The sequence below is a fragment of the Chryseobacterium sp. 27AL genome (assembly GCF_057815395.1).
The window spans coordinates 1-56173 of sequence record NZ_JBYRIW010000020.1 but is presented as its reverse complement, the minus strand read 5'-3'; the positions used below and the strand labels follow the sequence as shown (position 1 = coordinate 56173).

The window sequence follows — 56173 nt, the reverse complement described above, 5'->3', positions numbered from 1 at the left end:
AATTTCCTTTTGCGGGTGAAATCTCTGCTACTCATCTTGTATTCATTACAAATAGCAACACTGTGGATCTCCTCCTCCAATAATAATAAAATAGCTGAAACCGTTTTTTTGCATAATAAGCAGATGAGAGATTAAATCTCAAATATAGCAAAAGCATACCGTTAAAAATACTAACTTAATGACATTGGACTTTAGCCTGACATTTCAAATAAGAACCGACAAATAGGCTTTAGCCGAAACTTACAATGGATTTTAATCTAAGCTTGGGTTATTGATCCATTAAACGAGCTAAAGCTCATTTCTATTGATGTTACAAAACTTGTCTATCTGGACTTAGTATTTGTAATAAGGACGACCACCTAGCCCGGATTGGAGCGATTGTTTGAGCTCATTTTATTGATTTCGGCGCGGCAGCTTCGCTGTCGCGCCGAAATCAATAAAATAGCGAGTGCGGAAAGCCGGAAATTGCTCCTTAAAAAATATATAAATACAATTCGACGAAGTCAAAAAGCTTCAAATATAAATAAATACTGCTTTTCGATGTAATCAAATTGCTCCTTAAAAAATGTATAAAATACAATTCGACGAAGTCAAAAAGCTTCAAATACAAATAAATACTGCTTTTCGATGTAATCAAATTGCTCCTTAAAAAATGTATAAAATACAATTCGACGAAGTCAAAAAGCTTCAAATACAAATAAATACTGCTTTTCGATGTAATCAAATTGCTCCTGATAAAAATAAAAACCGCACCAAAACTGATGCGGTCTAATTCTCTAAGAAAATAATTTATTTCTTGTCTTTTGATCTCTGTAAAACTTCGTCTACCATTCCGAAACCTTTCGCTTCTTCAGAGGTCATCCAGTAATCTCTGTCTGATGCTTTTTCTACCCACTCGTACGTTTGTCCTGAATGCTCGGAGATGATTTCGTACAATTCTTTTTTAAGCTTTAACATCTCTCTCAAATTAATCTCCATATCGGAAGCTACCCCTTGCGCCCCTCCTGACGGCTGGTGAATCATCACTCTTGAATGTTTCAATGCAGAACGTTTTCCCTTTTCACCGGCAACAAGCAAAACAGCACCCATTGATGCGGCAATACCTGTACAGATAGTCGCTACATCAGGCTTAATGATTTGCATTGTATCATAAATTCCTAATCCTGCGTACACGCTTCCACCAGGTGAATTGATATAGATCTGAATATCTTTTGAAGGGTCTGCACTTTCTAAGAACAGAAGCTGAGCAGTTACGATATTGGCCACCTGATCATCGATGCCTGTTCCTAAAAAAATAATTCTGTCCATCATCAGACGTGAGAATACGTCCATCTGTGCAACATTCAATCTTCTTTCTTCCATGATGTATGGTGTAAGATTCGTAGGACCATACATTCCCATATACTGATCGGTAGCCAGACCGCTGTTTCCTAAATGCTTTACAGAGAAATCTCTGAATTCTTTTTTAATGTCCATATTTCTATTATGTATTATTAAATTTTACGAAGTTTAAATTACAACTTTTATTCCTAAAATATTATAGGACTTTTTGTCACAGATTTTTTTAAAACAGAAAATAATCAAACATTATCTGTCAGAATAAATCCCTGTAATTGCTGAATAGTTCAGAATTTTGGATAATTCTACCGATACCAGGGTAAGCATCTGGATCTTTTTAATTAATTCAAAATATTTGACCTCATCAGAATCTGCATAGTCTGCAAGCTCTTTTTTTGTCTGGAGGATCAAGTAATTGACATATCTGAATTTATGGATCAGGATATCCCCGGCCACCTGCTCAGGAATTTTGTCACCGTAATTTGGGGAAAAGATATTGCGGGTGGACCAGTCATTCAGTTCGCTGTAAATATTCATAGAATTAACGGCCGCTTTGCTGAGCTCTTCATCCATCAGTCCGAAAAAGAAATTTCCTTTTCTCAGCTCTTCTTTTTCGATACCTTCTTTGATGTAGTCTACAATTCTTTTGTTGAGTTCCACCTGAAATTCGTAACCATCTTCTTCAAAATGATGAAGAATTTCCTCAATGACGGTAATTTCATATTTCTGTTCGTCAGGTGTTGTTCGCTGCAAGACCACATCTCCATAATTCAGCATATGATTGATGAGATCATTCTCCAGTTTTGTGACGTTAAATATAATAGGATCGACATAATCTTTCGGCTCATCAACGATCTGAAGTTTTGCAGGATGTTGAGCTTCGGCTTTGATCTGTGTCTTTTGCGTCTGATTCTGGGTAATCTGCTTCTGAACATCCAGCTCATTGAAAAGACTTTGTTCTGATAATCCGAACTTATTCGAAACCTCTTTTAGGTAGACTTCCCTTTTTAAAGCATTCTGAACGAAAGATATCGATTTAACGATATCACGGATCGCTTCCGCTTTTTTGATAGGATCATTTCCGACCTCTTTCAGGAGAATCTCTGCCTTAAAGTCGATGAAATCCATGGCCTGGTTTTCAATGAACTTTTCGACATACTCCTGCGGATGTTTTCTGGCAAATGAATCAGGGTCGTCGCCATCGGGAAACAGTAGTACCCGGATGTTCATTCCTTCCGTCAGCAACATATCAATACTTCTGAAGCTGGCTTTTATCCCTGCATTATCACCGTCAAAAAGAATGGTGACATTTTCCGTAAGCCTTTTGATCAGCTTGATCTGCTCCGTAGTAAGCGATGTCCCGGAACTCGCAACAACATTTTCGATGCCCGACATATGAAGGGAGATCACATCCATATACCCTTCCACCAAAAGGCAGACGTTTTTTCTTGAAATTGCCTGCTTGCTTTGATTTAATCCATACAGAACGTTGGATTTGTGATAAATTTCCGTTTCCGGGGAATTGAGATATTTTGCCGTTTTTACGTTATTCTTTAGAATCCTTGCTCCGAAACCTAATACTCTTCCTGAAAAACTGTGAATAGGGAAAATTACCCTTTCCCTAAAACGGTCGACCCCGGAAGGTGTATTTTCCGGGAAAATGGAAAGTCCGGATTTTTCAAGAATTTCTTTATTGTAGCCTTTCTCCAGCGCATAGGCCGTAAACGCATTTTTCTGTTCAGGCGAATATCCGAGCTGGAACTTTTTAATGATATCATCTTTCAGTTCCCGTTCTTTGAAATAGGAAAGTCCGATGGATTTGCCTTCATCCGAATCCCAGAGAATTTCCTGGAAATAATTGTTGGCCACTTCATGGATCTTGTACAACAAATCCCTTTCGGTGTGTGCCTGTTTGGCCTCTTCGGAATATTCCCGCTGATCTTCCTCAATCTCAATTCCGTATTTTTTTGCGGCATGGCGAAGCGCTTCGGGATAGGTGAAGTTTTCAATTTCCATCAAAAAGGAAATCGCAGTCCCTCCTTTTCCTGTTGAGAAATCTTTCCAGATCTGCTTACTGGCAGACACCACAAAGCTTGGTGTTTTCTCATCATGAAACGGACTGAGTCCTTTATAATTAGACCCTGCCCTTTTCAGCTGCACATATTCGCCCACGATCTCTTCTACCCGGATCGTTGAGAATATTTTATCGATGGTCTGCTTGGAAATCATGATGTAAAAATAAGTATTTTAAGAACAATTCCTGCATCTGGAATGACAAGTATTATCAAGAATATTGCTAAAATTGTGATTACTAAATCACTTACATTATCTATTTTTGCACTAAAATCAAGGTATGCAGTTTACTATAAAAAGTATCGACGACTGGCAGGGTATTGTTGACAGAATAGTTCCCGAATTGAAACATAACATCCTCCTTTTAAAAGGAAATCTGGGAGCAGGTAAAACGACTTTTACCCAGTTTCTTATGAAAAAGCTTAATAGCACGGATGAGGTGAATTCTCCCACGTATTCTATTGTAAATGAATACAGCACACCACAGGGAAAGGTTTTTCATTTTGATCTGTACCGTTTAAAAAATATCGATGAAGTATATGATATCGGTATCGAAGAATATCTTGATAACGCTTTTTTATGCATTATTGAATGGCCTGAGGTGTATGAAGAAGAACTTCACGGACTTAAATTCCACGAAATGAGCATTATCAATACCGGTGAGCATAGAGAAATCTCATTCGAGTAAATATTATGTATCTTTGTTTTCGAAATTGAATGTAAATAACGATCTGTAAGAATTTAATTATTTAAAGGATGAGTACTACAAATATTTTTACTCCTTTTACCGAAGAGGAACTGATGCCAAAAGAAGAAAAGCTTGAGGTTATCAAAAAAGGAAAACAGTTCAGCATAGGAATTCCAAAAGAAACCTCTCTGAACGAAAGAAGAGCTTGTATCACGCCGGATGCTGTACAGGTTCTGGTAGAAAGTGGTCATGAAATCATTATAGAGGCCGGGGCAGGTCTTGGTTCTTTTTTTACAGACCTTCAGTACTCTGAGTCGGGAGCAAAGATTACCAACGATCCGAAAGAAGCATTCTCGCAGGACCTCATTCTGAAGGTTAATCCGCCAACAGAAGAGGAAATCGAATATATGCGTCCCAATACATATCTTGTATCTGCTCTACAGATCAATCTCCGGGATAAAAATTACTTCCTTAAACTGGCAGAAAAAAAAGTAAATGCCATCGCTTTTGAATTTATTGTTGATGAATATAAACAATTAGCTTTAGTAAGGCTTGTGGGCGAAATCGCAGGAACGGTTTCCATTCTTTATGCCTCAGAATTATTAGCTTTATCCAACGGCCTTATGCTGGGAGGAATCACAGGAGTAAGACCCGCAGAAGTTGTAATTCTCGGAGCCGGAATTGTAGGAGAATTCGCCACTAAAGCAGCTATTGGCCTTGGAGCGAGTGTAAGGGTTTTTGATAATTCACTCTCCAAACTGAGGAGACTTCATACGCTGGTAGACAGCAGGGTTCCAACTTCCATTATTGATCCTAAAGAGCTTAGGAAAGCATTACGAAGAGCCGATGTCGTAATCGGAGCCTTGCCAAGACTCAATATGACCCCGATCGTAACCGAAGATATGGTCATGAAAATGAAGAAAGGCAGTGTCATCATCGATATTACCATTGACAACGGAAAAGTGATTGAAACGTCTGAGCTTACCACGATGGAAGATCCTTACATCATTAAACATGGCGTGATCCATTGTGGACTTCCGAATTTAACTTCAAGAATGCCAAGAACAACAACCAAAGCCATTTCAAATTTCTTTCTTTCTTATATTTTACATTATGATGAAGAAGGTGGTTTTGAAAATATGCTGGTTCGCAAAAACGAAATGAAACAGAGTCTTTATATGTACAAAGGACGACACACTAAGAAAATCATCTGCGACCGTTTCGGGCTTACTTACCATGATATCAATCTTTTAATCTTCTAATGAAAAAACTCAAATTCTATATGATAGGTCTTATTCCGGGACTTATTATCGTATTTTTTATCTTAAACAAAAAAGGCGCTAGCTGCAGCGGATATCTTCCCAACAGCCGTGTCATCGCAGAAACATTATCGAAAGATTTTACTTATTCTGACCAGTTCAAAGCAGAGATGTCTGCATTGAATGTCAATGAAAAATTTCTAAAAGACAGTATTATCACCAAAGGAAAAATTGATTTTGACAAAAGTCACGCTCAGAAAAAACCTTGTCCGTATTATCTTTTAACCTATCCGGAAGAAAATCCTGCTTACGAAATTACATTTGAAAAATGTGAGGAAAAAGCAACAATGCTCTCTCTGAAAAAGCTGAAATAATACATTCTGGCAAAATGGAAGGCAATTACTACATGATTCATGATTATCTGATATTCATCGGGGTTTTTGCCATATTCTTTTTTCTCACGGTAAGCATCTACCTGTTCAGCCAGAACCGGAATTTTAAAACCAGAAATGCCAGGCTTTCGGAGGCAAATAAAATGATTGAGCAACGACTCAATGAAGTTCAGCTGGAGCATATCGGTACGAAACTCAATCCGCATTTATTCAAAAATATTTTAAATTCGGTACAGTCGCATGCTTACCAGACTTATATGTCGCTGGATAAACTGGCGAACGTTTTAGACTATATTTTATACGAAAGCAACAACAAATTCGTAAGTCCTAAAGAAGAATTAAATTTTGCATTAAGTCTTATCGAGATCAATAAAATAAAGGTCAATCCACTCTTTGATTTCAGGATTAAATCTAAAATTGATAAATCTGATCCCGTTTTTGAGGAGAAAGTTTTTGCTCCGCTCATTTCTGTTGATCTGATTGAAAATGCCTTTAAACATACAGATTTCCTTGCTGAAGACTCGTTTATTTCCATTCAGATGGAGCTGCAGCAGGGTATTTTTTCAATGAAAGTAAGCAATAAGGCATCTCTTAAAAATGTTCTTGAAAAAGAAAAAAGTGGTTTCGGAAGCCAGTCTCTGGATCAACGGCTGAAAATGATCTATAACAATTATTATTCCCTTCACAAAAGTTCAAAAAACGGTATTTTTACAGCGGAACTAACCATTAATCTCGGAGATTTTTATGATAAAATGCGTTATTCTTGACGATGAATTGCTTGCTATCAGCTACCTAAAACTTCTTTGCGAACAAATTGAAGGTGTAGAAGTGATAAAGGCATTCAATGATCCTAAAGTCTTTTTAAAAGAAATCGGAAACATCAACTGCAATGTCTGCATTCTTGATATTGAAATGCCGGGAATGAACGGTCTTCAGGTAGCCGAACTGATCTCAGATTCAAAGAAAATCATCTTTACAACGGCCTACAAAGAATACGCCGCTGAAGCATTCGACCTCAATGTGGTGGATTATGTCAGAAAACCGATTAAAAAAGAAAGGCTCATTCAGGCATTTGAAAAAGCAAAAGAGCTCGTACAAAACTCACAGAAAAAACCTTTTATCGAATGGAATACCAATATCGGGAAAACCGTCATTTTTACAGATCAGATCGCTTACATTAAAACTTCAGAAATAGACAGCCGTGATAAGGATATTATTCTCAACGACGGCACCAATATCGTTTTAAAGAACCTCAATTTCAAGAATCTTCTTGAAATGCTTCCTGACAAAGACTTTGCGCAGGTCAATAAAAAGGAAATCATTGCTCTTTCTTCCATTAAAGTTTTTTCCACCAACGAAATTATTACGACAATTCCTGCCGAATCTGACGGTTTTCTAAAGCTTCAGATCGGGGAAACTTATAGAAAGAGACTTTCTGACCTGTTCGGAAAATAAGTTTCGCTGCATTATTTATTGCTTTCATTACATTTAAAGAAGAATACGATTTGTCATAATGATATTCTTATCAACTTTGCATAAAATTCGGAATTATGAACTTTGGCAAATACAGAAATATTATTTTCTATATCAGCACTATTGCTGTCTTCTCCTTCCTGATGTATATTTTCATTATCGAAGGTCAGACTCTTGAAGCGGGAGAAAATATTGTTATCAAAACGAATAACAGCTCTACCTGGGATAATTTTTCAGAATCTTTCAAAACGAATTTACATCATCCGCTGGCATTATTACTTGCTCAAATTGTGACGATTATTCTTGTTGCAAGACTCTTTGGATGGATCTGTATTAAGATCAAGCAACCTTCCGTAATCGGTGAAATGATTGCCGGAATTGTATTGGGTCCGTCACTGTTAGGAATGTATTTTCCGGAATTCTCAGCATTTCTTTTTCCGAAAGAATCGTTGGGAAATTTACATTTTTTGAGCCAGATCGGACTTATCCTTTTCATGTATATTGTAGGAATGGAGCTGGATTTAAGCGTATTGAGAAAAAAAGCGCATGACGCTGTAGTCATCAGTCACGCCAGTATCATCATTCCTTTTGCGTTGGGAATAGGTTTATCGTACTTCATTTACAGGGAATTTGCTCCGGACGGTATTCAGTTTACCTCGTTTGCCTTATTCATTGCGATTGCGATGAGCATTACTGCATTTCCTGTACTGGCAAGAATTGTTCAGGAAAGAAATCTTCAGAAAACGAAACTTGGTACCGTTGTTATTACCTGTGCTGCAGCCGATGATATTACTGCGTGGTGTATCCTGGCAGCCGTAATTGCCATCGTAAAAGCAGGATCTTTTGCCAGTTCGATTTATGTGATCCTAATGGCAATAGGCTATGTATTTTTCATGATAAAGATCGTAAGGCCATTTTTAAAAAGAATCGGAGATCTCCAGGCAGGAAAAAATACGATCAACAAACCGATGGTCGCTATCTTTTTTTTAACGTTAATCCTTTCAGCATATACAACAGAAGTTATCGGTATTCATGCACTTTTCGGAGCTTTTATGGCTGGAGCGATTATGCCCGAAAATGCAAAATTCCGGACCCTGTTTATCGATAAGGTTGAAGATGTTGCGCTGGTACTTCTGCTTCCGTTATTCTTCGTATTTACCGGTCTTCGTACACAGATAGGGTTATTAAATGACCAGCATCTCTGGATCACGGCAGGATTTATTATCCTTACTGCTGTGGTAGGAAAGTTTGCAGGAAGCGCATTGACCGCTAAATTTTTAGGCATCAACTGGAAAGAAAGTCTGACTATCGGGGCATTGATGAACACGAGAGGATTAATGGAATTAATCGTTTTGAATATTGGCTATGATCTGGGAGTTTTAAGCCCGGAAATCTTTGCCATGATGGTGATTATGGCCTTATTCACTACTTTCATGACGGGTCCGGCACTCGATTTCATTAACTTTATTTTTAAATCTAAAAAACCAGAGGAAGAAAATAAAAACCATAATAATGCTCAGTACAGAGTTTTGCTTTCTTTTGATAATCCCGAGTCAGGAAGTACATTGCTGAAGCTCGCCAATGACTTTACCAAAAAGATGAATGCCAATAAAAGCATTACCGCAATGAATATTGCGCCAGTAAACGAAATGCACGCCTACGACATCAATGATTATGAAAATGAACAGTTCAGAAATGTGATCGACACTTCTCAGGAGCTGCAATTGAAAATCACGACTCTTTTCAAAGCCTCAACAGATATCGAAAGTGATCTTACGAATATTTCAAACAAAGGAAATTATGATCTCCTGCTCATTATGCTCGGAAAATCAATGTACGAAGGCAGTCTGCTCGGTAGGCTTTTAGGTTTTACCACCAAAATAATCAATCCTGAGAAACTTCTGAATACCGTAAAAGGAAAAGGAAACATATTCAACAACTCTCCTTTTGATGATTTTACCCTGCAGATTTTAGATAAAACCAATATTCCGGTCGGTGTTCTGGTGGATAAGAGCTTTACTTCTGCCGATAAAGTATTTGTTCCCATTTTTAATCTGAGCGACTTTTACCTTCTTGAATATGCTAAGAGACTGATCAATAATAACAATTCTCAAATCATTATTCTTGATGTGGCCGGACAGATCAGAAGCAACATTGAGATAAAAGAGCTCATCAGAAGCATCGAGCAGGTGGCACCCAATCACATCACTTTATATAATGAGAAGAAGATTGAGAAAGATTTTCTTACTTCCCAGGACCTTATGTTGATCAGCAGTAAAAGCTGGAAAAATCTGATTGACACTAAAAGTCTCTGGCTATCGGATATTCCTTCAACGCTGATCATCAGTAATCCGTAAAATGTGAATGGAGAATTTTAAAAGTCAATTAACTTCCTTGTCAATTAGCTTTGCAGTGAATAATTCATGTGAATTTAAGAATTGACCATTGACTTGCGAAGCAAAATTCACTATTCACTTTTTAAAAAAAATTTTCTATCTTCGCCCTGTGATTACAAACATCAGAACATATTATTACGGAATTTTTAGCTCAGATATGGGATAAGGATTTCGTTGTGCAAATACACATCACCTCGTCCTTGGGCGGGGTTTTTTATTTTAAAATTTAAAAGATGAAAATAAGTATTATAGGTGTCGGATTAATCGGTGGATCAATTGCTTTAAAACTGAAACAGAAAGGAATGGCCGATTTTATTTACGGAATAGACAACAGCACAGAACATCTGAATGAGGCTTTAAAGCTTAAGATCATTGATGCTAAGGTTGATCTTGAATACGGGATCAGAAATTCTGATCTCATTATTATTGCAATCCCGGTGGATGCGGCAAGAAAAATATTGCCTCAAGTGCTGGATCTCATCTCGGAAAATCAGACCGTAATGGATACCGGTTCTACCAAAGCAGGCATTGTATGCGCTGTAAAAGATCATCCGAAGAGGGAGCGATTTGTGGCATTTCACCCGATGTGGGGAACAGAAAACAGCGGTCCGCAGTCTGCTGTTGCAGAAAGCTTTTCGGGAAAAGCCGGGGTTATTTGCAATAAAGAAGAATCTGCACCAGAAGCTTTACAATTGGTAGAGCGCGTTGCTGAAAACCTGGATATGCATTTAATTTATATGAATGCACGCGATCATGATGTTCACACTGCCTATATTTCGCATATTTCACATATTACTTCGTATGCGCTGGCGAATACCGTTTTAGAAAAAGAACGTGAAGAGGAAACCATATTCCAGCTCGCGAGTTCGGGATTTTCAAGTACAGTACGACTGGCGAAATCACATCCGGAAATGTGGGTACCCATCTTCAGGCAAAACAAAGAGAATGTGCTTGATGTTTTAAATGAACATATTTCGCAATTAAGAAAATTCAAATCGGCTTTAGAGAAAGAAAATTATGATTACCTGGAAGAGCTGATCTCCAATGCCAACAAGATCAGGGGAATTCTGGATAAATAGAGAAAACTTGACTGGCCTGAGAGGCTGTTAAATTCTATAATTCTATTTTTAACATTAAGAAATTAAGATATTTTTTTGCCTAAAATAGTTATTGAGTAGAGTTTTATTGAGCAAAGTTTACATTTTCCTAAAGGTTAAGAATAAACTTCGTTTATTTGGGTGAAGTACATTAAGTAGAATTCTCTAAAAATTACTAATACATGAATACAGTAAAGCAGAATCCAAGGAAAGTCAGCCATTACCCTAAATAAGTGAGGTTTTTACATAAAAGAAGTAAACTGTTACCAAAATGAAGTAACCTGTTACCGTAGGGAAGTAGACCGATACTCAAAGGAAGTAAGCTGTTACCCAATGGAAGTAGAGTGTTACCATAGTGAAGTAGACTTTTACCGTAGCGAAGTAGACCGTTACCGTAGTGAAGTAGACCGATACTCAAAGGAAGTAAGCTGTTACCCAATGGAAGTAGAGCGTTACCATAGTGAAGTAGACTGTTACCGTAGCGAAGTAGACTGTTACCAGAAGGAAGTAAGATAATGCCCGTCAGCACCAAACCAGGCAGATCTGGAGAAAAGCAGGATGCACAGGACGCAATATCACCTAAGTAGGTAAAAAAATTTATCTTTACTAAATTCAAAGCAGGCGTGCTTTACTGCCAAATTTTAAATTATTATTGACTATGAAAAACAAACTTTTATTCCTTTTAACTTTCCTTATTGCTGTTTCTCATCATCTACTGGGCCAGAATATCGCAGGATCGTGGAAGGGAGAATTAAACTTACAGGGAAGTAAGCTTCCTCTTATTTTTAACATCAATCGCGAGAAAGAAGTTTACACGGCCACGATGGATAGTCCGCTACAGGCTGCTGAAGGGATTCCTGTGGATAAAATAACTTTTACTGACCATGAATTGATTTTAGAACTCTCCGCTATCGGCGCAGCTTACAAAGGAAAATTTGATAACGGAAAAATTTCCGGGCAATTTGTCCAGAGAGGGCAGATTTTTCCTTTGGTTATTGAGCCTTATGATAAAAAAAACAGCACAGCACTGAAGCCTGAAATTCTGAACCTGTCTGCGAACATAACCGAAAGCTTACAAAAAATTGAAAGCTTTATTTCTTACCTCGAAAAAAACAATGCAGAGGCCGGTGAAATTTCAATTTTTAAAGACGGAAAAGAAATTTACAAAAGAAATTTCGGCGAAACCAAGCTTCCCCAATCTCAGAAAGGAAAAGAAACTTTCCAGATCGGTTCTATCACTAAATCAATGACTGCCATAATGATCTTTAAATTGATTGAAAAAAATCAACTTGATCTTCATGACAAGCTTTCAAAATTTTATCCTAAAATTCCGAATGCCGACAAAATCACCATTTCTCAAATGCTGAGCCACACATCAGGACTTGGTGATTACGTTATGGGAAAAAATACAATGAAATGGCTTACAGAGAAAGTTTCAGAGGAACAGATCATGAATCATATTATTGAGCAGGGATCTTTGTTTGAGCCCGGAACAAAAACACAATATTCCAATTCCGGATATTATCTTCTGGCTAAAATTTTAGAAAAAATAAGTAAAAAATCGTATGCGGAAAACCTGAAAGAAAATATTGTTGCGCCATTACAGCTCAAAAATTTTTATACGGCCAGCCAGAAACCCACCAACGTCTTTCTTCCGTACAATTATGCCAACCGATGGGAGGCGGTGAAAGATTTCGACTTTAATAATGTGGTTGGCGTAGGAGATATTGCAACCACCCCAACCAATCTGAATATCATCATCAATAATTTATTTGCCGGGAAACTTGTTTCCCAGGAAAGCCTTTCTGAGATGATGCCACAGGATGATAAATTCGGACGAGGACTTGCTATTGTACCATTCAACACTAAGATTTTTGTGGGCCACAGCGGCGGAACGTACGGAACCAATTCACTGATGATCTACAACGGTGAAGATGATCTGTCAATTTCCTATTCATTAAATGCAGATCGTATAGGCGCCAATACTTTCGTTATTGATATCCTGAGTATTTTGTATAACAAACCATTTGAAATGCCGACTTTCAGTCCGGAAATCAGCGTTGCAGATTTGCAGAAATATGTTGGTGACTACACTTCGAAAGCGCATCCTCTTGGGCTTAAAATTTTTATAAAAAACAACGGATTATTTGCTCAGGGAACAGGCCAGCCCGAATTCCCCCTCGAATATGCGGGAGATCATCAGTTTAAATTTGATAATTACGGACTAAAGATCAGATTCTATCCCGAAAAAAATCAGATGGAACTGGAACAAAACGGCGGTACGTTTTTATTTGATAAGAAGAAATAATACAACAAATCCTTAGAATAAATTTCTAAGGATTTGTTTATTAAAATTATATTTTAAATAATACGACAAGTTTTTTTACGTGACCCCTTACCTATGAACAATGGGGCTCATATTCTATGAAAATAGAAGAATTTGAGAAAATATTTAAGGACAAGGCAGTAATTATTAAAATTTAAAGTGATGACAGAATCAGGAAAGATAAAATACAATACAAAAGAACAAAAACCTTTAAAAGGCTACCAGATTGTTAGGGTAAGAAATATAGTCAATGCCAGAGAAGTTTTAGATAATTTTAAAATTGCTGTATTAATATTCTTAAATAATAAAACTCTTCACTATGAAGATCCAAAATGGGAGAAGCTGCTTCCACAGGGAATTGTAAGCAAAATCAAGCAACTGAGTGATGATGACTATAAATATGATGAACTATTAGATGATATAGATATGACTTCTATAACTTTCAAGATATTAAAAATTGGGAATGGTATAGTTCTTTGGAAACAGAGAAAGGATTTGATATTATTGTAAAAGGCAAATTTAATGCTTGGCAATTCATTAGTTCATCCACTGTCAAAATGTTCCTTTAGAAGATATCAGGATTATAGACGCTGATAAACAAGAAATTTATGAACTGAAAACTATTAAAGATTATACGTCTTATAAAATTCTAAAGTAGTCCTACAGCACAGATAAATTCAATACATACATGAAAAATCCTTAGAAACTATATATTCTAAGGATTTTTATGATAACAATATTAATTACAAGCTTAACATTCTGCTACATTCACAGCAATCGCGAGCCCACCTTCGGAAGTTTCCTTAAACCGGTCATTCATCGAAAGTGCGGTTTCCCACATGGTCTGGATTACCTGATCCAGGCTTACTTTTGCTTTGGCGGGATCACTTTCCAGGGCAATATTTGCGGCGGTAATTGCTTTTATAGCACCCATCGTATTTCTTTCAATACACGGAATCTGTACCAAACCTTTGATCGGATCGCACGTCATTCCCAAATGATGCTCCATGGCAATTTCTGCCGCCATAAGCACTTGCCCCACACTTCCGCCGAGAATTTCCGTAAGGCCTGCAGCCGCCATTGCCGAGGAAACCCCAACTTCTGCCTGACAGCCTCCCATTGCTGCAGAAATGGTTGCATTTTTTTTAAATAAAGTCCCGATTTCTCCGGCCACTAATAAGAAACGGATGATATCATCATCGCTGGTAAAAGGAGTAAATGCCTGAGCATACATCAGCACTGCCGGAATTACACCGCTGGCCCCATTAGTCGGCGCTGTAATGATTCTTCCGAAGCTGGCATTCTCTTCATTTACAGCTAATGCAAAACAGGAAATCCATTTATTGATATTGGTGAAATTTTCCTCTGCATCAACAACCTGCTGAAACCACTCGTCTTTATTTTTATAGATCTTATCTCCTAGTAATTTTCTGTTGATTCCTGCGGCACGTCGCGAAACATTCAATCCACCCGGGAGCACACCTTCTTTATTCACACCTTTATAGATGCATTCTTTGATCTGTTGCCAGATATACAGTGCCTCCTGCTTTGTTTCTTCCTGGGGTCTCCAGCTTTCTTCATTCATCAAAATAAGATCCGAAATTTTGTCAAGCCCCAGCTTTTCGCAGTATTTCACAATGTCAGAAGATTTATGACAAGGATATAATGTACGGATGCAATGTTTTTCAATAGATTTTTTCTCCTGACTCATGATGAAACCACCACCCACAGAATAAAAATCCTGTACCAATTCGGTTCCGTCTTCAAAAATGGCTTTGAAAATCATTCCGTTCGGATGATAATCAAGAGATTTCTGCATATTTAAAATCAGGTGATATCCGTATACAAAAGGAATTTCTTTTTCACCCCCCAGGTTTATTGTTTGGGTACTTTTTATTCTTTCTATTTTTTCATCAATTTTTGTTGTATCAATGGTTTTAAAGTCTTCACCATTTAATCCAAGCATTCCTGCAATATCGGTTCCGTGTCCGATTCCTGTTTTGGCAAGAGAGCCAAAAAATTCGAGGAAGACTTCTTTCACCTCAGCAATTGATCTTTCCCTTTTTATAATCCTGATAAATGCTGAAGCCGCATTCCAGGGTCCCATTGTATGCGAACTGGACGGGCCAATTCCTACTTTAATAATTTCAAAAACCGATATTGATTCCATATAGAAATTCTTCCTTTTTTCCTGAGTACAAAGATACACGATAAATCCACACGCAAAAGCCGGAGTTGAAAAATCAGCCCCGGCTTTCTAATTAAAACTATATGAACACTAGTAGATATTTTTTATGTCAATCGTCAATGGTGAATTTGCTTCGCTTGTCAATTTAATTATGACTTAATAAATTCACTTTTGACAATTAACTTTTCACTCAATATATCAATGGTGAATGGTCAATTTACGGTGTAGTCATTTTTTAAATTTGGTTAAAAAAAATTCACTTTTGACAATCCACAATTCACCATTATCTTCTCAGCACAGCTTTTCTTCGTGTTGAGAAAGATCCAATCCCATCTCTTCAGATTCTTCTGAAACTCTTAAAGTAATAATACTGTTTGTTATTTTATATAAAATCAATGATCCGAAAAAGGTAAATACTGATACAAGAAGCAGAGCTGCCATATGATGGGCAAAGACTTCAAAACCACCATGAAGGAGACTTGCATTTTCACCATGAGCAAAAATAGCCGTGAGAATCATTCCCATAATTCCACCAACTCCATGACAGGCAAAAACATCCAGGGTATCATCAATCTTTTTCAATGCTTTCCAGTTGACCATCAGGTTTGATACAATCGCAGAAATAAATCCGATAAACAGACTTTCCGAAATGGAAACGAATCCACAACCGGGAGTAATAGCCACCAATCCTACAACAGCACCTATACAGGCTCCCATAGCAGATACTTTTCTTCTGTTGATTCTGTCAAAGAATATCCAGGTCATCATCGCTGAAGCAGAGGCGATTGTCGTCGTTCCAAAAGCAGTAGCAGCGGTGGCATTGGCACTAAGGGCCGAGCCCGCATTAAAGCCGAACCATCCGAACCAAAGCATCCCGGTTCCCAACAATACATAAGAGATATTGGATGGATCGTGATGAGGCTTTTTCCTGTTTCCTACTACCATAGCGCCTGCCAATGCAGCAAAACCCGCACTCATATGGACAACCGTTCCTCCTGCAAAGTCTTTTACTCCGAAATATTTATTTAAAAGTCCATCCGGATGCCACACCATATGACAAAGCGGTGTATAAATAAAGATGCTGAAAAGAACCATAAATAAGAGGTATGAGATGAAACGTACTCGTTCCGCAAATGATCCGGTGATCAAAGCAGGGGTAATCACGGCAAATTTCATCTGAAATAAAGCAAAAAGCACAAATGGAATGGTAGATGCCATGTATTTATGTGGCAATACTCCTACCCGATTAAAGAACGGGTAGCTTAGGGGATTTCCGATAATGCCATAATGTACGCCGTTTATAGTAAAGCCGATAGAATCACCAAAGGATAAAGAAAAGCCAATCACCACCCACAACATGGAAATAACTCCTAGTGCAATAAAGCTCTGCAGCATGGTGGAAATTACGTTTTTCTTTCCAACCATTCCACCGTAGAAAAATGACAGGCCGGGAGTCATCAATAACACCAAACCTGCAGCAGCTAAAATCCAGGCTACATCTGCACCTACAATTTTATCTTCACTAAGAAATTCTCCTGTATTGGGAAAGTCTGCCATCGGACTCCAAAATAATCCGCCAATGGCAACAAGTGTAATGATACTAAAGGAAACGATCCATTTTAAACCGACTGTCATAAATTTATATATTACCCCTGCAAAAGTAAGCATAAATTTTATAATTGGTATATAAAATTAATTTTAACCCCTAAAAATTTAACACTAAAATAATATTTATTGCTAATTTTATTCAAATACCCCTTTTAAAATACCGGATACTTCTTTAGATTTTGTTGCAGGAAATAAATGAGTGCCTCCTTTTATAATAAAATCCGGCTGGCAGTTTTTTATAGGGAACACAATATCTTTATCTCCCATGATCTGAATAACGTCCGGATTTTCATCAAATTTCCAATCTGATATTTTTTCGATAGACCATTTCAGATAATACGGATCTCTTACCTGGAAATACTGAAGAATTCGTGGATTTTTCGGATCGAAAAATTTCCTGAACATAGAATATATATTGGTTGTCTTCTCATTGAAAAATTTTACCGGCAGCAACTTAGGAATTCTGGTGATCTGTCCTGTTTTTATTAACCTTGATTTCTCTCGGTCAGACTTTATACTTCCCATGATTACAACTTTTTTTGCAGGCTTGAGCTTATGCATTTCCTGAACGATTATTCCTCCAAAAGAATATCCCAACAGATAAAAATGTTCTGAATCATCAATTTTTTCAGCCATTCTCTGTACATAATGCATAAATTCTTCATTCTGTTCAGGAATGATCCAATCTATAAAAACAACTTCATGATGCTCCGGAAATTTAATTTTTTCAAGCACTTTGAAATCTGCTCCAAGCCCGCTTACAACATATATTTTCATACTACTAAAATAAAAAAATAAGACAAAAAAATGAGCGGCTTCAAAAGAAATCGCTCATTTGTTTATTGACATACTGATGTCTTATTTTTTCTTCTTAACAGGAGTTCTGTTTTCGTTATCTAATTTCTCAGTGGAAAGCTTAAACTGAATATCCATTTCGTTTTTAATGAAATAATCTTTCAGAGAAGACTGATAAAATACTTTGAAATCTCTTCTGTTCAGTGAGAATTTAGCAGATTCTATAACTACCGTAAACTGAGTGATATACACGTTTGCAGGGAAAGTGATTGTTTTTCTTACTCCTTTGATTGTCACATCTCCATACACTGTAGAGTTATAATCGCTGTTTGCCAGAGGAATAATTTTCGTTAAATGAAATTTTGCCAACGGAAACTTTTTAACTTCAAAGAAATTGGTGCTTTTCAGGTCGTTGGTTAGTTTTACCATATCTTCATCCTGGCTTGATACATCACCTGCCATGATCGACTTCATATCAATCACGAATTCTCCGTCTACCAAAACTGTTTTGTCAAAAGTGAATTTTCCACTTTTCAGCTTTACCGTTCCGGAATGTGTTGTGGGAACTGTTTTCACTACTTTATATCCCCACCATCTGATCTCCGACGATGTTACTTTTACCACCTTATCTCCTTTCTTCTGCCCGAAAACAAATGACATGCTGACACACATCATAGCAAACAATAGTAATCTTTTCATTCTTTTTTATTTACAATTCAACAAAAATAAAAAAAAGTGTAGAACTTCTACACTTTTAACAATCTTTTTTTGATTAAATTATTTTGCTGTTACTTTTACCTGCAAATCCATATCATCTTTCACAAGAACGTCCTGCATGGTAGATTTGTAAGCAACATCGAATTTTTGTCTGTCGATAGAAAATTTATTTGACATTAAGCTTACTGTTCCGTTAGCATAAGTAATTTTTGCAGGGAAAGAAATTGCGTTGGTTTTTCCTTTTACCGTTAAGTTACCTGTTACTAAAGAATTGTACACTTTGTCATTGTTTTTCTTAACACCTGTGATTTTGAAAGTTGCCGTAGGGTATTTTTCAACCTCGAAGAAATCTCCGTTTTTAAGGTGTCCATTCAGTTTTTGCTGATATTCACCCGAAAGATCTGTAGCGTTGATAGAAGTCATATCTAAAACGAAAGTACCACCAACCAATTGGTTTCCTTTCATAATCATATCACCTGATTTCACCTTTACGGTCCCGTTGTGAGAACTTGCTTCAGATTTTGCAATCTTGTAACCCCACCACTGAACATCAGAGCTTACTACTTTTTTTGCCTGTCCGAATGCTAAACCACTAGCCAAAACTGCTAATAAGAATATTTTTTTCATTTGAATAAAAATTATTTGCTTGTTTATTTTTTACTGGTGCAAATGTAGTCAACAAAAATGATAGATTTCATTGATGTATATCAATTAATGCAATAATTTTTATAAATAAAAACTCCGGAAATCCGGAGCTTCAGTTAGTCTTGATAATAAGCGGTGTATAGCGCTGCGCCGTTTAAAGCTGTATTTTCATTTTTATTCAGATAAATAGGAATATTTCTGAGCATTTCTTCCATCTTATCACTGATTTTGAATTTTTCGTAGAACTTATCTTTATCAATATATTCTCTGATCGCCTGAGGAATATCCCCTGAAATCAGTAAACCGCCGGTAGCTTTTATCTTTAAAGTAAGGTTATTGGCTTCTCTTGCAAGAAATTCAATGAAAGTGTCTAATGCGATTTTGCAGATCATCACATCGTCTTCAACTGCAGCTTTGTATAATTCCTGTACAAAATTTCCTTCTGTAAGCCTTTCAGCAAGCCATTCCGGTTCAGGATGCCTTTTCACATCTCTTAAAAAACGGTAAATATTGAAAAGACCTGTTTTAGACAATACATTCTCCCAGCTTACAATACCATAAATGTTATTTAGGAACTGGTAGAATTCTACCTCAACATTAGTTCTCGGAGAAAATTCTGAATGACCCCCTTCCGTTGCGAATGGTCTTATGTATTTTCCATCGAAAAAATATCCGGCTTCTCCAAGACCATTTCCCGGAGCCAGAATCGCCACGTTTCCTTTTTCAAGATTTCCGCTTGTATAGATCGGATCAAGATCACTGTCTTCCAAAAGTCCCATCCCATAAGCCGAAGCTTCCTGGTCATTGAGCATATCTACTCTTTCGAAATCAAAATCTCTTTTAAAATCTTCAACATCGAGATTCCATCCCAGTCTCTCAGGATTACTTTTCCCGTTGATGACAGGTCCCGGAACAGCTAATCCGAGTCTTTTTACATTATCCAGCTGATTATCCTGAATAAATTTTTTCAGAATATCTGCGAAAGAAGCATATTCTTTAGTTGGATACGTATGCTGAATTTTAACTTCAAGACCTCCATCAGCGGATACAAAATAGCCTAAAGTTGTAATATCTTCACGAAGGTTGGCACCAATGATAGAAATGTTATCATTGCCAGCGTTTTTTACTCCTGGTAAATAAAGCGGAAATTTCGGATTCAAAATCATAACCTCAAATTTTATCAAATATAATAATAGTTTTCGTAAATTTTCGTTAGAAATAAAAAACCTTCTCAAAAATTCGAAAAGGTTTGGCTAATAATTGCTTATATTTAAATCTAACTACTTTCCTAAAGGAATATTGTAAGAGAATCCTACCCCAAGGTTACCCACATTGTAGTCCTGATTTGGCAAATCTCCTTTACTTCCTACAAATACTTTCTGGTATTGAACAAAGAAATTCCAGTCCTGATTGTGATACCCGATTTCCGGTTTGATATAAAATCCACCATCCGGTCTGTCAAGTGAAGCATTAGATGCTACTTTGTTATCACCCACCAGGAAACCGTATCCTAAGTCTGTTCCGAAATAAAAACCTGTCTGCTTCGGATAAATTCTGATCAATGCACCTACTGGTACAACGCCTACGTCATTATTATTATACCCGTTGTTGTCTTTTCCAAAATAATGTGTATATCCTGTTGCAATACCCAATCCGAACCCCGGAGTGATCAAATTCTGATAAGCTACATCCACACCCACTGCCATAGAAGTATTATCAGAAGGAACTGCTAAACCAACATTTGCTCCAACTTTGATCATATTATTCATTTGTGCACTTTGGGCACTCAAAGCTCCAGCAGTAAAAATTCCGGCAAATAAAATTGCATGTTTTAACATTTTCATAACTCTGATTTTTAATTTTACTAAGCTGGAAACTGTAAAAATCGTGCCAAGCAAAGTGTTTTTATTCAGATTAACATTGATTAAATCTACAAAAACATGATTGTCAATTCATTAAAATTAAATAAGCGTTTAATTAAATTTTAACAAAAAGGCGAATTACAGTTCAATATTAACAATTCTTAACCGTTATTTATTTTAACCTTATCATATCATCCATATCCAAAATATAAAACATTATGACAATTCCGTCATTTATTAATAACAAACATCTTCTCTGGCGTGCAGGATTTGGTCCAGGAATTAATCAGTTTGAAGATCTGGAAAATAAAGATCACAACGTTTTATTGAATGATTTGTTTAAAGAGGAAACTTTTACTGAAATCGATTATCAGATTTCTGAGACAGAATCGTCGGATTATATGAATGACAAATCTTCTGCAGTGAAGAAAAAGGAAATACAGAAGATCAACCGACAGCAAAACGAAGAACTTAATCTTAATTTCCTGTATAGGATGATTACCAGCGGCGAGCAACTGAGAGAAAAAATGGCGTTTTTCTGGCACGGTCATTTCGCTTCCAGGATACAGAATCCGAAATTTAACAGACAAATCCTGAATGTGATCCGGAAAAATGCGTTGGGAAACTTTAGGGAATTGTTATTTGAAGTCAGTAAAGCGCCGGCAATGTTGAGCTTTCTTAATAATCAACAAAATAAAAAAGACCATCCTAATGAAAATTTTGCAAGGGAAGTCATGGAACTTTTTACAATGGGCAGGGGAAATTATACCGAAAAAGACATCAGAGAGGGGGCCAGAGCTTTTACAGGCTGGGGTTATGATAAAGAAGGAAATTTTGTCGAAAGAAAAAAATTTCATGACGAAGGCAACAAAAATTTTCTTGGTAAAACCGGGAACTTCACGGGAAATGATGTTTTAAATATTATCCTTGAGCAGAAAGCAACCTCCAGGTTTATCACAACAAAAATTTATAAATTTTTTGTAAACGAAAATGCAGATGAAACGATTATCAATACTCTCAGCGAAAACTTTTATCAGTCTGGTTACGATATCAAAAAACTGATGACCGACATCTTCTCAAGTTCATGGTTTTATGATAAAAAAAATATCGGAAACAGAATAAAATCACCGATCGAACTGATGGCAGGAATGATGCGAATGCTTCCGATGAACATTCAAAATCCGGAAAATCTTATTGTTTATCAGAAATTACTTGGGCAGATGCTTCTTTATCCTCCGAATGTGGCCGGATGGCCTACCGGAAAATCCTGGATTGACAGTTCCACATTGATGTTGAGGCTTCAGATTCCGCAAATCTGGTCGGGATTGCGGCCGCTTGATTATCGTCCAAAAGCAGATGATGATATCGATATGGGATTGAAAAACAACACCAATACCTTAACGAAAAAATTCAAGAATCCCAATATCACCATTGACTGGGAACGTGTAGAAAAAATATTTGCCGGAAAAAAAATTGAAGAATATCTGATTCAGAATACCAAATCACTGGATATGAATTCCGTGAAAAGCTTTTCCGACAATAGTGTAAAAATGAACATCATTAATTTAATGTCTACTCCTGAATATCAGTTGATGTAGTTTCAGGTCAGATTTTAGCTAATTGCTGCATAGATCTGCAACCTTAACCTTAACCTTAACCATATGCTAATCAAAAGAAGAGAATTCCTCAAAATAAGCTCACTGGCAACCGCTTCATTATTGATGCCTAACTTTCTTAAGGCAATGACATTTGATGATGCTTTGGAAACTGGTCAGAAGATTCTGATTGTCCTGCAATTTACCGGTGGAAATGATGGACTGAATACAATAATTCCTGTACGGAACGATATTTATTTTAAAGAAAGAAACAATATTGCAATTAAAGACGCTATGTTGTTGAATGACGAAGCAGGTATTAATCCTGCCCTATCCTACTTTAAGGAACTTTATGACAATGGTGAGCTTTCGGTAATGAACAATGTAGGATATCCCAATCCCGACAAATCTCATTTCAGAAGCATGGATATCTGGCATTCCGCGAGCAAAAGTGACGAATATCTTGAAACAGGATGGCTTGGGAGATTTCTGGACGAAGAATGCTACCGCTGCGAACATCCGACACAAGCGCTGGAAGTTGACGACATGCTGAGTTTAGCATTAAAAGGTAAGAATAATAAAGCTTTTGCTTTCAAAGATCCGAAACGATTGTACCAGACCAGCCAGGAAAAATATTTCAAATCACTTTATGACCATCATCATGATGACGAGACAGTTTCCTATCTATACCAGACTTTAGGGTCAACCATTAATAACGCGGAATATATCTTTGATAAAAGTAAAGCGAAAAAAAGCAATCAAACTTACCCGAATTCACAGTTGGGAAAAGATTTTAAAACCGTTGCTTCACTCATTAAATCCGATATCAATACAAGAGTTTATTACCTTTCCATTGGAAGTTTTGACACCCATGTCAATCAGAATGAAAGACAGCAAAAACTCTTTAATGACATTAATGAAGCGGTAAAATCGTTTGTAGCGGATATGAAAAGTAATGGGCTTTTCGACAATATTCTTCTGATGACATTTTCTGAGTTCGGACGGCGTGTAGCCCAAAATGCCAGCAATGGAACCGATCACGGAACGGCCAGTCAAATGTTTTTTATCAGTGGTGGGTTAAAGAAAAAAGGAATTTTAAATCCTGTATCTGATCTTACAAAATTAAACGAAGGAGATCTTATTTATACTGAGGATTTCAGAAAAGTATATGCTACAATTTTGAAAAACTGGCTGAAAGCTGACTCTTCAAAAGTCCTGGGTTGGAAAAATGGCATTTATGATTTTGTGTAAATAAAAAAGAGGCTGTTATGTATCAACGCCTCTTTTTTTCATAATATTTAAATTAACTACTCCCAGTTTTGTACGGGAACCTGTTTTTTATCTTCCGCCGGTTTTTCATCAAATTTTTCAGCGATTTTTTTGATTATAAATTCAATCACCAAAGGTGCTACCACTGCTACCACAGCTTTTAATATTCTAGATTTCATATTATTATTTTTGTGTTTTGGGTAATACAATTTCCAAGCCACAACGACTTTTCTGGTTTAATCTTCTTCAATATTAAGATCCTGATAATTCTTAAATCCGGATTTGAATTTTTCTTCCATTCTCAATCTTAGTTTCCTTGGCTGATGCACTATTAAGCAATCTCCAAATCCCAATAACAAACGCTCCAGCTCATAGTTGATCTGTACACAGATCTTAAACACAGCACCCTTTTCTGTTTCGCTTATAACTTCCTGGCTTTTATGAAGAGGTTTTGTTTTTACGTAAGGCGTGTTGGACGAATCTACAAAGAAAATCACATTGCGGGGCTTCATCGTTTCGGAAACCGTAACGCCTACAATATCCTTAAAATATTCATCCCCCTCCAGATTCCGGTCAATATATTCTGCTTTTTCTTCCTGCTCTATATGTTCCATCCGGTCGAGAGCGAGATTATACATTTTCCCTTTGTATAGGCAGATCAGGAACCAGCGGTTGTTGTATTCTTTTAACAGTTGCGGATGAACGGTAAAAATGTTTGCTTCCCGTGCTGTAAAACTTTTGTACAAAATGCGGAGCACTTTTTTGTTGATAATACTTTCGTAAAGAATATCAATATGCTCAAGACCTTTCAGCTGTTCATTTTTATCCAGATGGATGATCGATTTCTGATGGGTTGAATGAATAGAATCTTCCAGCTTCTGAATCACACCATTCATCTCCTTAAACATCGAAAAATCTTTGAACTGCTTTAAAATCTGAACAGCATTGTTCATCGCTTTCAGATCACTTTCATTCACGGAAATGTTGTGGATGCTGTAATCCGGATCGCTGTAACGGTAATATTTCCGCTCATACACTTCAATCGGAGCCTTATATCCAAATTTTTCACTCCGCATGTTTTGCAGATCAAGCTGTACCGTACGTTTGCTTACGAAAGACTCCTTGCCTTCAAATTCAAACAAAGCTTCCGAACACTCGTCTATGAGATCATCAAGCGTGTATTTCCGGTACTTGTTTTTCAGGCATTTGTCCAGGGTTTTATAGCGGATCAGAGCGTTTTTGTTGGATGACATATTTTATATTTTATTTTGGGCGTGTCCCTCTCCCTTCGCAAAAGTCTTATCATCGGGCCGGGCTGCTTCGGGCTTCACTTCGTTTCGGTTTCGGCTCGGGGCTTCGCCCCGAGCCGAAACTCCTCCTTTCAGTCGGACCCCTCCACATCCCTCACGCGGAACCAGGAACCCCGTGACTTTTACGTTCAACAATAAGAATGAGATTCTTCATTACACTTCGTTTCATTCAGAATGACAACTTCAGGCATCATTGACAGTCTCGAGATTGCTTCGTCACGATATTCCTCGCAATGACTTAAACATTACTTTCTACTCAAAGCCTTTCCTTCAAAAGAAATTCCTTCCCAGCCAAATTCCATGAAGTTTCTGATATTCTGGTGATCGGTACCTTCAGGGTTTTTCAGCACATCTTCCCGGTAAAACTCTCCGAAAAGATTCAGCGTTTCCTGCGCAGAAAGATCATTCAACTGAGCAAAACTGAAAACTTTACACGAACCATTGTTCTGCCCGGCTTCGTTTACGGTATTGCCATTGGTAAATTTTGTCGGCGTAAAATCATAATGTTCATCAATAAAAGCAATAACATCTTTAAACATAATTTGCTCTGATGATTTCTCTAATTGTTCAAATAGCATATCATTTAATTTCTTCAAAAATAATTAAAAAAATTTCATCTACGCAAAAACATTGCACACTTACGTTATTACTTTGCATCAACAAAAGAATAAAACATGGAATTTAACGTAAACAATTTAATCGAATTAGGATACAGACCTGCAAAATGGTTTAAGGAAGCCATCGAATTCATTAACGAAAATAATTTAGACGAAAATCAAATCAAAATATACCTGGAACAATTTAAGCAACCGGAACTCATTCCGCTTCATGAAACGGCAAAAGATTTTATCATCAATATCAGGGCAGAGCATGAAAGCGAAAATGATAACGTAGAAAAAGTAATCAACACCATGAAGGTTTTGATGAAAACACCTACGCTAACTGACGGAGCCATTATGCCAGACGCTTGTCCTACAGGCCCTGCAGGACATATTCCTGTTGGTGGAGTCGTTGTGGCAAAAAATGCCATTCACCCCGGATTTCATTCTGCAGATATCTGCTGTTCGGTAATGCTGACGGATTTTGGAAAAGCGGATCTCAAAGAAGTCTTGGATGCAGCGCATTCGGTGACCCATTTCGGATATGGAGGAAGGCCGAGAGGTGAACAAATGCCGATGTCACAGGAACTGATGGATGCCTTCCGGGAAAATGATTTTCTGAATGATGAAAAACTGATCAGCATTGCCCGTTCACATATGGGTACGCAGGGCGATGGGAATCATTTCCTGTTTGTCGGAATTTCCAAAAATACCGGAAATACGATGCTGGTAACTCACCACGGATCCAGAGCTCCGGGAGCTGCCCTTTACGATAAAGGAATGAAAGTGGCCAACAGGTTCAGAATGGAAATCTCACCGGAAACATTAAAAGAAAATGCCTGGATTCCGTATGAAACTGAGGAAGGAAAATCTTACTGGGAAGCTTTACAGCTAATCAGAAAATGGACAAAAGAAAACCATATATCCATTCACGATGCTGTTTTAAATAAACTGGAAATTGAAAAAGAAGACCGATATTGGAACGAACATAACTTTGTTTTCAGAGATGGTGATTTGTTCTACCATGCAAAGGGAGCAACACCATTGGATGATAAATTCTTACCGGATATTACAGGTCCAAGACTAATTCCACTGAATATGGCAGAACCTGTTTTGATCGTAAAAGGAACAACCAATGAAAGAAACCTTGGTTTTGCACCTCACGGGGCGGGAAGAAATTTCAGCAGAACACAACATAAAAAATCATTGGCTCACAAAACCATTGAGGAAGTTTTTGCAGAAGAAACCAGAGGTCTGGATGTGCGTTTCTTCACCAATGAAATTGATATTTCCGAGCTTCCAACCGCTTATAAAAGTGCAAAAAATGTTCGTGCGCAGATCGAAGAATACGGTTTATGCGAAGTATTGGATGAAGTGATGCCGTACGGGTGTATCATGGCGGGTGACGTTCAAAAAAATGCACCTTGGAAGAAAAAGAAGAAGTTTAGAAAAGCTTAAACTTTTAACACTAAAATTTAATTGTAATATTCTGCAATATATTATTTACCATTCTTAAGGATTTAATAAAAAAATTAGATTTCTTAGAATGAAAAAGTTTAAGTTTAAAATAATTATAATCATTACAATTATCAAAAATTAAAAAGAAATGACCTCAAAAATATTAGAAAAGTTAAAAGAAATAGAGAAAAAGCGTGGTATAGAAATACTTCTTGCCGTAGAATCAGGAAGCAGGGCGTGGGGGTTTGTTTCGCCCGACAGTGATTATGATATACGTTTTATATATCGACATGAAAAAGACTGGTATCTTTCACCATGGGACAAGGATGAAACCATAGAATTCATGACTGAAGATGATTTGGATGGTTCCGGATGGGATTTGAGAAAAACTTTTCATTTATTATTGAAATCAAATGCGGCTTTATTAAGTTGGTTTTATTCACCTATCGTATATGTAAAAAATGAAAAATTTCATGAATTATTTAAACCATTAGCAGATCAGTGCTTTTCTCCGATAGCAACTTCTTACCATTATCTGAACATGAGCAAAAAATATCTGGAAGCATGCAGAATTAATGAAGTAAAGCTAAAATCTTATTTTTATTGTCTTCGTACTGCATTAACAGGCAAATGGATCTTGGAAAAAGGAACCATTCCACCCGTTTTATTCAGCGAATTGCTGGTTTTGGTAGATGACTGCAACAGAAAAAAAATAAAAAACCTCATTACCTTAAAAGCAACTAAAGGAGAATCGTACTACCATAAGAACGATTGGGAACTTTTTAGATTTTTAGAAGAAATCATATTATATAACGAGGAAAGAGCAAAGAGTTTAAAAGGTGGAAAGTCAGATAAAATAGAAATGGAAAGAATCTTCAGGGAAGTATTACATTTATAAATACATTAATTATGACCATACCAACTTTAAAATCTAGCAACTGTATCCTTTTCGAAGCCATCTCCGGAAGCCGCGCTTTCGGATTGGCGACGGAAAACTCGGATACGGATATCCGGGGAGTATATTATTTGCCGAAAGAAGATTTTTTTGGACTAAACTATATCCCGCAGATTTCCAATGAAACGAATGATATTACCTATTACGAAATTGGAAGATTTGTAGAATTATTGCATAAAAATAACCCAAATATTCTGGAAATTCTTGCCAGTCCGGAAGATTGTATTTTACATAAAAATCCGCTGATAAATCTTTTGAAGCCTGAAGATTTTCTATCCAAACTCTGTAAAGATACATTTGCAGGCTACGCCATTTCACAGATCAAAAAAGCAAAAGGGCTAAACAAAAAAATACTCAATCCTGTTGATAAAGAAAGAAAGTCGATTCTTGATTTTTGTTATATACTACAGAATCAGGGCTCGGTTCCATTGAAAAAATGGCTTTTAGTAAACAGGAGAGCTCAAGAAAAATGTGGTTTAGTTAACATAAATAATACCAAAGGGATATTTGCACTTTTCTACGATGAATTGGGAGATTTGAATTATAAAGGGATTATACGAAACGACGAGGCAAATCAGGTTTCAGTTTCTTCTGTTCCGAAAGAGGAAAGGCCACTCGCTTATTTATTTTGTAACCTAGATGCTTACTCCATTTATTGCAAGGATTACCGCGAGTACTGGAAATGGGTAGCTGAACGTAATGAAGACCGCTATAATGTCAATCAGCAGCATGGGCACAATTACGATAGTAAAAATATGATGCATACCATTCGTTTACTGCAGACCTGTGAACAAATTTTCAAAACAAATTCTCTGAATATCCGTGTGGAAAATCGTGACGAATTATTAGAAATTAAAGCAGGAAACTGGTCATATGATGCGGTCATGAAAAAAGCAGAAGATTTAATAAAATCTATAGAATATAACTATTCATATTCAAAGCTTCCTGAATTTCCAGATAGTAAAAAAACAACAAAAACATTGGTTGAAATTCGTGAGCTTATTTATGGATAATTTGATTAAACAGTACAAAGAAAAATAGCATTTTATCTACAATTTTCATTAACATTATTAAAAAACCCTCAAAAGCAATGCTTTTGAGGGTTTTATTTCAATTAGTTAATAATCAATATTTGAGATTATTCTCTGTTTTTAAGCATGATCCAACCAGACTGGCTCATATTAGTTTTTGATTTCGGATAATCAAAGTTGAATTTATACCAATATGTTGCTGTCGGTAATTTTTTACCTCCTACTGTACCATCCCATACAGGCGTTTGTTTCGAGAATCTGAACATTTCACTACCATATCGATCGTAAACAGATCCCGTAAAGTTATTAAATCCTCCAAGGGCAGTAAGATCAAGAGTATCATTCACTCCATCCTGGTTCGGCGTAATAACATTTCTTACATGGAAGGTAAAGAATTCTAATGCTCCTACACAATGTGTACCTACTGATCTTACCTGAATATGGTATGTCGCATTGTCCTGAAGACCTGTAAACACATTAGAAGGCTGCCAAGAGATCCCCCCATCAATAGAATATTCTGCAGTCTGAGGAATATTATTGATCATCGGAATTTCTGCCGTAATCGTAAGGGTGTTATTGCTGTAATCAAGATTTGTAACAAAAGGAGAAGCAGCACCCATTACATGAACAGTAAATGTTTTTTCACAATACCCATTATTAATCTTTACACTGTAAACACCCCATTGATCTACATTGATGGTCTGTGTAATTTCACCTGTACTCCAAAGATAAGTATAGTTAGGTCCTGCTCCGGCGTCAAGGGTAACTCTGTCGCCCTGGCACATTTCAACATCTCTCAGTGGAGAGGTAAGTTCCGGTACAACTTCTACAGTAATAGTGGCAGGAGTTAATGATTTACATCCTTTGGTTCCTAAAGAATATACAGAGAAAGTTGTTGTATTATAAACTGTTGCAGTCTGCGTGTTTCCTGTTCCCTGGAAATTAGCCCATTCGTAAGTAACACCACCGGTTGCCGTAAGCTCCACCTGAGTTCCCGGACAAACCTTAATTTTTGATGCAACCAAACTTACTGTCGGAGTTGCTTCTTTCAACAAGGTTAATTCAACCATTTTGCTACAGAAGCCTCCATTCGAAACAACAACATAAAGGATCTGGCCATCGTTACCATTATAATGTAAAACATCCTGGATATAGTCGTTATTTTGAGCGATAGCATCGTCCTGATCTTCATAAAAATGGAACACAGCCCCAGTAGTTGTGCTGATTGACGGCATCGCACTCGTTAGATCAAACCAAGTAACATCCGGTGTTGTACAAAGCAGTAAAGAAGCATCAACCGCTGCAGGTGTTGTTCCTCCGTTAATTTTAATATTGGCTTTTCCCGGACAAGGATTACCTGGGAATGATACCTGAATTTCATAATTACCCGGCTGGGTAGCGGTAATTGTAGGTGTAGTAGCACCCTGTATTGCAGTTCCGTTGTAGAACCATTGATACGTCATATTCGGATCGCTTACAGAAGCTGTAATTACCTGAGGAATGTTATCACAAACATTGATTTCTTCCGGTAACGTTGCACCTGAAGGATCTAATAATTCAACACCGATATTGAAAGAGCCCCCTTCCAGGAATACTGCAGAGTCAAATCCTGAATCACCTGCATCTGCTAAAACCATTTTGAAGTGATAAGCCACACCAGGCGTAACTGTTGCTGTAGCAGTAAGAGGCGTAGTTCTTCCAATAAGATTGGTTTCGATATTAGCCGTATTTAAGCCACCAAAAAACTGAGCGTTAATGGGGCCACATGAAAAGCCGTTTCCATCAGGTACAATATTAGTAGCACTTACGGGTCCTGTTCCAGGAGGCGGCAAAACGGCCATATTTACATAAGGTCCTCCGGATACTGGTCTCAATAACAGAGCAAACGCATCAGAATAACCCGAGCACGGGAAGTTTGAAGTATATTCTTCAGAAGCAAATAAGTAGTTAAATTTTACCTGGGAAGATGTGGGCACAAAGTCAAACTCCAGCACTACGGCATCATACAAGGGTTTTGTAGGGTTAGTGGCTGCTACAAGATCCGGATCGCTTCCTGTAGGTAAATCATCTCCTAAGGTACCACTTATAAAGCTATTACCTGCTTTGTTTGCATAACCTGTAGAAAGCACAATACCATCTTTAAACGGAAAATTGGTCGTCCCTTTATGAAAATAGCCCCACGATCTTTGTGCATTACTTGCCGGTAAATTCGGACTTACCTGAACATTGGATACATTTGGAGTAACACATGAGTTTGTGCCGGACGAAATTAAAACATCTTTTACCAGCTGCAAAGGTGTATAAGCTGATTCCGGATAGGTAGCTGCATTTACATCAATAAAAGCACCCGCTTTCATGGTTAAATTAGATGCCTTTTCTTTTTGAGGCTTTCTTGGAGTATTAATACTTTGTGAATAAAAGAGACTCGACGACGAGACCGCAATTAAAGAAAACAATAGTAGGTATCTCTTCATAAATAAATTGTTTCAACAAATTTAATTTATTTTTATAAATACTACATATACATTTAACATTTTTATATTGAAAAAGCAAATTAACCTCCCAAATTGAGAGGTTAACATAATTTATAATCGTTAATTTCTATTTTTCAACAAAATCCATCCACTACGCTGCTCGAGCTTTTTACTGGCGGGGTTTTCCCACTGTACACGGTACCAGTAAGTAGCCGTTGGAAGTATAAGCGTTCCTTTAAGCAAACCATTCCAGCTTGTTTCGTTTTTGCTGGCCTTGAAAACTTCCTGTCCGTACCTGTCGAATATAGAAGCCGCAAAGTTGTTGTACTGACTGATTCCGGAAAAATCTACTTTATCGTTCTTCCCATCAGAATTCGGAGTGATCGCGTTTATCACGACAAATGTGAAGAATGACAGTGTAGTTCCGCACTTGGCATCTTTTACCCTAACCATAAGATTGTAATTGGCATTATCCAGAATATTGTAGAAAATATTTGAAGCCTGCCACGTCACCCCTCCGTCTACAGAATATTCTAAACTACCGCCAGTAGGGTTTGTTGCTGATAATGTTAAAACATGATTATCATAAGCCACATTGCTGAATTGAGGAAGCGTAGGGTTGATCAGCTGAGCACTGAATACTTTAGAACACGTACCATTACTGATCGTTACAGAGTATGTACCTGGTGTATTCACAGATATCGTCTGTGTAGTAGCCCCTGTATTCCAAAGGTATGTATAGTTTAGTCCGGAACCGGCATCCAGAATTCCTGAATCACCTACGCAGGCATATACATCTTTTAATGTCGACTCAATAGCAGGAACCACCTGAATGGTAATTGATGTAGGATTATCTACCTTACAGCCATTTCCACCTAAGGCATATACAGAATATATCGTAGTAGCCGTTGGAGATACCACCTGGGTATTTCCATTACCCGGCAAGCCTACCCATTCATAGGTAACCCCGCCGGAAGCAGTTAATGTAACGGATTCACCTGCACAAATCTTGGATTTCGATGCTGCGAGTACCGCGACAGGTGGCCCGACTACGATCGTAATCGTGGCTGTATTTGATGATACACATCCATTTGCTCCTACCGCTGTAACCGTATAAACCGTAGTATTAGAAGGAGATACTGTCTGAGTACTTCCATTACCCGGAAGAGTTCCCCAGTTATAAGTAGCCCCTCCGGAAGCTGTTAATGTAACAGATTCTCCAGGACAGATTTGCAATACCGGCGCTGTAACGCTTACTACAGGAGGCGTAGTATTCTGTATTACGGTTACATTTGCCGTATATGAACAGTTTAAATTTCCAGGTTGATTAACATTCGTTACTGTTAATGTGTAAACACCACCTGCACTTACAACAGGCGTTAATGTATTAGCTCCTGAAACAATATTTCCTCCTCCGGTTGCCGTCCATGCAATAGTAGAACCCGTAGGAATCACAGAAGCAGATGCATTTAATGTTATTTGTGATGTTGTACAGGTGATTTGCTGAGGTTGAGCAATCGTTAAAGTAGTTTCAGGGGTTGCCAGAAGCTGTAAGTTCACAACATATCGACATCCACCGCTGACAACGAGAACGTAGATTGTCTGGTTTCCTGCACTGTTGAATGATGTCGTATTATTTATAGTGTTGGTATTCCCGGCATTAGCATCTGCAACATTTAAGTAATAGGAGAATGTAACACCTGGAGCTGATGTGATCTGAGACTGTGCCTCCGTTAAATTATAATTAATTCCCCCTGCCTGATAACATTTAAATAAAGTAGCATTCTGAACGGTAATCGGCTGAGAAACCTGTATCGTAACCGTTGCTGGTGTTTGAGACACGCATCCGTTTGCACCAACAGCTGTAACAGTATACGTAGTTGTGGTCGTTGGTGAAACAGTTTGGGTACTTCCGTTACCGGTAAGGCCAACCCAGTTATAGGTAGCTCCGCCGGACGCCGTTAACGTAACAGATTCACCGGAACATATTAAAACTTTAGAAGCCGTTAAGCCCGTAGTCGGTGGAGCGCTGTCACCGGTTACAGTAACGTTTGCTGTTCCTGTACACGTTAAATTTCCCGGCTGATATGTATTTGAAATCGTTAATGTGTAAACTCCCGCCGTATTTACAACCGGATTCAGGGTATTTGCGCCGGAAACAATATTTCCGTTTGTTGTTGTCCATGCAAATGTAGAACCTGCAGGATATGTTGATGCTGAAGCATTCAGTGTGATCTGTGAATTTGTACAGGTCAAGACCGGTGGTGTAGCAATACTTGCGGTTATCTGTGGAGCTTTAACTAATTGTAATTGCGCAACTTTTGAACAGAATCCTGTTTTAACGAGCACATATACGGTCTGGCCAGCACTTGGGAAAGCCGTAGTATTTGTAATCGTATTGCCATTACCAGCTAACGCGTCTGACTGATTAAGATAATAAGCAAAAGTAGCACCTGGTGTTGTACTTATCGAGGTTTGAGCAGTGGTAAGATTAAATGTTGCATTTCCCTGCGTGTAACATGCGGTGAGCGTTGCATTCTGTACGGTTGGCGAAGTTCCGCCCACAATTGTTACAGAAGCTGTTCCCGGACATGTATTTCCCGGTAAAAATACCTGAACGGTATACACTCCCGGCTGTGTTGCGGTATAAGATGAACCAGTCGCTCCAGGGATAGGATTATTTCCCAATAACCATTGATACGTAGCCCCACCTCCCTGAACTGAAGCTGTAAGAACCTGCGGCGCATTGTCACATACATTAATGGATGAAGGCAGTTCTACTCCGGCAGGGTTTAAAATCTGAACACCAATATCAAAAGATCCCGCTTCAAGAAAAACTGCAGAATCGAAATTTGAATCCTGATAATCTGCCAAGACCATTTTAAAATGGTAGGTCTGACCGGGAATTACTGTTGCAGTTGCTGTTAAAGGAACTGTACGTCCGTCAAAATTGGTTTCAATCTGAGGATTATTCATTCCCGCAAAATACTGAACGTTTTTAGGGCCGCAAGGCAAGTTGGCAGGAATGATATTGGTAACGCTTACAGGCTCACCACTTGGAAGCAATGCTAAATTGGTATAAGAAGGATCTCCTACTTTTTTAAGTAATAATGCAAAACCGTCCGAGATATTACATGTAAAATTACTCTGATATTCTTTAGACGCAAACAGATACCTGAAGGTCACTTTTGTGGAAGCCGGCACAAAATCAAATTCTATATAGGTTGCATCTCTTAAATTTGTGTTATTTACATTCAGGGCTGTTGCGAGATCGGGATCACCTCCTGAAGGAAGCGCATCACTTAAAGTTCCCTGAAAATTATTTCCTGTCTTTCTGGCATATCCTGTTGTAAGGACGATACCTTTTGCAAATGGAAAATTGGTTGCTGCTTTATTAAAATATCCCCAACTTCTGTTTTGATCGGTAACTGCTAAATTCGGAGAAACAACCACATTGCTCACGTTGGCAGCGGAACATGTGGAACCACCACTGATAAGAACGTCTTTTACCAATTGTGTAATACTGTAATTTGATTCTGGATATCCGGCGGCATTTACATCAATAAAAGCTCCTGCTTTCATACTCTGAGCGGTAGGTTTTTTAACAATACCTTTGCTCTGCCTGTCCTGAGCAACAAAGCATTGTGTAAAAATTAAAAGCAAAGCCAAAAGTAAATTTCTTGTCCTCCTATTTAACATTTTTATATTATTTTAAACAAAAATACTATTTTTTTTGATTGAATATCAATTCAGCATAAATTACATTATTACTAATACAATACGGCTGATTTTAAAATATGAATTCAATTATATTTAACAACGAAAAAAAGACCAACAAATTGTCGGTCTTTCTTTGAATATTGATATTGTCTTATTCTATATTTTTAAGTAAAATCCATCCTGTTTTCAAGGCTGGTTTTTTACTTGCCGGATCTTCAAAACTCACCTGATACCAATATGATGAAGTCGGCAGACGTTTTCCCTGGAAGTAACCATCCCAGTATGGCTGAAGGCCACTTGCTTTATATACTTCTTTTCCATAACGGTCGAAGATGGATGCTTTGAAATCCTTATTCTGATTTACACCTCTGAAATCAATAATATCATTAATATTATCACCATTTGGCGTGATTACATTCTGCATAACAAAAGTGAAATATTCCAGGAATCCTACACAGCTTGTTTTCTTTACTCTTACTCTGATCGATACAACTGTATTTCTCGGTACATTACTGAATGTATTTGAATTCTGCCATGTAAGCCCATTGTCTATAGAGTATTCCAGTGGTCCGTTACTTGGATTGCTCGCAGTAAGGATCATGGTACCGTTTTCATTATAGTTTACATCGATAATTTCAGGAATAATAGCCTGGATTACCTGTGTTGTATATACTTTAGAACAAACACCATTGTTTATTGTTACGGAATATGTTCCCGGAGTTCCTACTGAAATCGTCTGTGAAGTATCTCCTGTATTCCACAGATAAGTATAATTTGGTCCTGCTCCTGCATCCAGTGTAATGACATCACTCTGACAGATCATTCCACCTGAAAGATTTGACGTAATTGCAGGAACGACTTCTATGGTAATGGATGCCGGCTGTAGGGATTTACATCCCTGTGCGCCGATTGCATAAACAGAATATGTTGTTGTCTGAGTCGGAGAAACAGTACGCGTAGCACCCGTTACTGATGAACCCGTCCATTCATAAGTCACTCCGTTTGCAGCAGTTAAAGTGGTAGATTCTCCTAAGCAAATTTTCATCTTGGTAGCCGTAAGCTGAGCAACAGGTGTTGCTTCTTTCTTCAACGTTAATGTAACTAATTTGCTGCAAAATGCTCCATTGGAAACTACAACATAGAGCACCTGTCCGTCGGTACCGCTGTAATTGCTTACTGCAGCATCGCTCAGATAATTGTTGTTTTGAGCAACAGCATCTGCCTGATTAACATAATAATGTAAAACAGCGCTTGTAGAAGTCGTGATCAAAGTTTTTGCATCATTTAAATTAAATGCAGAAACAGAAGGCGTTGTACAAAGCTTTAAAGTAGCATTTTGGGCCGGCGGTGTAGTTCCTCCCACGATGGTAATAACCGCAGAAGCAGGACACTGATTCCCCGGAACTGCAACTTTCACCTCATAAGCACCTGGAGAAGTTGCCGTATAAGAAATATTGGTAGCCCCATTGATGGCAACTCCGTCTTTATACCACTGGAATGTCATTCCCGGCGCTGCAGTAAGCAATGCTGTCAATACTTGTGGTGTATTGTCACACATATTTACCGTATCCGGCAAAACAACTCCGTTTTGATCTACAATTTTAATCCCGATATCGAAAGATCCTCCTTCAAGAAAAACAGCAGAATCTAATCGTTGGTCAGTATAATCGGATAATACCATTTTAAAATGATAAGCAACCCCCGGCGTTACATCGGCAATTGCAGTTAGAGGCACTACTCTACCATTATAGTTGGTTTCAATACTTGAAGTATTATATCCTCCGAAAAAGGCAACATTAGGTGCACCGCACCCCATATCACTTCCAGTAAAACTGTTCTGAGGGTGAATATTGGTAACACTTACAGGACCTCCTGCCCCAGGAAGAATAGCTATATTAGTATAAGGACCTCCTGCTACCGGCTTTATAAGTAAAGCAAAAGCATCTGAGAAACTACAAGGAAAAAATCCGGAATATTCTTCTGATGCAAAGATATAATTGAATTTTACCTGATTGGAGTTGGGTACAAAATCAAATTCTAAAGCGACAGCATCTCTTTGACTACCTATATTGGTATTTGTAGCAGCAGCAAGGTCGGCATCTCCGCTCATTGAAATTGTTCCTTCAAGATCTGAGGAAATCGCCGTATTCCCAGCTTGCCTAGCGTATCCTGTAGTTAAAACAATTCCATCTTCAAATGGAAAATTGGTGGTACCCTTATGAAAATATCCCCAAAATCTATTGTTGTTGGTAACTGGCTGATCCGGACTTATCGTTACGTTATTCACACTCGGTGTTGCACAGCTTGACTGTCCGTTAATAAGAACCTGTTGAACCAGCTGTTGTGGTGTATAAGATGATTGTGTATAAGATGCCACATTTACATCAATAAAAGCACCCGCTTTCATACTTTCAGAGGTCAGCTTCACTTTACCATTTTTTCTGGACGCCTTTTGAGCGATGGCAGACCCCGAAACAAAAAGCAATACTAAAAATAAGAAGTAGTTTTTTAGTCTATAATTTAACATTTTGTTGTTGTTTGTTCAAAAATAATAATTTTATGATTAAATTTTATTAAAAAACAGAAAGATTTATGTTAAAAATTCAATCTGTTCGATAATTCATAACATATCAGATAATATATCTGCAATAATAAAAAAAAGACTAAATTTTTATCAGTCTTTTTTTAGAGTTATTTCGTCAAAACTACAATTTTATGTTATTGTTCATTTTTCAGTTCATCAATTTTATTCTGAAGCTCCTGAATCTTGTCTTTTAAAACTTTAATCTCATTTTTATTGGAGCTCACATTACTTTTAAGCATAACATTTTTTGCTCTTTCACTATGATCGTCTTCATCTTCATCCTCATTGATCTCTTCAATATCTTCCTGAATATCTTCAATATCTTCATTAATTTCTTCAATATCTTCACTGATCTCCTCTATATCTTCGCTGATCTCTTCAATATCTTCCTGGATGTCTTCAATATCTTCCTGAATGTCTTCAATTTTTTCATGACTTTTATTGACTGACATCTGGATGAAAATGGCAAGATAAATTGCTTCTAATGATACTACTGTGGTAAGAATCAGCAGCATTTTATCAAATTCTACAAGTCCAATTAACGGCAACAGAAATGAAATGATAAAAAACAGTGTATGCGCAATAAGGGATGGGATTGAACCTATCCACCAGGTAATACCGTTGGCAATTCTTTCTAAAACCTCAGTTTTTTCTTCGTACTTTTTCATTGTGCTCAGCTTTTATAATAATTCTTTAGTAACTCCTAACCCGAACAGTGCGAAATCATATTTTGCCGGATCATTTTCATCAAATTTCCTGATGACAAGATCAAGCTCTTCTACCGTTTTCCAGTCATTCTGTGTTCTGGTGATCAGTCCTAGCTTCCGGGAAATATTCCCGGTATGCACATCCAGGGGAATCGACAGATATTTCTGATCAATATTTTCCCAGATACCAAAATCTACACCACGCTTATCTTTACGCACCATCCAACGGAGGAACATAATAATCCTTTTTGTAGATGAATTCTTATAGGGCGAACTTACGTGTTTGTGGCTCCTGTGCTTTTCGCTTCCGAGAAAACTGCTTCTGAATCTTTCAATAGCATGAAGGAAATTCGTTTCCGATTCATTTATTGTAAAAAGATTTTCAAGACTTTTATTTTCTTTGTAAATTCTGTTAAACTGTTCTGTAAAATAAACAAAGTCTTCCCCGTTAAACGTTCGGTGTATACTTTTATTTTTAATATCACTGAGATCTTTTTCCGAATAATTCATTACAAAATCATAAGGAGAATTTCCCATAATCTCCAGCATTTTTTCGGCTGATTTTATGATCGCTTTCCGGTTTCCCCAGGAAATGGTTGCCGCCAGAAAACCTGCAATTTCAACATCCTGCTTCAGACTGAAACGGTGCGGAATCTGTATCGGATCATTTTCTATAAACTCAGGATCGTTATACTGATCTGCCTTTTCATCCAAGAATATTTTTAATTCTTCAAACTTCAACATCATTTTTTAAATTTTCACAGCTTCCAATGCCTTGGGCAGAAAGGTATTGGGAAAAATAGTTCGAGCTTCATCAGTAAAAACCGTAAGATCTGCATATCTGTTGGAAAAGTGTCCCAAAATCAACTTCCCGACATCTGCTTTTCTGGCAATGGTTGCCGCTTCGAGAGCAGTGCTATGCCCTGTATAATCTGCCATTTCTTTTAAATCATGTAAAAAAGTAGATTCATGGTAAAGAACCGTCACATTTTTTATGATAGGAATTACACTTTCCAAATATCTTGTATCACTACAGAAAGCATAAGAAACAGGCGGAATGGGGTCTGTCGTAAGAATTTCATTTTTAAGAACATATCCGTCACTAAGCACAAAGTCTTTCCCGGCTTTAATATTATGATAATCGCAGGTTTCAATCTCTTTATATTTTGATATTTCCTGCATATTGAGATGTCTTTCTTTCGGTTTTTCCTTAAACAGATAGCCATTACAATAAATCCTGTGATCCAAAGGAATGGTATATACTTCTACCCTGTTGTCTTCATAAATCTTTTCCGAATAATCTTTATCAAGCTCATGATAAACCACTTCAAAACCACGATGGGTTTCAGTAATCGTAAAAATGGTCTCCAGCATTTTTTTAATTCCTTTCGGCCCGTAAACATGGAGTGGTGTTTCTCTTCCCAGCAGCCTGAAAGACGCAATAAGTCCCGGCAACCCAAAACAATGATCCCCGTGAAGATGTGAGATGAAAATATGATTTATCCTTGAAAATTTTGCTTTTGCTTTCCTCAGCTGAACCTGGGTACCTTCTCCGCAATCGATCAGGAAAGATCTTTCTTCCATTTCCAGGAGCTGTGCGGTAGGAGAAGAATTAATAGTCGGAATTGCTGAGTTAAAGCCTAATATCGTTAAATAAGTACTCAAATCGATCGTTTATTATTAAACAAATGTAAGGAATTTAGGTTAAGAATAAGGCTGAGATTGAGAGTAAGGTTGAGGATATATGTTCACTCAGAACATTTCACTTAATCCAAATCTAGGATAACCTATATTTAAACATGATTACATTGAAAATAATTTTTTATTTTTTGCTAGTGTCATTAACCAGATTAAGTATTTTTTCAACAATATCATTATCCGTAACCACAATAATGATATTTTTATCCAAATTCTTTTTTCTTTCAATTTCTTTCCTCTCGTTATATAAATCAGAAATTTTAACATTGAAAATCTCAGCAATTTTAGGAATGAGACCGCTTTTCACATCAGTAATTCCTTCTTCCCATTTCGCATATGTTCTGCGATCCACATTTAAAAAGTCTGCAATTTCTTGTTGTGTTTTACTTGCGTTAATTCTTAATTTTCTTATAGTATTACCTATATTCATATCATTTGGTTTTAATCGCAAAATTATGATTTTTTTATTTCTGGTAAATAATTGTTTTTATAAAGGGGTATTTTTGTTATAAATTCATAAAAGCCTATCAATAGTTTTGTATCACTACAAAATGTGGTGGTCGGAAATCTGAAACAGCGACCTAAAATTCTGAAAGTAGGATGATATAAAAAATACATAGGAAATGAAAAAATTTCTTGAAAAGAAGGTAACACTACTTTTTTCTGCTGGAGCATTACTTTTGTCAGTGCAATTTTTAAAAGCGGAAGAAACAGACAGAAGACCACAACAATGTCATTGTTGGAGTTTCTTAGGAATTGTAGAACATTGCAACAAAGCATGTGGTGATGGGGATTATCTAATGGAGAAGCCACTCAAGGAAGCGGATGGACTTGGTTCCCTTAAAAGTTTTCTCTGCTCTAAAACGAGCAGAGAATTTTAATTAAAAATTTAAATATATCTGATGAAAAACATTTTAGTAATTATTTTTTTTATATTTTTTTTAAGAGCATCCTCCCAAGAAAAAGAATTGCTCATAGATACCGTCTTCATAAAATCTTTTTCCAATGAAAAAATTATTGAAACCATAAAAGAATCTAAAAAACAGTACAAAAAATACTATAAAGATTTCGGAAGTTATAATGTTAATCTCTTGCTAACTGTAGATTATGAAAAAATATCAGAATTACAGTCTTCGGATTTTACGTTTGATTATTTTAAAAAGAAAAAATATCCGAAAAACACAAAAGAATCTTTTTATAAAGATGTGAAATTTTTTGAATTCAATCCTGAAATTTCAGAAAATACTCTTAATCATCTTTATAATTACCCAGAATACAATTATCTTAATTATTTTAAAGATTATACTTACAAAATGAGAGAAATTGAAGGTATGTTACAAGTGACATGCTATTCAAAAAGTACAAATTTAAAAGCTGTAATTATTTTAGATAAAACGACGCTTCTACCAAAATCTATTTACAAGAATAATATTGCTCCAACTCATAATGTAAAACAAACATTTACTAGTATTAGCAAAAACACAGATTCTGAAGTTATATTTGATATAACAAGAGACGAGGCAACAATTCTTTATCAGGTAAAAGAAAATAAAATAACAATATCTGAAATAAAAGCAGATTTATTATTGGATAATTATAGAATAAAAAGAATTGACAAAAAAGGTGAATTAATATTTAGCAAAGATTTAAAAAACATTATCTCAAAAATAAATGTGATAAAAAATGATGAAGTATATTAATGCAATTCTTATTTTAATAGTTATCTTTATATTGGGTTTAATATTTTATAATAAATTCATAAGATTTACGAATGAAATTCCAATTTTTTGTTATAGCAATGTGAAAAATAATCTCCCTTTCACGAATAATGATATTCCGAAAAGCAAAGAAACTATTATTGCATATGTCTCTACGAATTGTGGCAGTTGTGAAACTACTATTAATAATATCAATAAAAACTTAAATATGAATAAGACGTATATCATTATTACTTCTGAAAAACAAATGCAAACATCTAAATTTTTTTTCAACAAGTTATTATTAAATCATAGGATTATTTTATTAAATGATACTAATAATAATTTTAAAAATGACTTTAAGCTTGGAGTTTCAATAATATATCCTACTATTTTCACTTTTAATAAAGAAAATAAATTAATCAGAATTTCCAACAACTTTTAGAAAATGTATTTAATGGCTGCAATAAATTCCTTTTAGAATTAATTACAGCGAATTATTTCTTTACTTTAAGAAAATTCAGAAAGAGATCTAACGCCTGTTTTCGGTGACTTATTTTATTTTTATCTTCAGGATTCATTTCGGCAAAAGTTTTATCATATCCTTCCGGAACGAAAATGGGGTCGTAACCGAAGCCTTTGAAACCTTTGTTTTCATCAAGAAGATTTCCGTGTACTCTGCCATCAAAGTATTTTGCACCGTTTTCATCATAGTAACACAAAACAGTGATGAAGTAAGCTTTTCTATTTTCAATACCCTTCATTTCGCTCAATACTTTTTCAATATTCTTTGCAAAATCGTGATCCCCGGCATAACGTGCGGAAAATATCCCGGGTCTACCGTCTAAAGATTCCACCACCAGTCCGCTATCGTCGCCCAAACTTGGAATTCCGGTTTTCTCAAAACAATATTTAGCTTTGATCAGAGCATTGGCATTAAAAGAATCGCCATCTTCCACAATTTCTTCGTGAATATCGTAATCGGTAAGACTTTTAACAATAAATTTTTCGCCTAAGATTTGCTGAATTTCTTCTTTTTTATGTACGTTGTGGGTGGCAACCAGTAATTCCATTCTTTTTATTTTTAAACTTTATTTTTTAAATGTAAGTACACAATTATGCGATTATTGTACCAGAATATTTTTATTTAAATTTCAGCATAATGCACTTTATATTTCCTTGTAAAAAGATAATAAAATAGTGAAAAAAGTACGATTCCTATCGTAAGTATGATCCATTCTGAAATTTTAAAAGCATCTGAAAAGCTTTCATTTTTAGTATATATAATAAGGATGGTAGAGCATAAATTATTAAAACTGTGAAGCAGCATCGGCAGTAACAGAGATTTTGTTTTATAATAAACAAGACCAAGGACACAGCCTAACAGAACGGCGCCTACAAACTGCCACGGATTTCCATGTACTAAGCCGAAAATAATTGAAGCAAAGATAATGGCTTTCCACGGTTCTACTCCTTTATTCATTAATCCTTTCTGAATGATTCCACGGAAAACAATTTCCTCAAAAATGGGCGCGCAGATGACAGCGGTAATGATCATTACAACTGGATTAAAAGTAAGCTGATCCATCAATCGATTGAAAAATTCATAATATTTTCCGAAAAACGGCCCTGTAGTAGGAATCTGTGATGTGATGAATTCTGAGATAAACATCATTCCGATCATCATGGGAAATATAAGCAGGTAGGTGTAAAAATTAGTAGGTGAGAAATTGAAATTGAGTTTTTTGCCGGTGGTTCTTCTTACAATCAAAAAATCAAAAAAAGCGATTGCGGTAAGAAATCCTGCTGCGTTGGTAAGCATGAAGAACCAGTCTTTGTACTGGAGATTTTCTTTGAAGGTAAACATCCAGAAAACATTAAAAAAAGAAACGGCGGTTGTTCCAACTGCCATTCCTGCCAACAGGACGAGTCCCCCTACCCATGTAAATGTAAACTGTGGATATCTGCTGTTTTCCATGCTTTATATTAAGATTATTTTAACAAAGATAAACGTTTTTGATAAGTTTATTTTATGTTTCCGATAATGTGGCATCGAAAAGGGGCCGTTTATTATGCGGATATGGACTTATAATTTTATCTTAATCAGAAGAATACTGAGATATTTTATTTTTACTTTAAATGGATAAATTTGATCTGATTATTTTTTATCGCAAAATAAGACAAGAATTTTTAATTTACTATGCCACACATTTTTAAGATAAGCAAAGGCGTAAACTTATTGATGAAATACTAAGTTGAATAATAACTTCGGACAATGCCTTAATATGTATTTCTTTACATTTGTCACAGTATCTGCAAAAGTAATGTTGAGAATATTGCATAAAAATTCACAAGCAGGACCGTGTATGAAATTGATTTTCACATTCCATTAAAAATTACGATTTTTGCAACTTCAAAATACGATATGTCAGACTTAATCAAAGAAATAGAGAAAAGAAAAACTTTCGGGATTATTTCCCACCCCGATGCAGGAAAGACGACTCTTACGGAGAAGCTGTTGCTTTTCGGAGGGGCGATTCAGGAAGCGGGTGCAGTGAAATCCAACAAAATAAAAAAAGGGGCTACCTCCGACTTCATGGAAATTGAAAGACAGAGAGGAATCTCGGTAGCCACTTCAGTACTTGCCTTTGAATACAGAGATCACAAGATCAACATCCTGGATACTCCCGGACACAAAGATTTTGCAGAAGATACTTATAGAACCTTAACTGCCGTTGACTCGGTGATCGTTGTGATTGACGTTGCGAAAGGGGTCGAGGAACAGACGGAAAAGCTGGTACAGGTATGTAGAATGAGAAACATTCCGATGCTGGTTTTCATCAATAAGCTTGACCGTGAAGGGAAAGATGCTTTCGACCTGCTGGATGAGGTGGAACAAAAATTAGGTCTTACAGTTTGTCCGCTTTCATTGCCGATCGGTATGGGTAGTGATTTCCAGGGTATTTATAATATCTGGGAAAACAACATCCAGTTGTTTTTGGAGGAGAAGAAACAGAAGGTTGGAGACTCTATTAAGTTTGATGACATTAACGACACTTCTATCGATGAGGTTATTGGTGAAAAAGCGGCGAATACATTAAGAGAAGAATTGGATCTGGTACAGTCGGTTTATCCTGAATTCAACCGTGAAGATTATATGAATGGTGATCTTCAGCCTGTTTTCTTTGGTTCGGCTTTAAATAATTTCGGAGTACGTGAATTGCTTGATGCTTTCATTGATATTGCACCGATGCCTCAGCCAAAGGAAAGCGATACCCGTATTGTAAAGCCTGAAGAAAATACATTCACAGGATTTGTTTTCAAAATTCACGCAAATATGGATCCTAAGCACAGAGACCGTCTTGCTTTCGTGAAAATTGTTTCAGGAACATTTAAAAGAAATGAAAATTATTTGCTGGTAAGGGAAGGCAAAAAAATGAAATTTTCTTCACCTAATGCATTTTTTGCGGATAAAAAAGAAGTGGTGGATGAAAGTTTCCCTGGTGATATAGTGGGACTTCATGATACAGGAAGCTTCCGAATCGGTGATACGTTAACGGGTGGTGAAAAGCTGAATTTCAAAGGAATTCCGAGCTTCTCTCCTGAGCATTTCAGATATATCAATAATACGGATCCTTTAAAGGCCAAGCAATTGGCAAAAGGAATTGATCAGCTGATGGACGAAGGTGTGGCACAGCTGTTTACGCTTGAAATGAACGGAAGAAAAATCATTGGTACGGTGGGTGCCCTTCAGTATGAAGTGATCCAGTACCGTCTGGAGCATGAATACGGTGCAAAATGTTCTTATGAGCCACTTTCTATGCACAAAGCATGCTGGGTAGAAGCGGATGAAAAATCTGAAGAGTTCAAGGAGTTTGCAAGACTGAAGCAAAGATTCCTGGCGAGGGACAAATACAATCAATTGGTATTCCTGGCTGATTCTTCTTTTACTATTCATATGACACAGGAGAAATTCCCAAATGTGAAACTGCATTTTATCAGTGAATTTAAGAATGCTTAAATAATATTAAAATACAATCAAAATCCGCGAAAGTTTTTTTTTGCGGATTTTTTATTTGTTGCTATTCCAAAAAAGTTTCTTAAAGCGGATTACTTTGTAAAAGCAATATATTCTATTTTACAAAACACTAAAATTCAAACAATTAAAAATTTACATCAATAATACATTTCATTTACAATCTTTACGAAAATTTCGCTCCTAATTTTACCTCAACGAAAAAAATTAATGTTATGAAAAAATTCATCTTACTCGTTGCCGTATCAGGAACGTTCATTATGTGTAAAAAAGGGGAATCTGCATCACAATTTGATGATACTGCCAATTCGACTGACAGCATAGTGTCTCAAACGTCTGAAAAAATCAGTGATATTAATGATCAGGTAAATGATGCGGTTGATTCTTCACATGTAAAGATCAGGGGTTTTCAGCAGGCGGGAAATGATATCAAAAACAATATTGAAAATACCGCGAAAATTGTGGATTCTTTATCTGATAAAATATCATCCGTAAAGCTGGAATCTAAAACCGAAAAGAAAGATACTGTCAGTAAAGAAAAAAAGATTATTGTACAGGTTCCTGCCCCGAAAGTAATCCGGGAAACAAAAGTTATTTATAAAAAAGAGCCGAAAAAAGAGAATGACGAATTAAATGTCCAGAGAAACCGACTCGTTAAGAAAGGAGTGCTTGATCTGACCGTAAATGATGCTGAAACCGCCAAGGAAATTGTAAAAGAAGAAGTCGCCAAATACGACGGATTTGTAAGAAGCGAAAATATTTCGCTACAGAATGATGATAAGAAAACGGCTTACCTGAAAGTGAAAATCCCGATTCAGAAATTTGATTATCTCATGTCTGATCTAAGCTATAATCTCGGGAAAGTTGAAAATAAAAGCATTGAAGTTTCAGGAATGAATGCCGTTGAAAATACACTTTGTGAGATTGATATTACTTTGTATGGACAAGAAAGTGAAGCTGAGGTTGATAAAGAGCACGAAACTTTTGGTGATAAATCTTTTGCCGCCATTTCTTCAGGATGGAATGTCATTACTTCTGTTTTCCTTTTTATTCTTCCGCTTTGGCCACTATTTGTGATTGCGGGTATCGGATATTATCTTTATAAAAAAAGAAATCCTACGGATAAGCATTCATCATAACGTATTATTTATTTTAATAATATTTTAATCGAAATTCCGTTTTTTCAACGAGGGTTATTCCTAATTTTGTTCTGTTAATTTAAATTAAGAATTTAACTTCAGTTAAATAATTTAATCAAACAAGTGTTAAAACAACATATTATTAATATTTTGTGGTTCGTGTGAAAGTAAAAAGGCTCCCATTTTTGAGAGCCTTTTACTATTTCATTTATCGTAAGCAATTACTTTGCAATGCTTCTTGAGATAACGATCTTCTGGATTTCAGAAGTTCCTTCATAAATCTGGGTAATTTTTGCATCACGCATCATTCTTTCTACATGATATTCTTTTACATATCCGTATCCTCCGTGGATCTGTACAGCTTCGATTGTAGTATCCATTGCTACCTGAGATGCGTAAAGTTTTGCCATCGCACCACTTTCAGAGATATCTTTTCCGGCATCTTTTTCAACTGCCGCTTTAAAGCAAAGCATTCTTGCCGCCGTAATCTGCGTTGCCATATCAGCCAGTTTGAAGGCAATTGCCTGGTGGTTGATAATTTCCGTTTTAAAAGCTTTTCTGGTTTTAGCATATTTTAACGCCAATTCATAAGCTCCTGAAGCAATCCCTAAAGCCTGAGAAGCAATCCCTATTCTTCCACCGTTCAGAACAGCCATCGCAAAATTGAATCCGAACCCGTCTTCACCGATTCTGTTTTCTTTAGGTACTTTTACATTATTGAAGATCAAAGAATGGGTATCACTTCCTCTGATTCCCAATTTATCTTCTTTAGGGCCAATTTCAAATCCTTCCCAGCCTCTTTCAACGATAAATGCATTGATTCCTTTATGCTTTTTCTCAGGATCAGTTTGTGCAATAACAATATAATAAGTAGCCGTACCACCATTGGTGATCCAGTTTTTAATACCGTTCAACAAATAATAATCTCCTTTATCTTCTGCAGTGGTTTTTTGTGAAGTAGCGTCAGAACCAGCTTCAGGTTCAGACAAAGCAAATGCCCCGATCACCTGACCACTGGCAAGAGGTGTAAGATATTTCACTTTTTGCTCTTCGGAAGCGAATTTTTCAAGGCCTGCACAAACCAGAGAATTATTTACAGACATTACCACAGCTGCCGAAGCATCTATTTTTGCGATCTCTTCCATTGCCAGAACGTAAGAAACGCTGTCCATCCCTGCACCTCCGTATTTAGGATCTACCATCATACCCAAAAGGCCCATTTCACCCATTTTCTTTACCTGTTCGGCAGGAAATTTCTGGTCACGGTCTCTCTCAATTACTTCAGGTAATAATTCGTTTTGTGCAAAATCCCTTGCTGCCTGCTGAATCATCAGCTGTTCTTCCGATAAATTAAAGTCCATAAAAATTGAATAATTAGATGGTCGCTAATTTACACTTTTTGGGCAAATCTGAAAACAGAATTAAAACTTACTCATTACCTTCTGAAAATCAAATATTAAACAAATCTTAATAAATTAATAAATCAGTTAAACTATTATTAAAAATTTTCATTAAATTTAAATTGAGATGGATAGATATTGGCATACATTTCATTATTTGTTAATTTAAAATTCTAAATTTTGCCAATTAAAAAAAATGCTTATATTTAAAATCATTTAACTATTTACTTTTAAAATCATGACCATCAAAAGATTATTCGATATACCACATTATGCTTTAGAGGCATACCCGAAAACGGATATGTTTGTAACTAAGTATCAGGGAGAATGGAAAAAGACTTCTACCCAGGAATTTATCAATGAAGCGAATAAAATATCACGCGGACTTTTAAAACTGGGCATAAAACCCGGAGATAAAATTGCACTGATTACTACAAACTCCCGTACTGAATGGGCGATTATGGATCTTGGGCTTTCCCAGATCGGTGTGGTTTCCGTACCCGTATATCCGAGTATTTCTCCTGAAGATTATGAGTTTATCTTCACGAATGCCGAAATCAAATATTGCTTTTTATCTGATAAGGATCTTTTGAATAAGGTAACAAAAGTAAAACACAACATCCCTTCCCTTCAGGGAATTTTTACATTTGACCATGTAAGTGGTGCCGCAAACTGGAAAGAAGTGCTGGATCTTGGTGAAGATGATTCTACCCAGATAGAGGTCGAAGATCTTTCCAATACCATTAATTCGGAGGATCTCGCCACTATCATTTACACTTCCGGAACTACAGGAAGACCTAAAGGGGTTATGCTTACTCACCATAATATTGTTTCTAATGTATTAGGCTCAATTCCCAGAATTCCGAGAAAAAAAGGTCTTGATTACAAAGATACAAGAGTGCTCAGCTTTTTACCGATCTGCCATATTTTCGAGAGAATGCTTTTTTACCTTTTCCAGTATAATGGCTTCTCGATTTATTTTGCGGAAAGCATTGAAAAAATGGGTGAAAATGTAAAGGAAGTAAAACCTCACTACATGAGCGTTGTGCCAAGACTTGTAGAAAAGGTTTATGATAAAATATATGCGACAGGATCATCTGCCGGCGGTCTGAAACAGAAAATATTTTTCTGGGCACTGAATCTTATTTCCAAAAAGAAAACGGTTTCCAAACCATCCGGGTTACAGGAAATTATCGCTGATAAACTGGTTTTCAAAAAATGGCGTGAAGGACTTGGCGGCGAGATCATTACTTTAGTTTCCGGATCAGCAGCTTTATCGACAAGATTAAATTTAATGTTCCAAAACGCAGGAATTCCTATCCTTGAAGGCTATGGCTTAACAGAAACTTCGCCTGTAATTTCAGTAAATGCTTTTGGCAAAATGAAAATAGGAACCGTGGGGCTTCCATTAGATAATGTTCAGGTAAAAATTCAGGAAGACGGAGAAATTACTGTAAAAGGGCCTTCCATCTTCAAAGGTTATTTTAAAAATGACGAAATGACGAAAGAAGTATTCACAGAAGACGGTTACTTCAAAACCGGGGACATCGGCCATATTGATAGTGATGGTTTCCTTCAGATCACGGACCGTAAAAAAGAGATGTTTAAGACTTCTGGCGGAAAATATATCGCTCCTCAAACCATTGAGAACCTTGCCAAAGCATCTAAATTTATCGAGCAGATCATGGTGGTCGGTGATGGTGAAAAAATGCCGACCGCCCTTATACAGCCGGATTTCGAGTTTGCGAAAAGCTGGGCCATGAGAAATAACCTTAACATCGGCTCAACTCCTCAGGAAATTGCAAACAGTAAAGAACTTAAAGAAAGAATAGAAAAGGAAATAGAAAATACCAACGAACATCTGGGAAATTGGGAGAAAATAAAGAAAATCGAACTGACTCCGGAAATATGGAGCATCGAAACCGGCCTTTTAACACCTACTCTAAAGTTGAAAAGAAAAGCCATTAAAGAGAAGTTTATTGATCTGTATAATAAGATGTATGAACATCATGAATAAAATAACAAAACCGCTTTTTTTGAGGCGGTTTTTTGTTGGAGCTATAATTATCCCGTTCAGAGCAAAAAAAGGAAATGACAAACTTTATAACAATTATCAAGATTGCTTCATCGCCTCGCTACTCGTAACGACATAAAAAAAGCTGCCTCAAACGAAGCAGCTTTAATATTTTTAAAATGGTAATCAGTATTAAAACTTAATTACGGATTTCATTTTTTCATTTTCTTCCATTACCAATTCATCATCAACAAGGATTTTCCCTGAATGCTCATCGATAATGATCTTCTTTCTCTGGGCAATTTCCATCTGCTTTTGAGGTGGAATTGTAAAGAATGATCCTTTTGGCGCTCCTCTTTCCAATCCTACAACGGCAAGACCGTTTGGAGAATTTGTTCTGATTCTGTTGTAAGAAGCTAATAATCTTTCATCGATTTTTGCAGCAAATTCTTTAGACTGCTCGATTAGATATTCTTCTTCCTTCTGCGTTTCAGAAACCAGACCTTCCAATTCTTCTTTTTTGAATTTCAGGTGGCTTTTAAGGTCATCAATTTTCCCATTAAGCTCATCCAAAGTTTCGTTTTTGTGGCCTATCTTAGCGCCGAATTCTTTGATTCTTTTTTCAGCAAGTTGAATTTCAAGCTCCTGATATTCAATTTCTTTACTTAATGCTTCAAACTCTTTATTGTTTCTTACATTATCTTGTTGAGATTTGTATTTTTCAATTAAAGATTTTGCATGGTTGATTACTTCATGCTTGGTTTTGATCTGATCTTCCTGATCCTTTATATCTGCATGAAATTTTTCAGCTCTTTTTTCAAGACCTTCGATTTCAATTTCAAGATCCTCTACTTCGATTGGCAATTCTCCTCTTGTATTTCGGATTTCGTCCAATCTAGAATCAATGATCTGCAAATCGTATAAAGCTCTTAACTTCTCTTCAACTGAAATATCGTTGGTTTTTGCCATATTTAAATGAAATAATTTACCGGGTTCGTTTTCTCAATAGATTTTGAGATTGCAAATGTACTAAATTTTTGTGACAAAATTTCAAATAATTGTTGAGTCACAAATTGTTCTGATTCGAAATGTCCTATATCACAGATCATCATTTTTGATTCTGCCAGGAAAAAATCATGGTATTTTACATCTCCTGTGAGATAAGCATCACATTTTTTGGAAATTGCAGATTTTATTCCGCTTGCTCCGGAACCGCCTAAAACGCCTACCCTTTTTATTTTTTTACCATTAAAATCTGAATGCCTGATGACTTCAAGATTAAATTTTTCTTTTACAAATTTCAGAAAATCTTTTTCATCCATAGGCTCTTCAAAATCTCCGTACATACCAAGTCCTGTATATTGGTTGGTATTATCAAGACTGTAAATCTGATGGGCAACTTCTTCGTAAGGATGCGCTGATTTCATAGCGGCAACGATCTGCCCCTGCTTATATCCTTCAAAAATAACGGAAACCATATCTTCATCAGCGTTTTCCCTGACGTCCTGCTGCCCCGAAAAAGGATTTGAGCCTTCTTTAGGCCGAAAAGTTCCGTTTCCGTTGATGGTAAAACTGCATTCGTCATAAAATCCTATGTTTCCCGCACCAGCAGCAAAAAGAGATTCTTTTAATTGCCCTGAATACTCTTTGGGTACGAAGACGGTAAGCTGTTTCAAATCATTTTTCTTAGGCTGAAGAATTTTAAGGTTCTTAAGTCCCAGCTGCTGGCAGATTCCGGCGTTTACTCCAAAAAAGTCATTGTCAAAAGCAGTATGAATCGCATAAATGGCAACTTTATTCTCAATTGCCTTTATGACAGTTTTTTCTACATAGTTTTTCCCTGTTAATGATTTTAACCCGGAAAAAATAATCGGATGAAAACACACAATCAAATTACAGTTCTTTAGAATAGCTTCATCAACTACATTTTCCAGGGCATCATGGCAAACCAGTATTCCACTCACATTGCGGTCGTATGATCCGCACAGCAATCCGACATTATCAAAATCTTCCGCCTGCTGTAAGGGAATACGTTTTTCAATTTTAGAAATGACATCTCTAATTTTCATTTTATTCTGTATGTTTGTTACGAAAATAAGGATAATTTGTTATATTTAAAAAAACATTAAAATGGAAAGAGAGCATAATCTTATTCCTGAAGATGCCTGGTGGAAGCGATATCTCTACAGAATCATTTACCGTTCTGACACAAAGCTCGGGAAACTCTTCGATATCATTTTGCTATCGCTTATTCTGATAAGTACAGCTATCATTATGATGGAAAGCATTCCAAGGCTTGATAAAAGGTTTCACTATACTTTTATTATTCTGGAGTGGATTATTTCCATTTTTTTTTCAGCAGAATATGTTTCGAGAATTGCCGTTGTAAAAAATAAGCGTCATTATATTTTCAGTTTCTTCGGAATCATTGATTTTTTGGCGCTGGTTCCTTTTTATCTGAGTTTTTTCTTTCCTGTTACCAAATATTTTCTGATTTTCAGAATGCTGAGAATGCTCAGGGTTTTCAGGGTTTTTAACCTTATGGATTTTATGAATGATGGTTCTGTGATTGTGAGGGCATTAAAGAACAGTTCACGAAAAATCTATATTTTCCTTTTATTCTTAATTATTTTTTCAGTAATCGTAGGTTCGTTGATGTTTATGGTGGAAGGTGGCAGACCGGGCTTTGAGACTATACCACAATCAATTTACTGGGCCGTAGTGACAGTTACCACTGTTGGTTATGGTGATGTTTCTCCGATTACTCCCATGGGTAAATTTTTTGCTGTAGTTTTGATGCTGGCCGGTTATTCTATTATTGCAGTTCCCACGGGTATAGTCACCGCCGAAATGCGCAATAAAAGACAGAACCTGGAAAAAATATGCGACCGTTGCGGAAATGAAGATATTGATGATGATGCAAGATATTGTAAGCAGTGTGGCAAGAAATTGGCTTAGTGTAAAATTAATATATCATCTATTAACCAAATACCACAACATCATGGAACCAAAAAAGAAAAACAAACCAAACAATTTAGTCGTTATATTATTTTCTTTAATTGTATTAATGGTTGTTATTTATTTTATTCTTGTGACTTTCTTCCCGGCTGTTTTTGAAAGCCTTAATACCGGAGACTTACAACCTGTCCCTCAAGACAGATAACATAATTGAATATTCAATTTAATTAAAAAGGCGATCTCATTCAAGATCGCCTTCAGTTTTGGTATGATATACAGTTATTTTTTAATTGTTTTAACTGTTTGTTTTGAACCATCTTTCAAGGTAAGAATTAAGAAATACATTCCCTGTCTCAATTCTCCTAGATTAACTGAAGATCCAGGATTCTCGATTACTTTTACCTGTCTTCCTGACATATCAGAAACAGAAACTGATTTTACGTTGGCTGCATCAGCGATATATATTACATCAGTAAAAGGATTCGGATATACTTTAATGCTCTTCTTTTCAGACTTTACGTCAGAAGTTCCCAGCGTACCTTTTGTAATACCAATAGTAAAGGCACCTTCCTCCTCATCAGAAAAACCATTCCAATGACCAACATTTACATAATAGGTATTTCCGGCAAGCGTAGAGATAGAAAGCGTTTCAGTACCACCTGATCCTGCATCATCGACAGTATCCTCACATGATAAAGCTGAACAGGTTCCGCTATATACGCCAATCTGTGGATCAAAACTGCTTCCTGCTGGCATCGTAACTGTGATATTGAAAGTATCACCATCTCCAACGAAAGTAAACCATGTACCATCATTCATCCAATCGTCACAAACATCTATGATCCCTGCATTATTTGTAGCGGCCTCGGCGTCATTCTGATCATAGCTAAATGGGAAAGTATTTGCTACAAGAGCTCCCGCGCAATCATCATTTGCAGGCGGAGGCGGAAGTGTACCCACACATATGTCAAAACTTTGATTACTGCCAGTACCAGAATAACTGTAAACTCTTACAAGATAAGTTTCTCCAGGTACAAGATCTGTTATAGTGTTTGATGTATCATATGAGCAATAAATATTTGATAACGCTCCACATCCTCCACTAAATACCTGAAAATTAACATAGGAATCATCTTCAGTTCCTACTGACTGTACATTTAAAAGTGATATTTTATGTTTTGTATCCGTTGCAACAAAACTGTACCACACATCATCATCAGGGGTTCCGAAACATGAATCAGGATCTTCTCCTGAATCTGTGGCTCCAATGGTGTAACCAGGAGTTACTGTACCGCAGTTCAGATCTGGATTTACCGTTAAAGCAATTGCCGTTGCACATTCATCATTGGCAGGTGCCGGCGGTGCAGTAGTAAACATCATTTCTGAACATCCTGGAGATTCACCTCCTGTACCTACTGCTACAACTTTTATATAAAGATTGGTATCAGATGCAAATGGAGTGGATGGCGTAAAGCTGTTTGTGGTTACAGAAACCTGATTAGCTACATCAGTACCACCTGAAGTTGTACCAATAGAAACTTTATAACTTACCGCTCCCGGAGAACCATTCCACGTAATGGTTGGAGATAAAGGAACAAAAGTAGCGTTATTTGCAGGATAGGTAACTACAGGACAATCAGGAATTGGATTTGGTATTAAACCTTCAAAGGTAGTAACAGATTTATAATTTTGAAGATTACCATTGTCAGGTGGGGAAGCCGGGTCCGGGTTTTCATTATCATTTCTATAAGTGATTGTAGAATTTGCTGCGCCTGGATATACATACATTACTTCAGCATAATTGTTATTGTCGTAACCATCCGAATTTTCTTCTGCAGCAACTACCAGGTTGTCCACATTGTTGTAAGGAAAAGGTGTTGCAAAGGTAATTTCAATGACACCATTCGCATTTGTTACTGTTCCGGAAAATACTTGTGTAAGTTGCGCTAAAGGAACCCAATCTGACTCTGATGTAAATGAGGTTTTGGTAGTTTGTCCTAAATACACAACCCACTCCGATGAACTATCAATTGACATGGAAGGATCCAGATAGAATTTTAACCCTGTTATATTTCCCGCTGCATTTGCATTGATTTCCTGTTTAGTGAAAATCTGTTGTACATACGAATAGCCATAATAGGTACTTATCGGAGCAATTCCGACATTCGTGCTTCCTGCGCCCAATGTTATCTGCGCATTTAGCATCATACTTAAGAACAATAAGCATGAGAGTAGAAATTTTGTCATAAATTTATTTTTGCTGATTATTGGAACGAAATTAATAATAATTTATTAATTCACCGATCATAGTATTACTTTTTTTAAAAAAATTCAAAAATAATTTATCATAACTACTAAAAACTGCAATACATTGCCTAAAAAATTGCTTATTTCATTTTTTATCATCTATTAGGGAAATAAGTATCCTTCAACATTTATTATTCATTATTGATTATAATTTGATTAATTATATCAAAACGATCAATGTCAAAAAACTATCCAATTAAAAATTTATAAACGTACATAAAAAATAGCGGCTAAATTAGTAGTCATGGTCGGAAGAAAAATTCTTCCGACTTTTTTAGTTTTTTATCCTGAGAAAAAGCAATTTAATTATTTGATTATCAATTATTTAACTTGCGTTTTAGAAATTTATTTTCGTATCTTTATAG

46 protein-coding genes are annotated in these 56173 nt (G+C 36.6%); 21 read left to right on the top strand and 25 right to left on the bottom strand.

Annotated features, from left to right (window positions below):
- Positions 1 to 789: 789 nt before the first annotated feature.
- Together clpP and dnaG are read right to left on the bottom strand one after the other, a co-directional pair.
- Positions 790 to 1476, bottom strand: a complete 687-nt coding sequence (clpP, locus tag AC3WV0_RS17675; protein WP_089999356.1) for an ATP-dependent Clp endopeptidase proteolytic subunit ClpP — start codon at positions 1474 to 1476, stop codon at positions 790 to 792.
- A 111-nt stretch (positions 1477 to 1587) separates the two neighbouring features.
- Entirely contained in the window at positions 1588 to 3567 is a 1980-nt protein-coding gene (dnaG, locus tag AC3WV0_RS17670) for a DNA primase (protein WP_488847413.1), read from the bottom strand.
- Positions 3568 to 3691: 124 nt separating this feature from the next.
- Between dnaG and tsaE the strand changes: the two genes are divergently transcribed.
- The 10 genes from tsaE (at position 3692) to AC3WV0_RS17620 (ending at position 13552) form a co-directional block, all read left to right on the top strand.
- Positions 3692 to 4099 carry a tRNA (adenosine(37)-N6)-threonylcarbamoyltransferase complex ATPase subunit type 1 TsaE gene (gene tsaE / locus AC3WV0_RS17665; RefSeq protein ID WP_488847412.1) on the top strand — a complete coding sequence of 136 codons (408 nt, stop codon included), beginning with the start codon at positions 3692 to 3694 and terminating at the stop codon, positions 4097 to 4099.
- Positions 4100 to 4167: 68 nt separating this feature from the next.
- Positions 4168 to 5361: an alanine dehydrogenase gene (locus tag AC3WV0_RS17660; protein ID WP_089999359.1), complete on the top strand. Its 1194-nt coding sequence runs from the start codon at positions 4168 to 4170 to the stop codon at positions 5359 to 5361.
- Positions 5361 to 5732 carry a hypothetical protein gene (locus tag AC3WV0_RS17655; protein WP_488847411.1) on the top strand — a complete coding sequence of 124 codons (372 nt, stop codon included), beginning with the start codon at positions 5361 to 5363 and terminating at the stop codon, positions 5730 to 5732. Before AC3WV0_RS17660 ends, AC3WV0_RS17655 begins: the two co-directional genes overlap by 1 nt.
- Positions 5733 to 5746: 14 nt before the next feature.
- Positions 5747 to 6517: a histidine kinase gene (locus tag AC3WV0_RS17650; RefSeq protein ID WP_488847410.1), complete on the top strand. Its 771-nt coding sequence runs from the start codon at positions 5747 to 5749 to the stop codon at positions 6515 to 6517.
- Positions 6495 to 7205, top strand: a complete 711-nt coding sequence (locus AC3WV0_RS17645) for a LytR/AlgR family response regulator transcription factor (protein WP_488847409.1) — start codon at positions 6495 to 6497, stop codon at positions 7203 to 7205. Before AC3WV0_RS17650 ends, AC3WV0_RS17645 begins: the two co-directional genes overlap by 23 nt.
- Before the next feature lie 95 nt (positions 7206 to 7300).
- The gene (locus tag AC3WV0_RS17640; protein WP_488847408.1) at positions 7301 to 9580 is read left to right on the top strand and encodes a cation:proton antiporter; all 2280 of its coding nucleotides are present in this window, start codon (positions 7301 to 7303) and stop codon (positions 9578 to 9580) included.
- Positions 9581 to 9852: 272 nt separating this feature from the next.
- The gene (locus AC3WV0_RS17635) at positions 9853 to 10698 is read left to right on the top strand and encodes a prephenate dehydrogenase (protein ID WP_488847407.1); all 846 of its coding nucleotides are present in this window, start codon (positions 9853 to 9855) and stop codon (positions 10696 to 10698) included.
- A gap of 351 nt (positions 10699 to 11049) precedes the next feature.
- On the top strand, positions 11050 to 11232 hold the full coding sequence (locus tag AC3WV0_RS17630) for a hypothetical protein (RefSeq protein ID WP_488847405.1): 183 nt from the start codon (positions 11050 to 11052) through the stop codon (positions 11230 to 11232).
- 142 nt (positions 11233 to 11374) lie between these two features.
- Positions 11375 to 13024 carry a serine hydrolase domain-containing protein gene (locus AC3WV0_RS17625; protein WP_488847403.1) on the top strand — a complete coding sequence of 550 codons (1650 nt, stop codon included), beginning with the start codon at positions 11375 to 11377 and terminating at the stop codon, positions 13022 to 13024.
- A 180-nt stretch (positions 13025 to 13204) separates the two neighbouring features.
- A complete protein-coding gene (locus AC3WV0_RS17620) occupies positions 13205 to 13552 on the top strand; it encodes a hypothetical protein (protein ID WP_488847402.1) in 348 nt (115 codons plus the stop codon).
- 241 nt (positions 13553 to 13793) lie between these two features.
- On the opposite strand, the gene AC3WV0_RS17615 is transcribed toward AC3WV0_RS17620, so the two are convergent.
- The 7 genes from AC3WV0_RS17615 to AC3WV0_RS17585 form a co-directional block, all read right to left on the bottom strand.
- Positions 13794 to 15212, bottom strand: a complete 1419-nt coding sequence (locus tag AC3WV0_RS17615) for an L-serine ammonia-lyase (RefSeq protein WP_488847401.1) — start codon at positions 15210 to 15212, stop codon at positions 13794 to 13796.
- A 309-nt stretch (positions 15213 to 15521) separates the two neighbouring features.
- The gene (locus tag AC3WV0_RS17610) at positions 15522 to 16865 is read right to left on the bottom strand and encodes an ammonium transporter (protein ID WP_488847399.1); all 1344 of its coding nucleotides are present in this window, start codon (positions 16863 to 16865) and stop codon (positions 15522 to 15524) included.
- Positions 16866 to 16973: 108 nt separating this feature from the next.
- On the bottom strand, positions 16974 to 17615 hold the full coding sequence (locus tag AC3WV0_RS17605; protein ID WP_488847398.1) for an alpha/beta hydrolase: 642 nt from the start codon (positions 17613 to 17615) through the stop codon (positions 16974 to 16976).
- An 81-nt stretch (positions 17616 to 17696) separates the two neighbouring features.
- On the bottom strand, positions 17697 to 18332 hold the full coding sequence (locus tag AC3WV0_RS17600; RefSeq protein ID WP_089999369.1) for a YceI family protein: 636 nt from the start codon (positions 18330 to 18332) through the stop codon (positions 17697 to 17699).
- Between the two features lie 78 nt (positions 18333 to 18410).
- Positions 18411 to 18977, bottom strand: coding sequence for a YceI family protein (locus AC3WV0_RS17595; RefSeq protein WP_089999370.1), 567 nt, complete (start codon positions 18975 to 18977; stop codon positions 18411 to 18413).
- Between the two features lie 134 nt (positions 18978 to 19111).
- A complete protein-coding gene (locus AC3WV0_RS17590) occupies positions 19112 to 20161 on the bottom strand; it encodes a glucokinase (RefSeq protein ID WP_488847397.1) in 1050 nt (349 codons plus the stop codon).
- Positions 20162 to 20275: 114 nt separating this feature from the next.
- Positions 20276 to 20839, bottom strand: a complete 564-nt coding sequence (locus AC3WV0_RS17585) for a hypothetical protein (protein ID WP_089999697.1) — start codon at positions 20837 to 20839, stop codon at positions 20276 to 20278.
- Positions 20840 to 21075: 236 nt separating this feature from the next.
- Between AC3WV0_RS17585 and AC3WV0_RS17580 the strand changes: the two genes are divergently transcribed.
- Both AC3WV0_RS17580 and AC3WV0_RS17575 read left to right on the top strand, forming a co-directional pair.
- A complete protein-coding gene (locus AC3WV0_RS17580; RefSeq protein ID WP_488847396.1) occupies positions 21076 to 22455 on the top strand; it encodes a DUF1800 domain-containing protein in 1380 nt (459 codons plus the stop codon).
- A 63-nt stretch (positions 22456 to 22518) separates the two neighbouring features.
- A complete protein-coding gene (locus AC3WV0_RS17575) occupies positions 22519 to 23703 on the top strand; it encodes a DUF1501 domain-containing protein (RefSeq protein ID WP_488847395.1) in 1185 nt (394 codons plus the stop codon).
- 56 nt (positions 23704 to 23759) lie between these two features.
- On the opposite strand, the gene AC3WV0_RS17570 is transcribed toward AC3WV0_RS17575, so the two are convergent.
- The 3 genes from AC3WV0_RS17570 to AC3WV0_RS17560 all read right to left on the bottom strand — a co-directional run bounded on the left by AC3WV0_RS17570 (position 23760) and on the right by AC3WV0_RS17560 (position 25609).
- A complete protein-coding gene (locus AC3WV0_RS17570) occupies positions 23760 to 23900 on the bottom strand; it encodes a hypothetical protein (protein WP_263603736.1) in 141 nt (46 codons plus the stop codon).
- 57 nt (positions 23901 to 23957) lie between these two features.
- On the bottom strand, positions 23958 to 24974 hold the full coding sequence (locus AC3WV0_RS17565; protein ID WP_488847394.1) for a helix-turn-helix transcriptional regulator: 1017 nt from the start codon (positions 24972 to 24974) through the stop codon (positions 23958 to 23960).
- A gap of 302 nt (positions 24975 to 25276) precedes the next feature.
- Positions 25277 to 25609, bottom strand: a complete 333-nt coding sequence (locus tag AC3WV0_RS17560; RefSeq protein ID WP_488847393.1) for a HopJ type III effector protein — start codon at positions 25607 to 25609, stop codon at positions 25277 to 25279.
- Between the two features lie 96 nt (positions 25610 to 25705).
- On the opposite strand from AC3WV0_RS17560, the gene AC3WV0_RS17555 reads away from it, so the two are divergent.
- The 3 genes from AC3WV0_RS17555 to AC3WV0_RS17545 all read left to right on the top strand — a co-directional run bounded on the left by AC3WV0_RS17555 (position 25706) and on the right by AC3WV0_RS17545 (position 29056).
- Entirely contained in the window at positions 25706 to 27088 is a 1383-nt protein-coding gene (locus tag AC3WV0_RS17555; protein ID WP_488847392.1) for an RtcB family protein, read from the top strand.
- Between the two features lie 148 nt (positions 27089 to 27236).
- On the top strand, positions 27237 to 27986 hold the full coding sequence (locus AC3WV0_RS17550) for a nucleotidyltransferase domain-containing protein (RefSeq protein WP_488847391.1): 750 nt from the start codon (positions 27237 to 27239) through the stop codon (positions 27984 to 27986).
- Positions 27987 to 27997: 11 nt separating this feature from the next.
- On the top strand, positions 27998 to 29056 hold the full coding sequence (locus AC3WV0_RS17545) for a nucleotidyltransferase domain-containing protein (RefSeq protein WP_488847390.1): 1059 nt from the start codon (positions 27998 to 28000) through the stop codon (positions 29054 to 29056).
- 125 nt (positions 29057 to 29181) lie between these two features.
- Here the strand turns inward: AC3WV0_RS17545 and AC3WV0_RS17540 are convergent, their stop codons facing one another.
- From AC3WV0_RS17540 to AC3WV0_RS17510, 7 genes are all read right to left on the bottom strand, one after another.
- Positions 29182 to 31548, bottom strand: a complete 2367-nt coding sequence (locus tag AC3WV0_RS17540) for a choice-of-anchor L domain-containing protein (protein WP_488847388.1) — start codon at positions 31546 to 31548, stop codon at positions 29182 to 29184.
- Positions 31549 to 31668: 120 nt separating this feature from the next.
- Positions 31669 to 35247, bottom strand: a complete 3579-nt coding sequence (locus AC3WV0_RS17535) for a choice-of-anchor L domain-containing protein (protein ID WP_488847387.1) — start codon at positions 35245 to 35247, stop codon at positions 31669 to 31671.
- Between the two features lie 172 nt (positions 35248 to 35419).
- The gene (locus AC3WV0_RS17530) at positions 35420 to 37795 is read right to left on the bottom strand and encodes a choice-of-anchor L domain-containing protein (protein ID WP_488847386.1); all 2376 of its coding nucleotides are present in this window, start codon (positions 37793 to 37795) and stop codon (positions 35420 to 35422) included.
- A gap of 191 nt (positions 37796 to 37986) precedes the next feature.
- The gene (locus AC3WV0_RS17525; protein WP_488847385.1) at positions 37987 to 38520 is read right to left on the bottom strand and encodes a DUF1003 domain-containing protein; all 534 of its coding nucleotides are present in this window, start codon (positions 38518 to 38520) and stop codon (positions 37987 to 37989) included.
- A gap of 12 nt (positions 38521 to 38532) precedes the next feature.
- Positions 38533 to 39303 carry a TIGR02757 family protein gene (locus AC3WV0_RS17520; RefSeq protein ID WP_488847414.1) on the bottom strand — a complete coding sequence of 257 codons (771 nt, stop codon included), beginning with the start codon at positions 39301 to 39303 and terminating at the stop codon, positions 38533 to 38535.
- A 6-nt stretch (positions 39304 to 39309) separates the two neighbouring features.
- Positions 39310 to 40224, bottom strand: coding sequence for a ribonuclease Z (locus tag AC3WV0_RS17515; RefSeq protein ID WP_488847384.1), 915 nt, complete (start codon positions 40222 to 40224; stop codon positions 39310 to 39312).
- A 157-nt stretch (positions 40225 to 40381) separates the two neighbouring features.
- A complete protein-coding gene (locus AC3WV0_RS17510) occupies positions 40382 to 40687 on the bottom strand; it encodes a helix-turn-helix domain-containing protein (protein WP_488847383.1) in 306 nt (101 codons plus the stop codon).
- A gap of 193 nt (positions 40688 to 40880) precedes the next feature.
- On the opposite strand from AC3WV0_RS17510, the gene AC3WV0_RS17505 reads away from it, so the two are divergent.
- The gene (locus AC3WV0_RS17505) at positions 40881 to 41138 is read left to right on the top strand and encodes a hypothetical protein (RefSeq protein ID WP_488847382.1); all 258 of its coding nucleotides are present in this window, start codon (positions 40881 to 40883) and stop codon (positions 41136 to 41138) included.
- Between the two features lie 21 nt (positions 41139 to 41159).
- Positions 41160 to 41957, top strand: a complete 798-nt coding sequence (locus AC3WV0_RS17500) for a hypothetical protein (RefSeq protein WP_488847380.1) — start codon at positions 41160 to 41162, stop codon at positions 41955 to 41957.
- A gap of 494 nt (positions 41958 to 42451) precedes the next feature.
- On the opposite strand, the gene rdgB is transcribed toward AC3WV0_RS17500, so the two are convergent.
- Together rdgB and AC3WV0_RS17490 are read right to left on the bottom strand one after the other, a co-directional pair.
- On the bottom strand, positions 42452 to 43027 hold the full coding sequence (gene rdgB, locus AC3WV0_RS17495) for an RdgB/HAM1 family non-canonical purine NTP pyrophosphatase (protein ID WP_488847379.1): 576 nt from the start codon (positions 43025 to 43027) through the stop codon (positions 42452 to 42454).
- Positions 43028 to 43101: 74 nt separating this feature from the next.
- On the bottom strand, positions 43102 to 43932 hold the full coding sequence (locus tag AC3WV0_RS17490; RefSeq protein ID WP_488847378.1) for a CPBP family intramembrane glutamic endopeptidase: 831 nt from the start codon (positions 43930 to 43932) through the stop codon (positions 43102 to 43104).
- A 447-nt stretch (positions 43933 to 44379) separates the two neighbouring features.
- Between AC3WV0_RS17490 and AC3WV0_RS17485 the strand changes: the two genes are divergently transcribed.
- Complete coding sequence (locus AC3WV0_RS17485) at positions 44380 to 45975, top strand: peptide chain release factor 3 (protein ID WP_488847377.1); 1596 nt, start codon at positions 44380 to 44382, stop codon at positions 45973 to 45975.
- A 230-nt stretch (positions 45976 to 46205) separates the two neighbouring features.
- Positions 46206 to 47129, top strand: coding sequence for a DUF4349 domain-containing protein (locus AC3WV0_RS17480; protein ID WP_488847376.1), 924 nt, complete (start codon positions 46206 to 46208; stop codon positions 47127 to 47129).
- Positions 47130 to 47350: 221 nt separating this feature from the next.
- Here the strand turns inward: AC3WV0_RS17480 and AC3WV0_RS17475 are convergent, their stop codons facing one another.
- Positions 47351 to 48490, bottom strand: coding sequence for an acyl-CoA dehydrogenase (locus tag AC3WV0_RS17475; RefSeq protein ID WP_089999387.1), 1140 nt, complete (start codon positions 48488 to 48490; stop codon positions 47351 to 47353).
- 277 nt (positions 48491 to 48767) lie between these two features.
- Here AC3WV0_RS17475 and AC3WV0_RS17470 point away from each other — a divergent pair, with 277 nt between their 5' ends.
- Entirely contained in the window at positions 48768 to 50546 is a 1779-nt protein-coding gene (locus tag AC3WV0_RS17470) for an AMP-dependent synthetase/ligase (RefSeq protein WP_488847375.1), read from the top strand.
- Positions 50547 to 50735: 189 nt separating this feature from the next.
- Here AC3WV0_RS17470 and AC3WV0_RS17465 read toward each other — a convergent pair whose 3' ends face one another.
- Together AC3WV0_RS17465 and AC3WV0_RS17460 are read right to left on the bottom strand one after the other, a co-directional pair.
- The gene (locus AC3WV0_RS17465; protein ID WP_488847374.1) at positions 50736 to 51512 is read right to left on the bottom strand and encodes a zinc ribbon domain-containing protein; all 777 of its coding nucleotides are present in this window, start codon (positions 51510 to 51512) and stop codon (positions 50736 to 50738) included.
- A gap of 2 nt (positions 51513 to 51514) precedes the next feature.
- Positions 51515 to 52612, bottom strand: a complete 1098-nt coding sequence (locus tag AC3WV0_RS17460) for a Nif3-like dinuclear metal center hexameric protein (RefSeq protein WP_488847373.1) — start codon at positions 52610 to 52612, stop codon at positions 51515 to 51517.
- Positions 52613 to 52673: 61 nt separating this feature from the next.
- Here AC3WV0_RS17460 and AC3WV0_RS17455 point away from each other — a divergent pair, with 61 nt between their 5' ends.
- Positions 52674 to 53501 (top strand): ion transporter, encoded by an 828-nt coding sequence (locus AC3WV0_RS17455; protein WP_488847372.1) that lies wholly within the window; start codon positions 52674 to 52676, stop codon positions 53499 to 53501.
- Between the two features lie 279 nt (positions 53502 to 53780).
- Here the strand turns inward: AC3WV0_RS17455 and AC3WV0_RS17450 are convergent, their stop codons facing one another.
- Positions 53781 to 55748, bottom strand: a complete 1968-nt coding sequence (locus AC3WV0_RS17450; RefSeq protein ID WP_488847371.1) for a T9SS type A sorting domain-containing protein — start codon at positions 55746 to 55748, stop codon at positions 53781 to 53783.
- Between the last annotated feature and the right edge of the window lie 425 nt (positions 55749 to 56173).

What these genes read in the sequence shown, in the direction of transcription:
- AC3WV0_RS17520 (WP_488847414.1), bottom strand. Translation starts at nt 39,303, where the DNA reads ATGTTGAAGTTTGAAGAATTAAAAATATTCTTGGATGAAAAGGCAGAT.
- AC3WV0_RS17535 (WP_488847387.1), bottom strand. Translation starts at nt 35,247, where the DNA reads ATGTTAAATAGGAGGACAAGAAATTTACTTTTGGCTTTGCTTTTAATT.
- AC3WV0_RS17615 (WP_488847401.1), bottom strand. Translation starts at nt 15,212, where the DNA reads ATGGAATCAATATCGGTTTTTGAAATTATTAAAGTAGGAATTGGCCCG.
- AC3WV0_RS17490 (WP_488847378.1), bottom strand. Translation starts at nt 43,932, where the DNA reads ATGGAAAACAGCAGATATCCACAGTTTACATTTACATGGGTAGGGGGA.
- AC3WV0_RS17545 (WP_488847390.1), top strand. Translation starts at nt 27,998, where the DNA reads ATGACCATACCAACTTTAAAATCTAGCAACTGTATCCTTTTCGAAGCC.
- AC3WV0_RS17505 (WP_488847382.1), top strand. Translation starts at nt 40,881, where the DNA reads ATGAAAAAATTTCTTGAAAAGAAGGTAACACTACTTTTTTCTGCTGGA.
- AC3WV0_RS17525 (WP_488847385.1), bottom strand. Translation starts at nt 38,520, where the DNA reads ATGAAAAAGTACGAAGAAAAAACTGAGGTTTTAGAAAGAATTGCCAAC.
- AC3WV0_RS17500 (WP_488847380.1), top strand. Translation starts at nt 41,160, where the DNA reads ATGAAAAACATTTTAGTAATTATTTTTTTTATATTTTTTTTAAGAGCA.
- AC3WV0_RS17575 (WP_488847395.1), top strand. Translation starts at nt 22,519, where the DNA reads ATGCTAATCAAAAGAAGAGAATTCCTCAAAATAAGCTCACTGGCAACC.
- AC3WV0_RS17560 (WP_488847393.1), bottom strand. Translation starts at nt 25,609, where the DNA reads ATGCTATTTGAACAATTAGAGAAATCATCAGAGCAAATTATGTTTAAA.
- dnaG (WP_488847413.1), bottom strand. Translation starts at nt 3,567, where the DNA reads ATGATTTCCAAGCAGACCATCGATAAAATATTCTCAACGATCCGGGTA.
- rdgB (WP_488847379.1), bottom strand. Translation starts at nt 43,027, where the DNA reads ATGGAATTACTGGTTGCCACCCACAACGTACATAAAAAAGAAGAAATT.
- AC3WV0_RS17510 (WP_488847383.1), bottom strand. Translation starts at nt 40,687, where the DNA reads ATGAATATAGGTAATACTATAAGAAAATTAAGAATTAACGCAAGTAAA.
- AC3WV0_RS17450 (WP_488847371.1), bottom strand. Translation starts at nt 55,748, where the DNA reads ATGACAAAATTTCTACTCTCATGCTTATTGTTCTTAAGTATGATGCTA.
- AC3WV0_RS17465 (WP_488847374.1), bottom strand. Translation starts at nt 51,512, where the DNA reads ATGGCAAAAACCAACGATATTTCAGTTGAAGAGAAGTTAAGAGCTTTA.
- AC3WV0_RS17600 (WP_089999369.1), bottom strand. Translation starts at nt 18,332, where the DNA reads ATGAAAAGATTACTATTGTTTGCTATGATGTGTGTCAGCATGTCATTT.
- clpP (WP_089999356.1), bottom strand. Translation starts at nt 1,476, where the DNA reads ATGGACATTAAAAAAGAATTCAGAGATTTCTCTGTAAAGCATTTAGGA.
- AC3WV0_RS17595 (WP_089999370.1), bottom strand. Translation starts at nt 18,977, where the DNA reads ATGAAAAAAATATTCTTATTAGCAGTTTTGGCTAGTGGTTTAGCATTC.
- AC3WV0_RS17570 (WP_263603736.1), bottom strand. Translation starts at nt 23,900, where the DNA reads ATGAAATCTAGAATATTAAAAGCTGTGGTAGCAGTGGTAGCACCTTTG.
- AC3WV0_RS17550 (WP_488847391.1), top strand. Translation starts at nt 27,237, where the DNA reads ATGACCTCAAAAATATTAGAAAAGTTAAAAGAAATAGAGAAAAAGCGT.
- AC3WV0_RS17470 (WP_488847375.1), top strand. Translation starts at nt 48,768, where the DNA reads ATGACCATCAAAAGATTATTCGATATACCACATTATGCTTTAGAGGCA.
- AC3WV0_RS17660 (WP_089999359.1), top strand. Translation starts at nt 4,168, where the DNA reads ATGAGTACTACAAATATTTTTACTCCTTTTACCGAAGAGGAACTGATG.
- AC3WV0_RS17655 (WP_488847411.1), top strand. Translation starts at nt 5,361, where the DNA reads ATGAAAAAACTCAAATTCTATATGATAGGTCTTATTCCGGGACTTATT.
- AC3WV0_RS17565 (WP_488847394.1), bottom strand. Translation starts at nt 24,974, where the DNA reads ATGTCATCCAACAAAAACGCTCTGATCCGCTATAAAACCCTGGACAAA.
- tsaE (WP_488847412.1), top strand. Translation starts at nt 3,692, where the DNA reads ATGCAGTTTACTATAAAAAGTATCGACGACTGGCAGGGTATTGTTGAC.
- AC3WV0_RS17620 (WP_488847402.1), top strand. Translation starts at nt 13,205, where the DNA reads ATGACAGAATCAGGAAAGATAAAATACAATACAAAAGAACAAAAACCT.
- AC3WV0_RS17530 (WP_488847386.1), bottom strand. Translation starts at nt 37,795, where the DNA reads ATGTTAAATTATAGACTAAAAAACTACTTCTTATTTTTAGTATTGCTT.
- AC3WV0_RS17480 (WP_488847376.1), top strand. Translation starts at nt 46,206, where the DNA reads ATGAAAAAATTCATCTTACTCGTTGCCGTATCAGGAACGTTCATTATG.
- AC3WV0_RS17455 (WP_488847372.1), top strand. Translation starts at nt 52,674, where the DNA reads ATGGAAAGAGAGCATAATCTTATTCCTGAAGATGCCTGGTGGAAGCGA.
- AC3WV0_RS17540 (WP_488847388.1), bottom strand. Translation starts at nt 31,548, where the DNA reads ATGAAGAGATACCTACTATTGTTTTCTTTAATTGCGGTCTCGTCGTCG.
- AC3WV0_RS17610 (WP_488847399.1), bottom strand. Translation starts at nt 16,865, where the DNA reads ATGACAGTCGGTTTAAAATGGATCGTTTCCTTTAGTATCATTACACTT.
- AC3WV0_RS17460 (WP_488847373.1), bottom strand. Translation starts at nt 52,612, where the DNA reads ATGAAAATTAGAGATGTCATTTCTAAAATTGAAAAACGTATTCCCTTA.
- AC3WV0_RS17625 (WP_488847403.1), top strand. Translation starts at nt 11,375, where the DNA reads ATGAAAAACAAACTTTTATTCCTTTTAACTTTCCTTATTGCTGTTTCT.
- AC3WV0_RS17630 (WP_488847405.1), top strand. Translation starts at nt 11,050, where the DNA reads ATGGAAGTAGAGTGTTACCATAGTGAAGTAGACTTTTACCGTAGCGAA.
- AC3WV0_RS17590 (WP_488847397.1), bottom strand. Translation starts at nt 20,161, where the DNA reads ATGATTTTGAATCCGAAATTTCCGCTTTATTTACCAGGAGTAAAAAAC.
- AC3WV0_RS17650 (WP_488847410.1), top strand. Translation starts at nt 5,747, where the DNA reads ATGGAAGGCAATTACTACATGATTCATGATTATCTGATATTCATCGGG.
- AC3WV0_RS17585 (WP_089999697.1), bottom strand. Translation starts at nt 20,839, where the DNA reads ATGAAAATGTTAAAACATGCAATTTTATTTGCCGGAATTTTTACTGCT.
- AC3WV0_RS17635 (WP_488847407.1), top strand. Translation starts at nt 9,853, where the DNA reads ATGAAAATAAGTATTATAGGTGTCGGATTAATCGGTGGATCAATTGCT.
- AC3WV0_RS17605 (WP_488847398.1), bottom strand. Translation starts at nt 17,615, where the DNA reads ATGAAAATATATGTTGTAAGCGGGCTTGGAGCAGATTTCAAAGTGCTT.
- AC3WV0_RS17645 (WP_488847409.1), top strand. Translation starts at nt 6,495, where the DNA reads ATGATAAAATGCGTTATTCTTGACGATGAATTGCTTGCTATCAGCTAC.
- AC3WV0_RS17485 (WP_488847377.1), top strand. Translation starts at nt 44,380, where the DNA reads ATGTCAGACTTAATCAAAGAAATAGAGAAAAGAAAAACTTTCGGGATT.
- AC3WV0_RS17580 (WP_488847396.1), top strand. Translation starts at nt 21,076, where the DNA reads ATGACAATTCCGTCATTTATTAATAACAAACATCTTCTCTGGCGTGCA.
- AC3WV0_RS17475 (WP_089999387.1), bottom strand. Translation starts at nt 48,490, where the DNA reads ATGGACTTTAATTTATCGGAAGAACAGCTGATGATTCAGCAGGCAGCA.
- AC3WV0_RS17555 (WP_488847392.1), top strand. Translation starts at nt 25,706, where the DNA reads ATGGAATTTAACGTAAACAATTTAATCGAATTAGGATACAGACCTGCA.
- AC3WV0_RS17640 (WP_488847408.1), top strand. Translation starts at nt 7,301, where the DNA reads ATGAACTTTGGCAAATACAGAAATATTATTTTCTATATCAGCACTATT.